Below are 57671 nucleotides of genomic sequence, written 5' to 3'. Positions count from 1 at the left end.
AGCGATTGAAGATGCCTTATCGCCTGGCTGAACTTGTAGGGATGTGCCTTGGTTATTACTGACATAAACTTGATTACGGCAATACTCTGTACGTTCATATGTTAATTTTTTTGCTTCGGCACTTTCCACTCCAAGCAAAAACAAACCTGCAAGCAAGTAAATAGCCAATGGTAAACTTCTGTTTCTCTTCCAATTTTTTATTTTAAGCATTTTGTTTAAAAGCCTTCTTATACTAAATTTGTTATCTAATTTGCTATCAGCCGATTTTTTTCAGACGGCCTGACAGATTTTATTGTTCAACCGATGGTTGTATATCGTCCAGTATACCTTCGCCACGTTGCGCAACCGTCCAAACTACCCGTTCCACCGCCAATTCCCTGCACAACACTTCCTTCACTTTTTCCAATTTCATACCGCCGCAAATAAATGCGTCAATGGCGGCAAAACGGTGTTCCGGCCAAGTGTGGATACTGATATGAGACTCGGCGAGCAGTAAAACGCCGGTTACGCCGCCTGCGCCGCCGAAGGTGTGGAAGTGTTCGGTCAATATGGTGGCTTCTGCGGCTTGTGCAGCGGCTGCCAAAGCGGTTTTCAGACGGCCTTCATCTTTTAAGATGGCTTCATCGCAACCGTATAAGTCCAATAGACCATGATTACCGGGCGCATGGGTCATTTATGGCCTCCGGAATAACCGCTGCCGCCGTAATAGCCGCCGGAGTGCATACGCGAGCCGTCGGAGTCGGAAGAGCCGTAGCTGATGATCATGGAGATGACGATGATGATGGTGCTGAAAATGATGTAAGTGATTCTTGACATATTAATCCTCGTCCTCGTCTTTTTTACCCATGCTCCACAACAACCAGCATCCTACAAAGATGACGGTAAGTGCAGCAGAACTGTCGCCGGTCAAAAGCGCAGGGAGGTTGACGACAACCAAGATGGCGATCATTATCATTCTTAATGATTTATCAATGCCGTCCGCCGCCATGTTTGCAGTGTAATGCGGAGCTTGGCTGGTCAGATTAAACGCATCTGCAATTTCCCGATAAGCAATTGGGGCACTTCTAGTCCATGCCATTTCGTGACTGTTTAGTTCGGAGCCAATCTTACGGCTTTGTCCGTCTCGGTAATCGCTGTAATAGTTCAAATCACCGTTTCGGACACGCCAATAAAACGCTCCGCTGGCAACCTTGACCTGTCCGCCATAGTCATAAAGTTTGCCATAGCCTTGCGGTTGGCGGTTGCGGTCGAGGCGCGGCCAATCGTTCAAGGTTTCGGAAATATTCCAACCTTCATCAGCTTCAACCAGCCATAAGAAACCCTGAGTTGGGTTGTAAAGCAGATACTCTGTCCACTGCCCTTCTGGTGCCAATGTATGTTTGGCTCCTTTGAACAAGTTATCAAATGTTTCCTGCGCATCTGTTTCTAAATATCGGATTGCGCCGATAACATGAAATTCTTTATTTTTCAGACGGCCTGTCGAGCCGACAGGCAAAGTAAACATTGTATTTTGTGACAAACGCAGATTATTGGCGGTAATAAGCTCCGCTTTATCTTTGCCGACTGCCAATTCACTGCCACAACTTTGACAATTCAGATGAGAGGTCAGGCCGTTTACCCAATGAATGGACGAGCCGCAGTTAGGACAGTTTTCTGAAGTAATACTGCCTTTCAGACGGCCTGCGCTTTCTTTAATTTCATCTTCGTGGCGCGTGTTTTCCAGCTTCAAATCATCCAGGTTTACCATCCGTCCGAAGAAGGCTTCAGGTGTTTCGCTATTGTAATCGAGCGTGATGAAAAGGTTTTCGCAACGCCAGTCGGAAACCCGATTTTCTGTATCTTCTTTCAAAACAAATGGCAACTCACCCTGCGCGGCCGCATGTTTCAAGCTGATATTGCGGACATCGGAGGCAATATAGCGTTTATCTTGAAAAATCAGCTCGCTAAACCCGGCTTGCGTGTCTTCAAATCTCGGCGGACTATCGATTTCGACCGGCATGGTCATCACATACAAATCGCCCGCCTCAGAAAGCCACCCGGCCCTGCCGTCGTCAAACAGCGCATACCATTCGTTCCACGCGCCATCGTCGTATTGCACCTGAAGCCGTCCGACCAAGGTAAAGCGTTGTGCGACAAATGTACCGCTGGTTCCGATTTGCAGCGGACTAAAATCTTCCAGCAATGCGGAATCGCGGCCGGAGTCGACAACGCCGTTATCTTTCCGCACCAGCATGCTGTTGCAATAGCCGCATACCAGCGTCACGGCAGAAGCAGAATGCGCTTCGACAGGTGCGCCGCAGCTTGGGCAGTCGGTTTTGAAGAAAGGAGTTTGAGACATGGGTTAGCTTTTTCAGAATGGGTTGGGATGTTTCAGACGGCCTTAACGTTTTTGAAGTCGGACAGGCTTAATCAAATCATTTGAAAGGCCGTCTGAAACCTTTTCACAGAAACAGCTACGCTTCTTTGAATGATATTTTTCAGACGGCCTTCAATTGATCAACCAATCAGCTGCTTCAACACTTCAGCCTTGGCCTTATCAAAATCTTCTTGCGAAATCAAACCGCCATCCAGCAAAGACTTGAGTTTTAACAATTTCGCCTGCGGATCTTCGGCAACCGGCTGAGCATTTTGTTGGCCTTGTTGCACATTTGGCTGCATCATGCCAGACATGGCACCCGCCATCGCCTGACCAATACCGGCACCTACGCCCAAACCTGCACCGATTCCGGCAAGTCCGCCTTCATTTTGTGCCGCAAGCGGGATGGATTCGGCGGTTTGATATTGGGTGTAGCGACCCAAATCGCCGATAACGCCCATCGAAATTTTCTTATCCAACGCAGCCTGGATAGAAGCAGGCAAGGAAATGCTTTCAACCGTAAAGTTTTCCAGCGCCAAACCCAGCTTGGCAAATTCTGCGCCGAGCAATTCGCCGATTTTTTGCGACAGCAAAACTTGGTTCGCAGCCATATCCAAAAACGGAATACCGGAGCTGCCAAACGCAGCCGCCAATTGAGTGACTGCAATATTGCGCAACTGGTTTTCCAAATCTACGCCGCTGTATTGCGCCGCCACACCGCTGACTTCTTTGAAGAATTTTGCCGGATCGCTGATGCGGTAAGAATACATACCGAACGAACGCAGTTGCACCGCGCCAAACTCGGCATCGCGTACGGTAACTGGTTGAGACGTACCCCATTTCCGTGCGAGCTGTTGTTTGGTATTGAAAAAGTAAACATCCGATTTAAACGGAGATTCAAAAAGCTTGTCCCAGTTTTTCAAGTTGGTCAGCACTGGCAGCGTTTGCGTATTGAGCGTGTAACGCCCCGGACCAAACACGTCGGCGGTTACACCTTCATCGACAAACATCGCCATCTGCGCCTCACGCACAGTCAGGCTCGCACCGTTTTGGATCTCCTCATCGGCAATCGGAAAACGCCACATCAGCAGGCTGTCATCGGGATTCGGCCATTGAATGACGTCGATAAACTGTTTCTTGATAAAGTTGAACATCGCAGTTCCTTATTTTAAGAAGAAGGGATAACTTATGGGCAGCCAGGTCAATTTGCCTGGTCGGTTATATCACTTATTTTATATAAATAGAATGTCATACGATATTAACATTCAAAATGTCTTTATGCATGGGAATAGAGTGGGTGGCTGTATCTATTTTTAGCGTTCAACCAACTAGCCTACCTAGAAACATTAACATACCAATAGGCTTCAAAATTAGACTTTATATTGCCTTAGTTTTACACTATTTCCAGACTTTTTATCTGCACTGTCTCATAAAAAAGACAAATACTTGCGGTAAATCATTAAATAACACACCAAACAGTCAATACATTACCCCAGCAGCATTGTTAATATTCATTAAATACTATAAAATCCATCATGCTATATCACTAAATTATCACACTGATTTTCACAAAGTAAAAGGAATTTACATGAAAAATTCTGCTCATTTCTGTCTTGCTGTGTTGACTCTGTCTGCTGCAGTAGGCGCACAGGCTGCCCGTCCTGTTGAATTTACTGTCGGTACAGAATATTACAATGAGACCTATCGAGAAAATAAAGATGGCGAACGCCTGATGCAACAAAAAGGTAACTTATGGTCTCTTAATGCCGGCGTTAAATATCGTTTTAACGAGCGCCATGCTGCAAAATTGGAAGGACGTTATTCCCGTGGTAAATCCGATTACACAGGACGCTTCCAAGATGGATCTGGAGCCACTACTGACTATGGCTCTGCCACACTCAAAGGTGCCCCACGTCGAGCATACGATATACGTGCCTTATATGAATACACACATCCTCTTAACGAGCGCTTTAGTATTAGTGCCGGAGCTGGCTTGGGACACCGTGTTCTAAAAGACTTGAGCCGCCGTGTAGATCCTGATGATTATGACCGCAAAAACCAAACTACATATGCTCAAATTAATGCAGGTGTAAATATCGCCCTTCCTACAAATTTTGAGATCTCTCCTCGCATTGCCTATAATCGTGCAGTTAAAGGTCGCCAATACTCCTATGAGGCGAATGGAAATCAGATTGAAATGAAGCAATCGGGCGGATATGGCTTCGAGATTGAAGTGCCCGTATCTAAAAAATTCTCTAATGGTTCAAAAATAAGCCTGGCTCCATTTTATCGTAATTGGAGAGTGAATGAATCAGATGCGGCATATGTTGTTGATGATGACGCCATATATAGTGCTGTAGAACCCAAAAACCGCACCCAAGAGATGGGTGTAAGATTGCAATACTCGTTCTAATTTAGCGAACTTAAGCAGTTAAAACATTTCAGACGGCCTTGTATATAACAGGCCGTCTGAATTTTTTGATACTTTCAAAATTCCACTATAACGCCAGCATCATCAGACGTAAGCCATTATCAGTCAAAAAATCTACCGATAATTTTTCCAGGTAAGAATTAGGATAAGCACATCTTTTGCTATCCAACCGACCATCAAAATCAAGTCAAACAAGCAGCGTTCAAAATGCCAATCGAAATGGATACTGCGCCAAATAACGCACCGACGGCGACATTGTTGCCAATAAGTTCTGCGGTAGCGCCTTTAATCATCATGGTGGCGGCGAAATAGACAAAAATCTGAATCACGGCTGCGGCAAGGGCCCACAGGATAAAATCGATGAAGCTGACGCTGTGGGCAATACTTGAGGCAAGCGTCAGACAGAAACCGACCAACGCGCCACCAAATGATAAAGCGCAGGCAAGGTTGCCGTTTTTAATCAGGCGCAATTCTTCAACGGGTGTAATCCGCAGATATACGGCGGCAAAAACAACAGTCATGGCGATACCTACCAACATATATTGCAGGTAGAGCAGATATTGGGACAGAGAAATACTCACGATAAGATTCCTTGGTTTGCAATAAAGTGATTATGCCATACTTTTGAAGATAAACCCTTTAGAAAATACGGCATTTTGGAAGCACTTCAGGCCGTCTGAAACAGACTGATTTTTAATTCATGTTTTATTGTGATAATTGTTGACGATTTTTGTATATTTATGTAACTATTGCGCACCGCTATTTATTAGATCAAAGAGGAGAATATGAGCATACTCGCCGCCATCCGCCCTAAAGAGCCTTTGCGCCATTTGCGCTGGTTTGACATGCTGATTGTAACCGCCATCCTGTTCGGTCAATTTGCCTACCGCTCCACCCAACTTTATATCGCCAGCCTGATGCCGCAAGTGGAAACGGCCGCCGTTTCCGAAGAGGCGCGCGATACTGCGGTAACCGGCGTAGCTTATTCGGAAAACATGAGCCTGCAGTTGACGCTGCTTGCTATTGCTCTGATTTACCTCATTATCCGCCGTTTCGACTTCAAACAATTGCCGATTCGTTTTAATTTAGGTGTGTTGTTTTGGACGCCTGTGATTTTTATCCTGATGGGCTTAACTGCCGATGCGATAACTTCATTAAGCGGCGGCTACAATTACTTTACCACTGAAATCTTCCAATACATCAAACCATTATCCATCTTCGACAAATTTGCCGCCCTTGCGCCAATGGCCATCCTCTACGGCCTTTTAAACGGCTTTTATGAGGAATTCTGTTTCCTCGGCCTTTTGACCTGCGTGGAAGACAAATACAAATGGCAGGCATTGGCCTATTCGACCTTGGTGCGCATCTCCTTCCATACTTATCAAGGCATGCTTTGGGCAACCGTTATCGGCGTCGTTTTCGGCTTGATGTACTACTTTTTCTACAAATACAAAGTCAAAAACCTGCTGCCGTTTTTCCTGATTCACGCCTTGGCAGATATCTTCGGCTCCGGCTTCATCTATTTGATTTGCGCTTAATGGCAACGGTTGACTGAATAAACAAGGCCGTCTGAAACATTATCTTTCAGACGGCCTTTTATCATCTATCGGCTTACTTAATCAACGTAATCGCCACATCCGCATCTTCTGTTGCAACGGCCTCAATCACGACATCACCGCCAAACCGCAACACCGAGCCTGCACCGACCGTATGTTTTTCCTTCTGATTCAAGGTTACGTCAAAGCTTCCTTTTCCAACGGCAAAAATCAACGTTTTAAAACCCGGATGATCGTGCGGCTTAATCTGCTCCCCTTTTTTCATGTCTTTCTTAACGACCATGTAATTTTCGCCGCTGAAAATTTTACCGTTTTCAGAAGAAACCTCTCCCAAAGGCGCAGCAGAAACGGCAACGGAAAACAAAGCGGACAGCAATACAGCAGCAATATTGGCAACTTTCATAACAAGCCTTTCTTGAAAACAGGGCTTTCATTCTACAAAAAACCACCATATTATTCAATAATAATTCTCATTTCTTAATCTACAGGCCGTCTGAAACCCAACGATATTTTTCAGACGGCCTGATTGGCCTGTATAATATTCTCTTATTAATAAAACCGCTTTACATACCATCAAATGGAAACCGTCAGAAAAGATCCGCTCGGCTCGGCCTGGATGGTTATCGCCGCGCTCGGCTTTACCGTCATGAACCTCTCCATCAAAGCCGCCTCAACGCAATTCGGCTTTTCCAGCGGCGAGCTGGTCTTTTGGCGTATGCTGGTCTCCACCCTGTTCTTAGGCATCATGGCCAAAGCGCAAGGCAACACGTTTTCCACACCGCATTGGAAAACCCATCTCAACCGCAGCGTCATCGGCACGCTTGCCATGATGTGCACATTTTATTCCGTCATGCACCTGCCGCTGGCAACAGGCGTCACACTCAACTACACGTCTTCCATCTGGCTGGCCATCTTTTCATTTTTCATTTTAAAAGAAAGAATTACGTTTTACACCCAAGCCATTTTGGTTATGGGCTTTATCGGCGTTATCCTCTTGCTCAACCCCTCTTTTCAAGGCGGACAGGAATTTGCCGCGCTGGTCAGTTTGGCAGGCGGCGCCATGTCGGGCTGGGCGTATTTGCAGGTACGCGAACTCTCGCTTTTAGGCGAGCCGGGCTGGCGCGTGGTGTTTTACCTCTCGCTTACCGGCCTGATTATGGGCGCAGTCTGGAGTACCATCACAGGCTGGCATCCGCTGACCGTCTCTTCCCTGCCCTATCTGTCCGGCATCGGCATCTCCGCCATGATTGCCCAACTGGCCATGACCCGCGCCTACAAGGTCGGCAAGAAATTTACCGTTGCCTCGCTTTCTTACCTGACCGTCGTTTTCTCCGCTCTGTCCGGCGTACTGCTTTTCGGCGATAAAATCACTTGGCAGGAAGCTGTCGGCATGGTTATCATTGTTGCAGGCGGCGTGTTCAGCAGCTTTACTCCGGCCTCAATCAAAAAATTTCTGATGAAGCAATAATTTAATAAGGAGAACACCATGATTTCCATCCGCGAACAATCTTACGGCTTAAACGTAGCGCTGTACAACGAGTTCACTTTGGACGATTTCCGCCAATTGGAAGAAGCCTTGTTGGCCGCAAAACAAAAAATCCATCTGCCCGACATCCTGTTGGACTTGTCCATGTTGAAAGACTTCACCATCGATATGGCAGTCGAACAAATCAAATTCCTCAACCAACACGAAACCGACTTCGGCCGCGTTGCCGTCATTACCGACGACATCTGGATCAAACTTGGTGCGCGCCTTTCCAGCCTCTTGACCAACCAACATCCCAAATATTTCAGCGACGCCACCGAAGCACAGGCTTGGTTGTTGGCAAGCAATTTGAAATAAAGATAAGGCCGTCTGAACGCATTACCTGAGCAAATTCAAAACCGCTTAGGTTCAAACAACGGTATCACAATATTTTTCAAAGCATAAAAAAGGCCGTCTGAAACCTTGCAACCTGCAAAGTTTCAGACGGCCTTTCATCGTTTTTATTCAAAAACTTACATCACATCCAATACATCAATGCCCAGCAAATCCAAGCCTTGTTTCAGCGTGTCGCCGGTGAGTTTCGCCAGTTGCAGGCGGCTGTTGCGGGTTGCGCCCTCTGATTTCAAAATCGGGCAGGCTTCGTAGAAGCGACTGAACAAGGTGGCGATTTGATAGAGGTAGGCGGCGAGATAGTGCGGATACGCCGTGTCCGCTACGCTTTGCAGTACGTCTTCAAATTTCAGCAGCTCGGCGGCCAGTTGTTTTTCCAAAGGTTCGGTCAAAACGGTTGGCGCGGTTGCGTCCCATTCGCCTGCTTTGCGGAACACGCTTTGTACGCGAGTGTAAGCGTATTGCAGGTAAGGGGCGGTGTTGCCTTCAAACGAGAGCATGGCGTCCCAGTCGAACACATAATCGCTGGTGCGGTTTTTGCTCAGATCGGCGTATTTGACCGCGCCGATGCCGACGGTTTTGCCGATTTTCGCGGCTTCGTCCGCGCCCAATTCGGGATTTTTTTCTTTCACCAAAGCAGTGGCGCGCTCCACGGCTTCGGTCAGCAGGTCAACCAGTTTTACGGTGTCGCCGCTGCGCGTTTTGAACGGTTTGCCGTCTTTGCCCATCATGGTGCCGAAGCCGATAAACTCGGCTTTTGCATCTTCCGGCAGATAGCCTGCTTTGCGGGAAGTGGTGAAAAGTTGTTCGAAGTGCAGGGCTTGGCGGTGGTCGACGACGTACAACAGGCGGTCGGCTTTCAGACGGCCTATGCGGTAGCGCAGGCACGCCAAATCGGTGGAAGCATAAAGGAAGCCGCCGCCTTGTTTTTGCACGATAAATGCGGCAGGTTCGCCCTCTTTGTTTTTGAACTCGTCCAAGAACACGACTTTCGCGCCGTCGTCTTCGATCGCCAGACCTTTTTGAACCAAATCATCGACCACAGTCTGCAAATCGTCGTTGTATTTCGATTCGCCTGCCACGTCTTCGGGGCGCAGTTTCAAGCCCAGTGTGTCATAAACGGCTTGGGCGTGCGAGAGCGAAATATCGACAAACTGTTTCCACAATGCCAACACGGTTTCATCGCCGCCTTGCAGCTTCACAACGTATTCGCGCGCGGTGTCGGCAAAGGCAGGGTCTTCATCAAAGCGTACTTTGGCGGCACGGTAAAACTGTTCCAAATCCGCCAGCTCAAACGCAGCATTGTCTTTTTGCTGCTCAACCAAATAAGCGACCAACATGCCAAACTGCGTACCCCAGTCGCCGACGTGGTTTTGGCGGATGACGTTGTTGCCCATAAATTCCAACACGCGTGAAATGCTGTCGCCGATGATGCTGGAACGCAGATGGCCGACGTGCATTTCCTTTGCCAGATTGGGCGAGGAATAGTCGATAACGACGGTTTGCGGTTTGTCGGTTTGCGCTATGCCGAAACGCGCGTCGTTCAAGGCCGTCTGAATGTTTTGGGCGAGAAATTCGGGGCGCAGGCGCAGATTGATGAAGCCGGGGCCGGCCACTTCCGCGCTTTCAATCACGGCGTTGTCGGCCAATGCTTCAGCGACCTTTTGCGCCAACTCGCACGGATTTTGTTTGGCTTTTTTCGCCGCACCCATCACGCCGTTGATTTGGAAATCGCCGTGTTCAGCGTTTTTGGTCGGCTGCAAAACAACGGGGCTGTCGGCGATGCCTGCGGCGGCAAAGGCGGCGGCGGCTTCACGTTCGACGGTTTGGTATAAATTCATGTTGTCGGTCTCTATCAATTCAAATCAGGCGGTATTTTAAAAGAATTTCGGGCTTTAAAACAGGGCAAGCTGCAATACTTTTCCAGCGGCTTGTTATATGATTGCATTCTGATTCAACGATTTTGCTGTAAAGGCCGTCTGAAAGGAAAAGCCATGAACCCAAAAAATACGCTTTGTCTGATTGTCGATATTCAAGAACGCCTGCTGCCCGCCCTTTCCGGCGCGGACGAAATGTTGGAACGCTGCCGCCTGCTGATTCAAGGCTTGACGGCTTTGAACATCCCCTTTGCCGTAACCGAACAATATCCGAAAGGTTTGGGCAACACTGTGTCCGCCGTATCGCTGCTGTTGCCCGAAGGCACGCCTGTTGTCGAGAAAACCCGATTTTCGGCGTTTTTACCCGAAATTCAGGAAATCTTACACAAAAACGACATTAAAAACGTTATTTTAGTGGGCGCAGAAGCGCATATCTGTATGCTTCAGACGGCCTTGGATTTGAAGGCGCAAGGTTACGCCGTATCCCTGCCTTTTGAATGCACCGCCTCGCGCACGACGGCCAACCGCGACAATGGTTTGGCGCAACTGAGCCGTCAGGGCATTACCATTTCCAATGTCGAAAGTATTTTGTTCCAACTACTCGGTGATGCCAAACATCCGGCCTTTAAGACCATCTCCAAACTGATTCAATAAAAGGCCGTCTGAAATGCAATACACCATCCGCCCTGCCCTGCGCCAAGACTTGCCCGCCATCGTCGATATTTACAACAGCACCGTGGCCACGCGCCAATCCACGGCCGATTTGTCGCCGACCACAGTTGCCGAACGTGAAATGTGGTTTGCCGCACACACGGACAAACGCCCGATCTACGCCCTTTACGATACCGACGGCACCGTATTGGCCTGGGGCAGTTTCAGCGACTACCATCCGCGCTACGCCTACCACATCAGCGCGGAAGTCAGCGTTTATGTCCGCCACGACATGCGCGGCGCAGGCGTGGGCAAAATCCTGTTGCGCCATATGCTCGAACGCGCGCCGTCCTTAGGCATCCGCAACGTCATCGCGCTTGTGTTCGGCCACAACTATCCGAGCCTGAACCTGTTTCACCGTTTCGGTTTTGAAGAATGGGGGCGGCTGCCGCAAGTCTGCGATTTGGAAACCATGTTGGCAGATGTGGTGATTTTGGGCAAAAAGATTGTGGATTGATTACGGCAAAGGCCGTCTGAAAACTAAATTCAGACGGCCTTCTGACGGTAAAACCTTTATTGCGGTTTCTTCGCCAGCATGGTAACGAATTTAAACTGAATCGGATTGCCGAATTCGTCTTTCGCGTGCATCGAGCCCAGCTCTTCCTTATACTCCACCAATTCCCAATCCTTATAGTATTCGCGCAGCTCGCCCTCGCCAAACTTGAACGGGAACGGCATCGGGCAAGGGAAATCTTCCGTATCCATCGCAGACACGATCAGATTATAGCCGCCTGGGTTGGTGTGTTCCTTCATATTGGCAATCACGTCAGGAACGTAACGCGGCATCAGGAACATAAACACCACGGTCGCCACCATATAATCGAAGTTTTCCTGAATATTGGCGGCGTTGAGGTCGTATTCAAACGCGCGGACATTCAACTCTTCAATACGCGCCAGCTCTTCCACGTTTTGAACCGCATGGGGATTATTATCGACAGCGGTAACGTCAAAACCTTTCAAACCCAGATACAGCGCGTTGCGTCCCTGACCGCAGCCCATATCCAAAACCTTGCCGACGGGCACGATGCCTTCGGCGGCGCGGACGGCCGAATGTGTCGCGCTCATGCCGTATTTCTTATTGAAATAGTCCGCCGCCTCGCAGTAAAACGACAGTTGGATTTCCGTGTCTTGCGTTTGCGGCGCAATAAAGTGCCATGCTTGCGGATGGATAATCCAATCGCCGCTCTCAGGCGTCAGCTCGTGCGTAGCCGTAACATTGCCCGCTTCGTCCAATTCATTGAAGTTCAGACGGCCTTGGAGGACATTGAGGCAGCCCCAAGTACCGGAGGCGGTATTGTGTTTGGACAACAAGGCTTCGGGAATCTCGTCCGCCGTCCACACAGGCATCTGTTTGTAACAAAACAATTCTTGCTGTTCGCTCATCATATTTCCTTTCTATTTTGACGGTTTCAACACAGCTTCTGCCAAGGCTTTCTGAATGGCAATCACGCTCTTGTCGCTTTTAAACTGCAAGGTTTCGGTTGGCGCCTCGCTAGAAGAAATCCAAATCTTCAGCTCGGCATCCAAATCGAAATGACCCGAGGTTTCCACCGAAAAGCGCGATACGGAACGATACGGAATCGAACGGTAAGACACTTTCTTGCCGGTCAAACCCTGCTTGTCCACCAACACCAGCCGATATTCGGTAAACACAATCAAATCGCGCACCAGGCTGAATGCCATTCTTACCTGTTCACCATCAATCAGGATATTTGCCAAATCGCGTTCCACCGCATCGGTGTCTTTTTGCGAAGCATTGCCCAAAAGGCCGCTGAACAATCCCATATCTGCCTGCTTTCTATACGAGTGATAAAGTGCAGGGTATTTTACACGCGCAAACCGTATTTGCCGATATTTCAGACGGCCTTATGTTATGATACCGCCTTATTCGACAAAGACATGCCCATGGATAAACCCGTTTACCTCTACACAGACGGCGCATGCAAAGGCAATCCCGGCGCAGGCGGCTGGGGAGTGTTTATGCGCTACGGCACACACGAAAAAGAACTGTTCGGCGGCGAAGCCGAAACCACCAACAACCGCATGGAGCTGACCGCCGTCATCGAAGGCCTGAAATCCCTAAAACGCCGCTGCCAAGTCGTCATCTGCACCGACTCGCAATACGTCAAAAACGGCATGGAAAGCTGGATACACGGTTGGAAAAAAAACGGCTGGAAAACCGCCTCCAAAAAACCGGTTAAAAACGATGATTTATGGAAAGAACTCGACAGCCTGGTTCAACAGCACGAAGTCCGCTGGACTTGGGTAAAAGGCCATGCCGGACACCCTGAAAACGAAAAAGCCGACGAGCTCGCCAACCGAGGCGCGGCAAAATTTTTATAACATTTCACCCATGACTGCACTCAAACATCTCAAACCATTCTTTTGGATTGCCATCATTGCATTGATTTGTGTGACGCCCATAGCACTTATGTTCGCCTATTCGCCCTTTCATGATGTCAATGATTTTTTTCGCTTTGGCTTGTGCGATCACGTTAAGAGTGCCGAAGAATGTGCCGACTTAATCACGCCCTCCTATTTATTTTGGTGGTTTATACCTGAACCGTGGCTTTTCGCATTCATATCTCTGACTGCCATTTACCTTGTTCTAAAAATCCTGATTGAAATCATCCGATTCCTATTCAGACTGAGAAAGAAAAACCCATGACCTGCCCCATCTGCACTGCCGACAACGAAGATATTTTGCTGCAAACGCCAAACCTGCGCGTTATCGCCGTCCACAATGAAGCCGGCGCACCGGCATTCTGCCGCGTGATTTGGAATAACCATGTTTCCGAGATGACCGACCTTTCCCCTGCCGAACGCAATGAAATCATGGAAATGGTGTATCAGGTTGAAGCCGCAATGCGCCAAGTCTTCCGCCCGGCCAAAATCAATCTGGCCAGCCTCGGCAATGTTGTGCCTCACTTGCATTGGCACGTCATCGCCCGCTTTGAAAACGACGCCAACTTTCCTGCGCCGATTTGGGCCGCACCCGTACGCGAACACGGCATGACCCTGCTCGAAAATTGGCCGCAACAAATCAAAAACTTAATCGCTTAAACTTTCAGACGGCCTATAAGGGCCGACACGCCCAGTTCAGGCCGTCTGAACATATAACGAAAGGAAAACCTCAATGACTTCCACCACGCGCCGCCATTTTCTGCGCACCTGCTCTGCCGCGGCAGGCGCAGGGTTGTTGCAAGCCTGCGGTACAGGCACGACCACCACGCCGCAAACCAAAACCACTTCCACCACCGCGAAAGCCCAAACCGTGCAACCTAAGCAACCCCATCCGCCACGTTCCGGCGACAACCTCCTGCGCGTTGTTGCGCCGTCAGGCTTCGCCGAAGACCCCAACCGCGTAACCACCGGCCTGACCCGCCTCTACAACGCAGGCTTTACCGTAACCAACCAACAGGCAGGCAGCCGCCGTTACCAACGCTTCGCCGGCAGCGACGCCCAACGCGCCGCAGACTTCCAAGACGTTGCCAGCGGCCGCGTCGAAACGCCCAAAGTCCTCATGGGCCTGCGCGGCGGCTATGGCGCGGCACGTATCCTGCCGCAAATCGACTTCGCCTCACTCGGCGCCAGAATGCGCGAACGCGGCACATTGTTCTTCGGCTTCAGCGACGTGTGCGCCGTCCAACTCGCCCTGTTGGCCAAAGGCAATATGATGAGCTTTGCCGGCCCTATGGTGTACAGCGAATTCGGCAAAGTAGACCCCAGCGTCTTTACCATGGATTCCTTCATCCGCGGCACGACCAACAACGTCAACATCGTTGATGTTCCAACCATCCAACGCGCCGATGTCAACGTCGAAGGCACATTGTGGGGCGGCAACCTGAGCGTACTCGCTTCCCTCGCTGGTACGCCTTACATACCCGACATTCAAGGCGGCATCCTCTTTATCGAAGACGTCAGCGAACAACCCTACCGCATCGAGCGCATGCTCAATACGCTTTATCTGTCAGGTGTTTTGCAAAAACAACGCGCCATCATCTTCGGCGATTTCCGCATGGGCACCATCCGCGACGCGTACGATTCCAGCTACGACTTCTCCGCCGTCGTCAACCACATTTCGCGCACCGCCAAGATTCCCGTATTGACCGGTTTCCCATTCGGCCACATCACCAACAAAACCACTTTCCCGTTGGGCGCGCACGCCAAAGTCCGCAGTACCGGAAACGGCGGTTATTCCGTCACCTTCAGCGGCTACCCGACGCTGAACCCGTCCGCGCTGACGCTCAACAACCTGCTGCCGCCTCCCGTGCCGACTTACGACAGCACCATCTACCGCGACAGCATTACTGAAGAAGTGACCGAATAAGGCTTGTTCAAATCAAAAGGCCGTCTGAAACCCAGTTTCAGACGGCCTTTTTATATCTTCATCTTAACCGTAACGTCGTTGGAAATCTTTCATAAATTCAGCCAACGCGTTCACACCTTCAAGCGGCATCGCATTGTAAATGCTGGCGCGCATACCGCCGACGGTTTTATAGCCCTTGAGCAGGCACAAGCCCTGCAACTCGGCTTCCAACACAAAGCGGCGGTCCAAATCCTCGCTTGCGGTTTTGAAGACCACGTTCATTTTGGAGCGCGCATCAGGATGAATATCGTTGATGTAAAAACCGCCGCTGCCGTCTATCGTCTCATACAAGGTTTGCGCCTTCATTCGATTGACCGCTTCAATTTTCTTCACACCGCCCTGCGTTTGCAACCAGCGGAACACCAAGCCCGACATATAAATCGCATAGGTGGAAGGCGTGTTGTACATACCGTCGCGGTTGATGTGCGAACGGTAGTTGAACACATCGGGAATATCGTTCGGACAACGCTCCAGCAAATCCTCGCGGATAATGACCACGGTCGCGCCGGCAGGGCCGATATTTTTTTGCGCGCCGGCATAAATCAAGCCGTAATCGGATACATCAAACTCACGCGACAAAATCTCGCTGGACATATCGCACACCAGCGGCGGCAGGCCGTCTGAAAGTTTGGGGACGTTTTGATACTGCAAGCCGTTTACGGTTTCATTAATCGCAAAATGAACAAACGCGGAATTCGGGTTGACATCCCAATCCTCAACCGCAGGCAGGTTTTTATAGGCATATTGCTCGCCGCCATGCGCGGCCAAACGGATTTCAGCATCGCTCAAACGGCTCATCTGTTCATAGGCAATGCGACTCCAGTTGCCCGTTACCACCGCGTCGGCAGTCGCAAAACCGTGCGCCAAATTCATGGCCACCATATTGAATTGCGTGGTCGCACCGCCCTGTAAAAACAGGATTTTATAGTTGGACGGAATATTCAAAAGCTGGCGCAAGTCTTGTTCGGCATGATGCAGAATGCTCAAAAACATATCCGAACGGTGGCTCATCGCCATCACGGGGAAACCCGTACCGTTGTAGTCGAGCATTTCCTGTTGCGCGGTACGCAATACGGCTTCCGGCAATACGGCAGGACCTGCGGAAAAATTATAAATCGGGTGTGCGGACATAGCGGCCATCTTTCTTATTCGGAGGGTATGAAGAAATTGTAGAACCGCCTTGCACATTGTGCAAGCACGAAAAATCAGGAAATCCAAGGCCGTCTGAAAACAAAGCAATACCAATTCTTTGTTTTCCAAGATAATTTCAAAAACACCGCATCAAAACTTGTCAACAATTCCCTTTTCAGACGGCCTCATCCCAATCTCTTCCATTTAAGCAATCACTTCAAAAAATCCACGCCAAATCAACGCTTTTCTTTTATCTGGAAAACAGTTATAATAGGTCAATTTTTCAAATCACACGAAAAATGGCCGCGCGGCCATTTTTTTGTTTATGTACTTCTGGAGAAGCATGGATATTCAAAGCATTCTTGATAAAACCCTGCCCGGCTTGGGCTACGAGCTGGTCGATTTCGAACTGACCGCGCAAGGCGATTTGCGCATTTTCATCGATAAAGAAAGCGGCATCACCGTCGAAGACTGCGCCACTGTCAGCAACCATCTGAGCCGCGTGTTTATGGTTGAAGACATCGACTACAAACGTTTGGAAATCTCCAGTCCGGGCCTTGACCGTCCGCTGAAAAAAGCCGCCGACTTCGTACGCTTTGTCGGCCAGAACGCCAAAATCAAAACACGCCTGCCGATTGATGGTCAGAAAAACTTCATCGGCCGCATCGAATCTTGCGAAAACGACATCGTTACCGTCTCTTTCGACGGCAAAACTGCCCAAATCGAATTGAGCAACATCGACAAAGCCCGTTTGCGCCCCGAATTCAAATTTTAAAAACCGATTACTTGGAGATTCTAGAAAATGAGTCGCGAAATGTTACAGCTGGCCGAAGCGCTGGCAAGTGAAAAAAACGTTGAAACGGAAGTCGTATTCAAAGCCCTTGAATTCGCCCTCTCTACTGCCGCCAAGAAAAAAGCCGACCGCGAGCACATGGACGTGCGCGTCGAAATCGACCGCGATACCGGCGAATACCAAACCTTCCGCCGCTGGCTGATTGTTGCCGATGAAGACTACACCTACCCCGACGTAGAAAAAACCATCGAGGAAATCCAAGAAGAAATCCCCGGCACCACCATCCAAATCGGCGAATACTACGAAGAGCAGCTGCCAAACGAAGGCTTCGGCCGCCAAGCCGCGCAAACCGCCAAACAAATCATCCTGCAACGCATCCGCGATGCCGAGCGCGAGCAAAACCTGAACGAGTTCCTTGCTTCTAAAGAAGACATCGTTTCCGGCACCGTAAAACGCGTCGAGCGCCACGGCATCATCGTTGAAGTCGTCGCAGGCAAACTTGACGCCCTGATTCCGCGCGAAGAAATGATTCCGCGCGAAAACTTCCGCAGCGGCGACCGCATCCGCGCCCTCTTCCTGCGTGTGGACGAAATCGGCAATACCGGCCGCAAACAAGTCATTTTGAGCCGTACCAGCGGCGACTTCTTGGCCAAACTCTACGCCAACGAAGTGCCTGAAATTGCAGACGGCCTGTTGGAAATCCGCGAAGTAGCACGCGACCCCGGCCAACGCGCCAAAGTTGCCGTTAAAGCCAACGACCAACGCATCGACCCGCAAGGTACTTGTATCGGCGTGCGCGGTTCGCGTGTCAACGCCGTGAGCAACGAATTGTCCGGCGAACGCATCGACATCGTTTTGTGGTCTCCCGAGCCTGCCCAATTCGTGATGAATGCGCTGTCCCCTGCCGAAGTGAGCCGCATCGTGATTGACGAAGACAAACACGCCGTTGACGTGATCGTTGATGAAAACCAACTGGCGCTGGCCATCGGCCGCGGCGGTCAAAACGTCCGTCTGGCTTCCATCCTGACCGGCTGGCAGCTGAACATCATGACCGTTGAAGAAGCCGACGAGCGCAATGCCGCCGAAGACGCGGTTATCCGCAACCTCTTCACCACCCACTTGAACATCGACGACGAAACCGCCGATATTTTGGTTGAAGAAGGTTTTGCCACATTGGAAGAAGTGGCTTACGTTCCGGCGGCAGAATTGCTCGCCATCGAAGGCTTTGACGAAGAAATCGTTGAAACCCTGCGCAACCGCGCACGCGACGCCATCCTGACCATGACCATCGCGGCAGAAGAAAAACTAGGCGAAGTATCTGAAGACATGCGCAATCTGGATGGCGTAGATTCCGATATGTTGCGCAAGCTTGCCGAAGCAGGCGTGACCCAACGCGACGATCTGGCCGAATTGTCTGTTGACGAATTGGTCGAAATTACCGGTATTGACGAAGAAGAAGCCAAAAAAGTAATTTTGGCTGCACGCGAACACTGGTTTACTGAAGAAAACAACTAAGGGGGTACTGAATGAGTAATACAACCGTAGCACAATTTGCCGCCGAACTAAACCGCCCCGTCGATGATTTGCTTAAACAATTGAAAGAAGCCGGCGTCAACAAAAACAGCGGTAATGACAACCTGACCACTGACGACAAACAACTGCTGACCGCTTACCTGCAAAAGAAAAACGGCAGCAACAGCGGCACCATCAGCATCCGCCGTAAAAAAACCGAAGTCAGCACCGTTGACGGCGTAAAAGTGGAAACACGCCGCCGCAGCCGTGCCGTTACCATTCCTTCTTCCGAAGAATTGGCCGCGGAAGCCAAAGCCAAAGTAGCAGCTGAAAACCAAAAAGCCGAAGCAGAAAAAGCAGCCGCAAAAGCTGCCGAAGAAAAAGCCAAAGCTGAAGCAGAAGCAGCCGCAAAAGCCGAAGCCCGCGCCAAAGCAGAGGCCGAAGCAGCCAGACTGAAAGCAGCCAAAGCCGCACCAAAAGCAGAAAGCAAGCCTGCCGAAGCCAAAAAAGAAGAAGCCAAACCGGTTGAAGCCGCAGAAGCTAAAGTAGAAGCCAAAGCAGACAACAAGCCGTCTGAAAAATCCGTTGAAGCTGAAAAACCGGCCGAAGCCAAAAAACCTGCCAAAGCCAAACAAGACAAAAGCGGTAAAGGCAAAGAAGCGAAAAAGGCAGCCAAACCTGCCGCGCCTGCCGTACCGCAACCTGTCGTCAGCGAGGAAGAACAGGCTCAACGCGATGAAGAAGCCCGCCGTGCCGCCGCCCTGCGTGCGCATCAAGAAGCCTTGTTGAAAGAAAAACAAGAGCGTCAAGCACGCCGCGAAGCCATGAAACAACAGGCCGAGCAAGAAGCAAAATCTGCCAAAGAAGCCAAATCCAAATCAGGCGAACGCAACAAACCTGCCGAGAAAACCAAAGCCTCAACCGGCGAAGGCAAATCCGAACACAACGCGCGCAATAAAAAAGACGACCGCCGCGATCGTGACGAAGAGAACCAAGGCCGAAACGCCAAAGGCAAAGGCGGCAAAGGTGGTCGCGACCGTAACAATGCACGCAACGGCGACGACGAGCGCGTACGCAGCGGTAAAAAAGGCAAAAAACTCAAACTCGAGCCGAACCAACACGCCTTCCAAGCACCGACCGAACCTGTCGTACACGAAGTCTTGGTTCCCGAAACCATTACCGTTGCCGATTTGGCGCACAAAATGGCCGTTAAAGGCGTCGAAGTGGTCAAAGCCCTGATGAAAATGGGCATGATGGTCACCATCAACCAATCTATCGACCAAGACACCGCCCTGATTGTGGTGGAAGAACTCGGCCACATCGGCAAACCTGCTGCCGCCGACGATCCCGAAGCATTCTTGGATGAAGGCGTGGAAGCCGTGGAAGCCGAAGCATTGCCGCGTCCGCCGGTGGTTACCGTCATGGGTCACGTCGACCACGGTAAAACTTCCCTGCTGGACTACATCCGCCGTGCCAAAGTGGTACAAGGCGAAGCGGGCGGCATTACCCAACACATCGGTGCATACCACGTTGAAACCCCGCGCGGCGTGATTACCTTCTTGGATACTCCGGGTCACGAAGCGTTTACCGCCATGCGTGCGCGCGGTGCGAAAGCAACCGACATCGTGATTCTTGTGGTCGCAGCCGATGATGGCGTGATGCCGCAAACCATCGAAGCCATTGCCCACGCCAAAGCTGCGGGCGTACCGATGGTGGTTGCCGTCAACAAAATCGATAAAGAGGCTGCCAACCCCGAGCGCATCCGCCAAGAGTTGACCGCACACGAAGTCGTGCCGGACGAATGGGGCGGCGATGTACAATTCATCGACGTTTCCGCCAAAAAAGGCATCAATATCGACGCCTTGCTCGAAGCCGTCTTGCTCGAAGCCGAAGTTTTGGAACTGACCGCCCCTGTCGATGCACCAGCCAAAGGTATCATCGTTGAGGCACGTTTGGACAAAGGCCGCGGTGCGGTTGCCACCCTCTTGGTGCAAAGCGGTACGCTGAAAAAAGGCGATATGCTGCTGGCCGGTACTGCATTCGGTAAAATCCGTGCGATGGTTGACGAAAACGGCAAAGCCATCAATGAAGCCGGACCGTCTATCCCTGTCGAAATCCTCGGTTTGTCTGACGTACCGAACGCCGGTGAAGATGCAATGGTATTGGCGGATGAGAAAAAAGCGCGCGAAATCGCCCTCTTCCGTCAAGGCAAATACCGCGATGTACGCTTGGCCAAACAACAGGCCGCGAAACTGGAAAACATGTTCAACAACATGGGCGAAAACCAAGCCCAATCCTTGTCTGTCATCATCAAAGCAGACGTACAAGGTTCTTACGAAGCTTTGGCGGGCAGCCTGAAAAAACTGTCCACCGACGAAGTGAAAGTGAACGTGTTGCACAGCGGCGTGGGCGGCATTACCGAATCGGATGTCAACTTGGCCATCGCTTCCGGCGCATTCATCATCGGCTTTAACGTCCGTGCAGATGCTTCCGCACGCAAACTGGCCGAAAATGAAAACGTGGAAATCCGTTACTACAACATCATTTACGATGCCATCGATGACGTGAAAGCCGCCATGAGCGGTATGCTCTCTCCGGAAGAGAAAGAGCAAGTCACCGGTACGGTCGAAATCCGTCAGGTTATCTCTGTTTCCAAGGTCGGCAATATTGCAGGCTGTATGGTTACCGACGGCGTGGTCAAACGCGATTCCCATGTCCGCCTCATCCGCAACAACGTGGTCATCCATACCGGCGAGCTGTCTTCTTTGAAACGCTACAAAGACGATGTCAAAGAAGTCCGCATGGGCTTCGAATGTGGTCTGATGATCAAAGGCTACAACGAGATTATGGAAGGCGACCAACTCGAATGTTTCGACATCGTCGAAGTTGCCCGTACGCTGTAATCAGACAGGCCGTCTGAAAAATCAGAAGCAGGTTTTGCAATGCGAAACCTGCTTCTTTTTTTCAGACGGCCTTTTTACACTCTTCATAGTTTGAAACTATAGAAATCAATGTGTGGTATAGAAGGCACAAAACAATCAAACAAGGCAAAACCATTTAGTAAAAGAAGGGACGGCAAACACGGCCCGACAAGGCTCTCTAATTATTGTCATATCTTAATGTTTTTGTTGTTTTTATCAAATTTCGGCACTAGTATATATAGCCTAAACACAATACAAATTAAGCAATACCGGCCATATGCCGGATACGTTTACTTCCTTGTTACTCTCATCAATATCTAAAGAAAATATCATGACAACCGAAAAAGCAACCCGCATCCGCAATGCGCAATTTGAATTACGACATGCAGAGCAATTACAACCTCCCCCCCTTGCCCAAACAACAGGCACGCCCGGGGATGACGTTTATTATGTCACCCGCAGCGACGATAAAATCATTGAAGACCCAAACGGCGGCGATGATACGGTTTACAGCAGCGTCAGCTATACCCTCCCCAACTACGTTGAAAACCTTGTTTTGACCGGTACGGCCAACATCTTCGGCGCAGGCAACAACAGCAACAACATCCTCATCGGCAATGAAGGCCGCAACCGCCTCAACAGCGGGCGCGGTGACGACATCGTTTACGGCGGAGGCGGCAACGATTTCATCAACGGCGGCGAAGGCAATGACCGTCTTTTCGGCGAAACAGGCAATGACACCCTCAACGGCGAAGCAGGCAACGATGTGCTTGAGGGTGGCGAAGGCGACGACACCTACCTTTTCTCTGCCAAAAGCGAACAAGACACCGTCATCGACAACCAAGGCCACAACAGCATCCGCTTCCATACCGACCTGAGCCTTAACGATTTAACCGTCGAAGTTCGAAACAACGAAACCGGCGGTCAAGACTGGCTGATTGCCGTGAAAAACAGCAACGCCGTTTTAACAATCCAAAACCAATACACGCAAAACGGCACAACGCCGGCAGTCTCCCAATTCATCATCGGCACACAAAAACTGGATGTGAACAGCTTTGCCAAATATTTCAATATTTCCCTGACTGAGCATACCGAAAGCGGTAAGACTATCAATGGTAGCGACGGTAATGACCACCTGATCGGCACATCCGGCGATGATATTATCGACGGCAAAGCCGGTGCCGACATCATGGAAGGCGGAGACGGCAATGACACTTACTATGTTGATAACGCAAAAGACGTAGTTATCGAACAAGCTGGCGGCGGCGAAGACACCGTATTCAGCAGCATTTCATATACTGCAGCCACCCACGTTGAAAATGTTACTTTGACCGGCACAGCCAATATTTTTGCCGCCGGAAACAACAGCAATAACATCCTGACCGGCAACGAAGGCCGCAACCGCCTCAACAGCGGACGCGGTGATGATACCGTTTACGGCATGGGCGGCAACGACAACCTCAATGGCGGCGACGGCAACGATTATCTGGATGGCGGCGATGGTAACGATGCCATCAATGGCGATGCTGGCGATGATGTTTTGGTGGGCAGCAACGGCAAAGACATTCTGAAAGGCGGCGCCGGAAACGATACCTATATTTACGGCGATAACGATACCATTATCGACAACCAAGGCATCAATACCCTCAAGTTTTCAGACGGCCTGAACAATGCCAAGCTCAACCTGAAGACCATTCATAACGACGACGGCAGCCAAAGCTGGGAAATTACGTCGGAGCAAGGTTCAGCCCTGATTCAAAACCAAATCGGCGCAGATGGCAGCGTTTCCATCGACCGTTTCCAGTTCAGCGACCAAACCTACACTGCCGCGCAGTTCCAACAAGCCTTCCAAGCCCTGAAAGCCGAAACCATCAAATTTGTCGGTACAAACGGCGACGATACCTTGCATGGCGATGCAGGCAACAATGAAATCGACGGCGGCAACGACGGCCGAGACATCCTCTATGGCCACGACGGCGATGACATCTTGCGCGAACACAGCGAAACCTATTACGGCAACGAACCCGCTTCCGACGATAAACTCTACGGCGGCAACGGTAACGACAAACTCTATGCCCATGTAGGCGCCGACTTACTCGACGGCGGCGCAGGCAATGATTATCTGGAAGGCGGCGAACACAACGACACCTATGTTTTCGGAAAAGGTTACGGACACGACACCATTTTCGACTACAACTTCGGTTTCGACAACGAGGCCGGCCTGCACACGCTCAACGCCAACACCGTGAAATTTAGCGGCGGCATTACCCTTGACGACCTTGAAATTACTGTTGAAAAAGGTTACGACAAAACCGGGATTGCCGACCTGCCCGACAGCAACCAATTTGTATCTCCTCCCCTGCTGGATGGCGACACTTGGCATATCCGTATCAAAGGCACAGACGATGTTTTGACCATCAAAAACCAAAGCGGTATTTATGGGGCAATTTCCGAGTTTCAGTTTGACGGCAATGCCTCATACAGCACGGGCGAACTGATCAACCACTTCAAACTGTCTATCCCGCACATGATCGGCAACAAAAACATCGTCCAATACACCGGCCAACCCGTTGAAGAACTCAACCGGGATGTATACAACAACTTCAACCACACCATCCATGCCGATAGCGACAACAGCGATTTAGATTTGTCGCGTTACACTTCTGTTGTCGAATACAGGGGCAACCGCAGCGATGAAACCATTACTTTGGGCCGCGGCATCAACATCGTCGATACGGCCGGCGGCAACGACACCATTACCGACCCGGGTGCCGACAACACCGTCATCATGTTTGGCAGAAACAGCGGCAACGACACCTTTAATCCGTATGGAGGCAGCGATACCCAAGTCCGTTTCAAAGAAGGGCTGACGCTGAAAGATTTACAGTTGAAAACCGGCGATGATTGGGTCTTAACCATCAAAGATACAGGCGAAACCCTGACCATCCATGATATTGCCAACAATAATATCGACAGCTTTGTATTTGAAAGCGGTAAGAGCTACACCGCCGACGAAATCAGCAAAGCACTGATTACTGAAAATACGCAAAACAACGGTATCCTGTAAAACCCAAAGGCCGTCTGAAACCTGAATTCAGACGGCCTCAGTCTTTTGCTGATTTATTTATCTTTCCGCTATATAATTATTCTCATTCAAGTTCACAAGAAAGAATAAAACATGGATGCCTTAAATCTCCTGACCACACGTCGCTCTTCCAAAAAACTGACGGCTCCGGCACCCAATGCCGAGCAACTGGAACAAATGCTGCAAGCGGCAACCCAAGTGCCCGATCACGGCAATATGCGCCCTTACCGCTTTACCGTTATTCAAAGCGAGGCCGGCTTGGAACGTTTCCGCGGACTTTTGAGTAAGACCGTTACCGAACTCAACTTCGGCGATGACGCCATGAAAAAAGCCGAACGCGTCGGCAACATGGCGCCCATGATTATCGGCGTTACATTCGTGCCAAACCGTGAAGTAGCAAAACCCAAACCCGAATGGGAGCAAATGCTAACCGCCGGATGCGCCGCCTACGCATTGCAACTGGCCGCATCAGCCCAGGGCTTCGACAATGTTTGGATTACGGGCATGTGGGTCAACAGTCCATTGTTGCGCGAAGCATTTGAGTGTACCGACAAAGACAAAATCATCGGCCTGATGATGATTGGCTCTCCGACAGAAGAAGGCGGCGGCCCGAAAAATACCAACCTGGAATGCTTTACCACTTATTGGTAAAGCCTAAAAACACTCAGGCCGTCTGAAAACCTGATTTAATGGTTTTTCAGACGGCCTTTTTATGTCTCTTGTCAAAATATCAAGCCGGATTCATAAACGCTTCAATTTCTTCCAAAGAAATATCCGCCGTTGCACCATGACGCGAAGCAACCAACGCGCCCAACGCACAAGCAAAAGTAATGGCTTCTTGAGGAGGCGCATTATTGAGCAGCTTGTAAGTCAAACCGCCAAGAAAGCTGTCGCCCGAACCGACAGTATCCACCACTTTAACGCGGAAACCACAATGGCGGTACACCTCGCCGTCCTTATACAAAACCGCGCCATGGCTGCCCAAAGTCACACACAAGATTTTGACACCGGTCAGCTTAACAAGATAGCTGATATTTTGTTCGATACTGTGATAAGGAGAACCGTAAGCCGCAGCCAACTCATACAGCTCATCATCATTGAGTTTGACCATATCGGACTGTTTCATGCTCTCCAACAAGCGGTCAATATCGTAATGCGGCTTGCGCAGATTAACGTCAAAAATTTTGAATTTGGCTTCTTTCAATAAAGCGTCCAAGCTTTTACGCGAAACCTCGTCACGGGTTGCCAAGCTGCCGAAAACAAAAGCATCGGATTCCGCCACTCGTTTGATTGCCGCATTATTATTCGAAATCCTGTCCCACGCACAAGGATAAACAATCTCATAAGACGCACTGCCAGACTTGTCCAAGTGTACTTTTACCAAACTGGTCGCGCATTCTTGGCAAACCTGCAAATAATCAGTATTGACGTTTTTGCTTTGGACCTGGCGCAGCAATTCCTCGCCGTCGGCATCATCACCGCGACGGCTGATGATGGCAGCATCGATACCCAAAGACTGCAAACGGACAGCAACATTCAAGGGGGCGCCACCCAATACCTTTCCGTTTGGAAAATCGTCCCACAGCACTTCGCCGAAACTGGTTACTTTCATTCTTAACCTTCCTTATTTGAGGTTGATTGGCAGGGTCTGCACACCCGACAGATTTTTTGCAAATCATGTACTTGTAGTAAAACTCCAGCATCGGGGGCAAAAGTATTATGTTTTAAAATGTTGGGACTGACAAGCAATTAAGGGCATATCAGACAATAAACTTGATTCATCACAAAATTATATCGTCCATATTTTTTCTTTTTCTTTCACATTTATCCCCTCTGATTTCATTAAAACAAAACATTCTGAAATTTAAATACAAAAGGCCGTCTGAAAACTGATTCAATCAATTTTCAGACGGCCTTTATCGAATTATTGCAGCGTTTAAACTACCACTTCTTCTTTTTTCTTCACTTCTTTGGCAATGTTCTCACGGCTCAAACCAAACATCAGCAAGAGCGGGCTGGCAACCAATACGGAAGAGTAAATACCGAACACGATACCGATGGTCAGCGCCATAGAGAAGCCGTGCAAGGCCGCTCCGCCGAACACCAGCATAGAAACAACCATTGCCTCGGTCGAACCGTGGGTAATGATGGTACGGCTCATGGTGGCGGTAATCGCGTTGTCGATAACCTCCGGAACAGTATGGCCGCGCATATGCGGTTTGCGGAAGTTTTCACGAATACGGTCAAACACCACCACGGATTCGTTCACGGAATAACCCAAAACTGCCAAAATACCTGCCAAGACAGTCAATGAGAATTCCCATTGGAAGAAGGCGAAACAGCCGAGAATAATCACGATATCGTGCATATTCGCAATAATCGCGGACACCGCAAAACGCCACTCAAAACGCATGGACAAATAAATAATGATACCTGCCACCACGAAGCCTAATGCCATCAAACCATTGGTGACCAATTCTTCGCCGACTTGAGGGCCGATAAATTCGACTTGGCGCAAGGTAACGTCAGGATTGTCTTTTTTCAGCAAATCCATCACTTGGTTGGACAGCTGGGCAGACGTTACACCTTCTTTGTTCGGCAGGCGGATCATGATGTGCTTGTTCGTACCCAATGCCTGAACCTGTACATCGCCCATTTTCAGCGTATCGAGGCGATCGCGTGTTTTATTCACATCAACGCCCTGCTGATATTGGACTTCCATTACCGTACCGCCGGTAAATTCGACGGAGAAATTCAGGCCTTTGGTTACCAAAAAGAACACGGCGGCGATAAACGTAACCAACGAAATAAAAGTCGTCAGTTTGCCGTAGCTCATAAACGGAATATCGCGTTTGATTTTAAATAATTCCATGTTTTACTCCTTGCCTTCTGCCATTTCAGCTTTCGGCTTCCATACCGAACCGATGGAAATATTTTGCAATTTGCGACGGCGGCCGTACCACAGGTTGACCAAAGCACGGAACACGACCACGGATGAATACATCGAAGTCAGAATACCGATACAGTGTACAACCGCAAAACCGCGTACCGGGCCGGAACCGAATACCAACAAAGCGATACCGGCAATCAGGGAGGTCAAGTTGGAGTCGACAATGGTTGCCCAAGCGTGTTGGAAACCGAGGTTGATGGCCTGTTGTGGTGCGACACCGGCACGCAGTTCCTCACGGATACGTTCATTAATCAACACGTTGGAGTCAATCGCCATACCCAAGGTCAAGGCCAAGGCGGCAATACCCGGCAAGGTCAGCGTTGCCTGCATGGCAGACAAAATACCCACCAAAAACAAGATATTGGTACTCAAGGCAATGGTAGAGAAGAAACCCATCAAGCGGTAGTAAATCACCATGAATGCAGCAACAGCGGCAAAGCCCCACAAGGTAGAGTGGAAACCTTTTTCAATGTTTTCTTTACCCAAAGACGGGCCGATGGTACGTTCTTCGACAATCTGCATCGGTGCGGCCAGCGAACCGGCGCGCAGCAACAATGAAGTATCGTTGGCTTCGGCTGTCGTCATGCTGCCGGAAATCTCCACGCGGCCGCCGGTAATGGCAGCACGGATGACAGGCGCGGTAACGACTTCGGATTTACCTTGGTCAATCAACACCATAGCCATACGTTTACCCACATTGGCCGAAGTCAATTCGCCAAAAATGCTGCCACCTGCGCTGTCCAAGCTCAGGCTCACGGCAGGTGCACCCATTTGGTCAAAGCTAGGTTGCGCGTCGTTGATGTTGTCGCCGGTCAGTTCAACTTGTTTGTTGACCAAAATAGTTTCCGGATGATCGCCACCGCTTGACAGCAATTCGTAACCGGTCGGCACATTGCCGTTCAAAGCTTCTTGCAGTTTGATCGGATCGTCTTCCACCATGCGCACTTCCAAAGTCGCGGTACGGCCGATAATGTCTTTGGCTTTGGCAGTATCTTGCACGCCCGGCAACTGTACGACAATGCGGTCAAGGCCGGATTGTTGGATAACCGGTTCGGCTACGCCCAATTCGTTCACACGGTTGTGCAACGTATTGATGTTTTGTTTAACTGCATCAGAACGTACTTTATTGATTGCCTCTTCAGACAAAGTCAGCACGATATTGTTGCCGTCCGGCAGCAGCGTGGCTTCAGGGAACAATTTTTGCAACTGAGGCAAGGCTTTTTGTACATCGGCAGCATCTTGCAAAGGCACGGTCAGACCGTTTTCAGTCTGATGCACCGTGCCGGTACGGATTTTTTCGCGGCGCAATTCGCGGCGGATGTCGCCGGAATAACGTTCAAACGTTTTCTGCATCGCGGCTTTCATGTCCACCTGCATGGTGAAATGCACGCCGCCGCGCAAGTCCAAACCCAAGAACATCGGATTGGCTTTAATTTTCGCCATCCACTCAGGGCTGTCTGCCAATAGGTTGAGCGCGGTAATATAGCCCTCGCCCAAAGTATTTTCGATGACGTCACGCGCTTTCAATTGCGTTTCGGTATCTTTGAAACGCACTTTCAGCGAGTTGTCGACGATGAACATACCATCAGTCTGAATACCTGCCTGCTTCAGCGCGGCATCCACTTTAGACTGGGTTTGATCGTTGATCACGATGGCTTGTCGGTTGGTCGATACCTGTACGGCAGGCGTTTCACCGAAAAGGTTGGGCAGCGAGTAAACAGCTGCAACCACAATCGTGAACGCAATCAGCAGGTATTTCCATAAAGGATAACGGTTCATGGTAAACCTTTGCTTTATTTATAAAGGCAAACAGCCGCGCTCGGAAAATGAGGCGGCTTTTTGCAAAAAAACGGATTATTCGGCTTTCGCGGCAATCGCGTTGCGCTCAACTTCCACTTCGATTTTCGCACCTTGGCCGATGTCGACAGTGTAGAATTGCTCGCCGACTTTGGTCACGCGGCCTTTGAAACCTGCTGCCAAAACGACTTTATCGCCGACTTTCAAAGCGGCCAACATCGCTTGGTGCGCTTTGAATTTCTTTTGTTGAGGACGCATAATCAGGAAGTAAAACACCACCATGATCAGCACTAAAGGGGCAAATTGAGCCACTGCTTGATTCATAATATATCCGTTCTTTCAAGTTTTAGATTAAGTAAAAAACTGCACACTGCAATCAAACACATTGGTTGGACTGCAAAATTGAGCTATTCTAAAGGCCGTCTGAAAAATTTCCAAGTATTTCCGTATTTATTAACCATATTTAGCAGTCTTTACGACTTGTCCGACACATACTGTTCCATGTTCAAAAAAATCCTTTGGCGCATCAGCACCCGCCTGCGCCGTTTGTTTGGCAAAAACGCCCGCACCGTATGGATTTCGCATCCGATATTCCTACAGCACCAGCCGGGGCCCAACCATCCCGACAGGCCCGAACGCATCAGCACCATTCAAACCGCCTTAAAACAAGAAGGCATTTGGCGTCGCCTGCAAACCGCCGAAGCACCGGAAATCAAAGATGCGCAGCTGGCATTGGTCCACTCACGCAACTATCTGCACGAGTTGGAAGCCGCCCAGCCGCTTCCCGGTAAAATCCATCGTATCGACGACGATACCGTCATCTGCCACGACTCCCTTCAAGCCGCCCGTTTTGCGGCCGGTGCCGTCGTCAAGGCAGTCGATATGGTGATGAACAAAAAGGCCTGGCATGCTTTCTGCGCCATCCGCCCGCCAGGCCACCATGCCCACAGTAACAGCGCCGGCGGCTTTTGCCTGATCAACAACGTTGCCGCCGGCGTGATGCACGCCATTGCCCAATACCGCCTGCAACGCATCGCCGTCATCGATTTCGACGTCCACTTCGGTGACGGTACGGCGGAGATTCTCCAAGACGATCCGCGCGTGATGTTTTTCAACCTGTTTGAAACCGACATCTTCCCCTTCCCTCAGGCAGAACAATACGCCGGCAATAAGAATATGCTGCATACGCCCCTCAAACCGGGCACAGGCAGCCGTATCTTCCGTACGACCATCCGCGAACAATGGCTACCCAAGCTCATGGCCTTCCGCCCCGAGTTGGTGTTGCTTTCAGCCGGTTTTGACGGGCACAAACAAGATGAAACAGGCCGTCTGAACCTGCATGAAGCCGATTTTGCCTGGCTGACGCACAAAATCGTCCAAGCAACGGCAAGCTGTCAGGGACGTGTCGTTTCCGTATTGGAAGGTGGCTACACCTTGGAATCCATGTCCAAATCCGCCGCCGCCCATATCCGCGTATTGGCAGGTTTAAGCAAGGCCGATTACGTCATCGCCTACCAAAAGCATTTGAAGCGCGGCAAAAGTAACAATCCTACACCATAACGCATTCAAACTATTGCCCCAGGCCGTCTGAACACATATTATCCATTTCAGACGGCCTTTTTTTTCATTTACAAACTTTAATTTGAGCAAAGACAAACCATTTCCATATTATCAGTAGTAAAATAACAAACATAAAACATATCAATAAAAATACTTCACACGCCACACTGCTTCCCTTTCCCCAATTGACCGTCTTTTCAGACGGCCTCCACTTTAAAAAAGGAGCGTTACAATGAAAGCAGCACGTTTTTACAACAAAGGCGACATCCGCATCGAAGACATTCCCGAGCCAACCGTCGCTCCGGGTACTGTCGGCATCAATGTTGCTTGGTGCGGTATCTGCGGTACCGACCTGCACGAATTCATGGAAGGCCCGATTTTCATTCCGCCTTGCGGCCATCCGCACCCAATCTCCGGCGAGTCTGCGCCAGTCACCATGGGTCACGAGTTCTCCGGCGTGGTTTATGCCGTAGGTGAAGGCGTAGACGACATCAAAGTCGGCCAACACGTTGTTGTCGAACCCTACATCATCCGCGACGACGTACCGACCGGCGAAGGCAGCAACTACCACCTCTCCAAAGACATGAACTTCATCGGCTTGGGCGGCTGCGGTGGCGGCTTGTCTGAAAAAATCGCCGTCAAACGCCGTTGGGTACATCCTATTTCCGACAAAATCCCATTGGACCAAGCTGCTTTGATTGAGCCTCTGTCTGTCGGCCACCATGCTTATGTACGCAGTGGCGCGAAAGAAGGCGACGTCGCATTGGTTGGCGGCGCAGGCCCAATCGGTTTGCTGTTGGCTGCCGTATTGAAAGCCAAAGGCATCAAAGTCATCATCACCGAATTGAGCAAAGCGCGTAAAGACAAAGCACGCGAAGCCGGTGTGGCCGACTACATCCTCGACCCGTCCGAAGTCGATGTCGTTGAAGAAGTGAAAAAACTGACCAATGGCGAAGGCGTAGACGTCGCATTCGAATGCACCAGCGTCAACAAAGTGCTGGACACCATGGTCGAAGCCTGCCGTCCAACTGCGAAAGTCGTCATCGTATCCATTTGGAGCCACCCCGCTACCATCAACGTCCACAGCGTTGTGATGAAAGAGCTGGACGTGCGCGGCACCATCGCCTACTGCAACGACCACGCCGAAACCATCAAATTGGTTGAAGAAGGCAAAATCAACCTTGAGCCTTTCATCACCCAACGCATCAAACTGGACGAATTGATTTCCGAAGGCTTCGAGCGCTTGATCCACAACAACGAATCCGCAGTAAAAATCATTGTCAATCCTAATCTTTAATCCTAAGGATTAAAGAATAAACAGGCCGTCTGAAACTTTTCAGACGGCCTGTTTACTTGATAAATTCCCGAATGGCCCAATCCTCTGCCAACCATTCACTTATCAAGAGCAAAATCTCATGAATCCAAAATACGCCCCACTCTTTCAAACATACACCCTCAATAACGGCGTAACCATCAAAAACCGCCTTGCCGTCGCCCCCATGACCCATTTCGGCTCACAAGCCGACGGTTTGATCAGCGACCAAGAGCGTACCTTCCTCAGCAACCGCGCAGGCGATATGGGCATGTTTATCACGGCCGCCACTTTGGTTCAAAAAGACGGCAAAGCCTTTCACGGCCAACCTGAAGCCACAGGCGAACACTGCCTCGACAGCCTGAAAGAAACCGCACAAATCCTGCAACGACAAGGCGCAAAAGCGATTTTGCAAATTCATCACGGCGGTTCCAAAGCCATTGATGACCTTTTGGACGGTCTCGACAAAATCAGCGCTTCCGCCAACGAAGCCGAACACGTACGCGAAGCGACCGCAGAAGAAGTCGAAGCACTCATCGCCTCTTATGCGCAAGCCGCCGATTTGGCGCTTCGTGCCGGTTTTGACGGCGTGGAAATCCACGGCGCGAACGGCTATTTAATCCAACAGTTTTACTCTGCCCAAAGCAACCGCCGCAACGACCAATGGGGCGGCAGCTTGGAAAACAGAATGCGCTTCCCGCTGGCCGTTGTCGATGCCGTGGTTGCCGTCCGCGAAAAACACCAGCGCGACGATTTCATTATCGGCTACCGCTTCTCCCCCGAAGAGCCTGGCGACGACGGCTTAACCATGACCGAAACCGGCGCACTGATTGATGCATTGGTACAAAAACCGCTGCAATATCTGCACGTTTCTCTGTGGGAATTTGATAAAAAAATCCGTCGCGGCGGCGATACCGCACAAACCCGTATGCAATTTATCCACGAACGCATCAACGGCAAACTGCCGCTTATCGGCGTAGGCAACCTGTTTACCGCCGACCAAATTTTGGCCGCCTATGAAACCGGCTGGGCAGAATTTATTGCATTGGGCAAAACCGTGATGATTAATCCGCACATCGCCACGCAAATCCGTAAAGGCCGCGAAGATGAAATCGAAACGCAACTCGACCCGACGCGCGCCGACCATTACGACCTCCCCGACACCTTGTGGGGATTTGCCTCCAGCGGTACGCAATCATGGCTGCCGCCGGTAAAAGGCGCGGAATGGAAACCGATGGATATTTAATCATCGATTCATAAACAAAGGCCGTCTGAAACTTTTCAGACGGCCTTTGTTTTGGTACAAACATTGAATTATCAAGCATTTTTTTGTACAATTCCGCATCTTTCAATCTATTGTAGGGCGTGTTGCACACGCCCTTATTTTAGCCTGTTTTCCAACACCCATATCCTTCAGGCCGTCTGAAAAAACGGCCTGAACCTTTTTGCAAAGAAAACCATGTCCCAAGAAATTCTCGACCAAGTGCGCCGCCGCCGCACGTTTGCCATCATCTCCCACCCTGACGCGGGTAAAACCACGCTGACTGAAAAACTGCTGCTGTTTTCAGGTGCGATTCAAAGCGCGGGTACGGTAAAAGGCAAGAAAACCGGCAAATTCGCCACCTCCGACTGGATGGAAATCGAGAAGCAGCGCGGCATTTCCGTGGCTTCGTCAGTGATGCAGTTTGACTACAAAGACCATACCGTCAACCTCTTGGATACGCCGGGACACCAAGACTTCTCCGAAGATACCTACCGCGTATTGACCGCCGTGGACAGCGCGTTGATGGTCATCGACGCGGCAAAAGGCGTAGAAGCGCAAACCATCAAACTCTTGAACGTCTGCCGCCTGCGCAATACGCCGATTGTCACGTTCATGAACAAATACGACCGCGAAGTACGCGATTCTTTGGAATTGCTGGACGAAGTGGAAAACATCCTGCAAATCCGCTGCGCACCCGTAACCTGGCCGATCGGCATGGGCAAAAACTTCAAAGGCGTGTACCACATCCTGAACGACGAAATCTATCTCTTTGAAGCCGGCGGCGAGCGCCTGCCGCACGAGTTCGACATCATCAAAGGTATCGACAATCCTGAATTGGAACAACGCTTTCCATTGGAAATCCAACAGTTGCGCGACGAAATCGAATTGGTGCAGGCGGCTTCCAACGAATTTAATCTCGACGAATTTCTCGCCGGCGAACTCACGCCCGTGTTCTTCGGCTCTGCGATTAACAACTTCGGTATTCAGGAAATCCTCAATTCATTGATTGACTGGGCGCCTGCGCCGAAACCGCGCGATGCGACCGTACGCATGGTCGAGCCGGACGAGCCGAAGTTCTCCGGATTTATCTTCAAAATCCAAGCCAATATGGACCCGAAACACCGCGACCGTATCGCCTTCTTACGCGTCTGCTCCGGCAAATTCGAGCGCGGCATGAAGATGAAACACCTGCGTATCAACCGCGAAATCGCCGCCTCCAGCGTGGTAACCTTCATGTCGCATGACCGCGAGCTGGTGGAAGAAGCCTACGCCGGCGACATTATCGGTATCCCGAACCACGGCAACATCCAAATCGGCGACAGTTTCTCCGAAGGCGAACAACTGGCATTTACCGGCATCCCCTTCTTCGCGCCCGAACTGTTCCGCAGTGTGCGTATCAAAAACCCGCTGAAAATCAAGCAACTGCAAAAAGGTTTGCAACAACTTGGCGAAGAAGGCGCGGTGCAGGTCTTCAAACCGATGAGCGGCGCAGATTTAATTTTGGGCGCGGTCGGCGTGTTGCAGTTTGAAGTCGTTACCTCGCGGCTGGCCAACGAATACGGCGTAGAAGCCGTGTTCGACAGCGCATCCATCTGGTCTGCGCGCTGGGTATCGTGTGAAGACAAGAAAAAGCTAGCGGAATTTGAAAAAGCCAATGCAGGCAATCTGTCGATAGACGCAGGTGGCAACCTCGCCTACCTCGCGCCTAACCGCGTAAACTTAAATCTGACGCAAGAACGCTGGCCGGACATCGTGTTCCACGAAACACGCGAGCATTCGGTTAAACTGTAAAACACAAAGGCCGTCTGAAACATTCAGACGGCCTTTTTTCATTCGATATCAACCCAATAAATCCCAAGCAAACTTTCCAATGGTCAGGCACAGCAGCAACATAAATCCGTAACGCAGCTCAAATATTGTCTTATTTTAGCTTTTAGCACCTCACCAAACATTTTCGGAATAAATGTTGACTTTAACCTTAGGTCAAAGTTTATGATTTGTGCTCCTTCAGTTATCACATAGGCGAAAAACATGAAAAAACTTATGACTTTTATCACACTTAGCGCTGTTGCAATTTCAAATTATGCCCAAGCTAATGAACAACCGCATCAAGCACACATGAATATGTCAATGTCGACAGATTCTGCAATGCAACAAGAATTAATGCAAGGTATGAATCAAATGAATCAAGACATGATGGCAGCTGCGCAATATAAAGATCCTGATGTTGCTTTTGCAGCAGGTATGTTGCCACACCATATTGGCGCAGTAAAAATGGCGGAAGTTGAATTAAAATACGGAAAGGATCCTGAGATGCGTAAGCTTGCTGAGGATATTATTAACGCACAACAAGCGGAAATTGAACAAATGCAAAAATGGCTTAAAGCACACAACAAAAAAAGCTCCGTAAAATGATCTGACTCCAAAAGTTAGACTGATTTAGTTCAAGGACTGAGTTCTGTAATTCACAGAGCTCAGTCCTTTTAGTTTCCCCTGAATGCGCTCATGGTTGTAATAATGAATGTACTCATGAATCGTTTTTTCCAGTTGTTAGAACGTCTCAAATCATTTACCGTAATAACATTCCATTTTTAATCGTCCAATTGATGACTTTTGCCGAGGCGTTGTCCGCCAGAAAATCATAGCCGTAAAAGCGGACGAACACGAAAGCCAGCAGGCTGCCCGTTCCCGGCCCGAAAATGCCATCATAAAACCCGATTAACGCGCCGAAAAACAAGCCCCATAAAGTTTCGTGGCGCGTCAGCTTTTCAGTGCGCACCGTCTGCCCCAAGTCTTTTTTCAAAAAAGTGTACAGACACATGGCAATCATGATGACCAACATTGCCGGCTTCATGTATTGCACGGGGAAATACACCACCGTTTTCGCACCCAAATATGAAGCGGCAAATGCCAACGCCGCGGCAGGCAGCAGCATTTTCCACGGCACAGGGATTCGGCGCAGATATTGCCCCGTTGCAGTCAGCGTGCCGCAGCAGGAAGCAAATTTATTGACACCCATTACCGAGGCCACAGGCGTAGCGCTTGGCAATAGGTTGAACAATCCGGGAATCTGCAACAACCCGCCACCGCCAACCGCCGCATCCATCAGCCCGGCGGCAAAACCGACCAACACCAGATAATAAAAAAACGAATCTGCGAGCATAATATCCATCTCTAAAAAGCAAAGCGATTTTGCGCGTGTTTGCCCGACCTGACAACCTACAAGGCCGTCTGAAAACAAAAAGCCGACATCCTGTTTTCAGACGGCCTTTCTTTTTAAATTCAGCCACTAATAAGATTGCAGCTTGAAAATTTTTCCATTAAAATGCCGCCCCCTGTCTTTCCCAAACACAACATATTATGGAACATCCTACCCCGACCAAACACACGCCCCGCGACCGAATGGGCATCTTCGCGCATTTCATCTTCGCCAGCCGCTGGTTGCAACTACCGATTTATCTGGGCTTGATTGTCGCCCAAGGCATTTACGCCTACAAATTCCTCAAATCCTTATGGCATTTGGTCACCAATCTCGGCATCATGGATGAAAACACCATCATGATGGCCGTGTTAAACCTGATTGACGTTGTGATGATTGCCAATCTGCTGACCATGGTCATTATCGGCGGCTACGAAACCTTCGTTTCCCGCCTCCACGTTAACGAACACCCCGACCAGCCCGAATGGCTCAGCCATGTCAACGCATCGGTTTTGAAGGTTAAGCTGTCGATGTCCATCATCAGCATTTCCTCCATCCATCTGCTGCAAACCTTCCTCAACGCCGCCAACCTGACCGAAAAACAAATCATGTGGCAGTGCATTACCCACATCTGTTTCCTGATTTCCGCCCTTGCCATGGCGTTAACGGACAAAATCGTGTACGGCACGACACATAAAGCGCATTGATTTCAAAAACAATCAAAAGGCCGTCTGAAACCTTTTCAGACGGCCTTTTATTATTTGGCAATGTTTACCGGCTTATTGCTGACGCTTGTCCCACCAGGCAAACAAATTACCCAAAATCGTTCCCGATACGGAGTGCCAAACGCAGGCAACGGCAGCGGCAACGGCAGACTCGGCATTGCCGGGGAAAAATTTGGCGCTCAAACCGGTGGCAAGTCCGGCATTTTGTACACCAACTTCGATGGCAAGGGTGCGTTTTTTGGCGGTATTCATACCGGTTAACGCGCCGCTGTAATAGCCGAGAATATAGCCGCCGATGTTGTGTGCGGCGATGGCGAGTACCATAACAAAAGCGGATTCGGCGAAACGGTGGCCGTGGACGGCTGCGACGCCGCCGACAATACACGCAAATGCGGCAACGGCAACCGCCGGCATAATCGCGCGCACGTCTTCAAACCAGTGTTTTTTGTGCAGCAAAATATTGGCCACCGAACCAATGACAACAGGCAAAAGCGTTACAAGCAGCATAAATTTGAACATGCCCCAGCCGTCCATTTCGACGGTTTGTCCGACCAAATAAGTCATCCACAGCGGCGTCATCACAGGCGCGAGGACGGTGGAAACCGTGGTCATGCCGACTGAAAAAGCAACATCGCCTTTAGCCAAAAAACTCATGATATTGGACGAAACGCCGCCCGGGCAGGTGCCGACCAAAACCAAACCCAGCGTCAATCCGGGCGAAAGATTGAAGGCTTTGGCAATACCGATGGCAAGCAGGGGCATAATCGTGTATTGGGCGATTGCGCCGATAAAAATATCGAGCGGACGCTGCGCCAGAATTTGATAATCTTCCTTACCCAAAGTCATGCCCATGCCGAGCATGATGATGCCGAGTACGACGACTTGCGTATCGCCTTTTACCCATGAAAACGTAGCAGGTTCGATAAAGGCGATAATGGAGGCAAGAATGATGATCAGGGCGGTGAAGCGGGTCATTTGCCGACTGACTGCTGTCAGAAAGTTCATGTTTTTACTCCTTTGTATGTTCTTATCATGACAATAATTGCCATAATTTAACACATGTTAACTCTTGTACGCAATGATAGTCACGAAACAGGAAACCTGCCTCCAATAATGTTTAAAAATAAACTCAACCGGTTCCGCCCCATATCGACACAAAGGCCGTCTGAAAACTTTTCAGACGGCCTTGTTTTATCCGTTCGTTATCGATTTATTCGATATTTTGAACCTGTTCGCGCATTTGTTCGATTAAGACTTTCAGTTCAACCGAAGCTTGCGTGCATTCGGCGGCGATGGCTTTGCTGCCCAAGGTATTGGCTTCACGGTTCAACTCTTGCATCAGGAAATCCAAACGTTTGCCTACGCTGCCCTTGCCTTCGGTAACGATGCGGCGCACTTCGGCGATATGGGTGCGCAAACGGCTGAATTCCTCATCCACATCGGATTTTTGGATGAACAAAGCAAATTCTTGTTGCAAGCGGTCGTTGTCAATATTGCCGACGGCTTCTGCCAAACGGGCTTTGACTTTGTCCATATGAGCCTGCAGAAGGCTGGGGAACAATTCGTTCAAAGCATCCACAATCTCTTCCATGCCGTCCAGGCGTTGCAGCAGGTGTTCACCCAGTTTTTTGCCTTCGCGTTTGCGGGCGGCTGCAAACTCTTTCAAAGCACTGGTCAATAAATCTTTAACGCCTTTGGCCAAAGCTTCGGCATCTTCGCCCTGACCCGCCAAAACGCCGGGAAAACGCAAAACATCGGCCACGCTCAATTTGGCAAAATCATGTTCCTTACGCCAAGTTTTGTTCAAATGCGCCAGTTGGGCAACCAAATCCTGATTGACCTCCAAAGTCTGTCCGCCCGAAGAGGCATCCTGCAGCTGGATGCGGCATTCCAATTTACCGCGCGCCACGGCCGCGGCAATCTGCTCGCGCAACGCGCCTTCCAAATAGCGCAACTCTTCCGGCATACGGAATTGGACATCCAAATAACGATGGTTGACCGCGCGGATTTCCAAATTAATCCGCTTGCCGCCGCATTCGCCTGCGGCATTGGCAAAGCCGGTCATGCTGTGGATTTGAATATTTCGTCTTGTAGCCATGGTTTTACTCCGTTTCCAAATACGAGTGAAAGTACGGATACTATAACACACCCGACCGACAATTTTCAGACGGCCTTTGCCGCCAAATTCCTCTATAATTCAAGGCAACCTATTTTTTATTCCCCAAAAGGACCATCATGAGCGACTACACACGCACCGGCCGCGCCGCCGACAGCCTGCGCAACATCAAAATTACCCCAAACTTCCTCCCCCACGCCGACGGCTCCTGCCTTATCGAGTGCGGCAACACCAAAGTGATTTGCACCGCCTCCATCGACGAAAATGTCCCACCGTTCCTGCGCGGTAAAGAGCAAGGCTGGGTAACGGCCGAATACGGTATGCTGCCGGCTTCCACCGCCTCCCGTATGCGCCGCGAGGCCGCCGCAGGCAAACAGTCCGGCCGCACACAAGAAATCCAACGCCTGATCGGCCGCTCGCTGCGCGCCGTCGTCGATATGGAAAAACTCGGCGAACGCCAAATCCTGATTGACTGCGACGTCATCCAAGCCGACGGCGGCACGCGTACCGCCTCCATTACCGGCGCCTACGTTGCCCTGCAAATCGCCGTGGACAAACTCCTTTCAGACGGCCTCATCAGCGAAAACCCCATCCGCGAAGCCGTTGCCGCCGTTTCCGCCGGCGTGGTGGGCGGCATACCGCTTCTGGACTTGGACTATCCCGAAGATTCAGGCTGCGACAGCGACGTCAACATCATCATGACCGCATCCGGCAAAATCATCGAAATCCAAGGTACGGCCGAAGGCGCACCGTTCAGCATCGAAGAATTGGGCAAACTCATTGCCCTCGCCCATAAAGGCATTGCCGAATTGGTCCAACACCAAAAGGCCGCCCTTTTGTCCCGATAAGCAGCAAGGCCGTCTGAAAGATTTCAGACGGCCTTTTTTAACCCCGTCCATTTATGCGCATTTACTCAAAAAAGCGCGTCCCATCCTTGAATTTCATGTAAAAAATAGTAATAATAACCCTTTTTCCAGCAAACCAAGCTGCCCGACAAACCCCACAAGAAAGCACGAAACATGGCGTTAATCGTACATAAATACGGCGGCACATCAGTAGGCTCGCCCGAACGCATCAAAAACGTAGCCAAACGTGTCGCCAAAGCCCGCGCCGAAGGACACGACATCGTAGTCGTCGTATCCGCCATGAGCGGCGAAACCAACCGACTGGTCGCCCTGGCGCACGAAATGCAAGAACATCCCGATCCGCGCGAGCTGGACGTCGTCCTTGCCACCGGCGAACAAGTAACCATCGGCCTGCTGGCCATGGCCCTGAAAGACATCGGCGTTGACGCCAAAAGCTACACCGGCTGGCAGGTTGCCCTCAAAACCGACACTTCCCACACCAAAGCCCGCATCGAAAGCATCGATGACGAAAAAATGCGTGCCGACCTCGCCGAGGGCAAAGTCGTTATCGTAGCCGGTTTCCAAGGCATCAGCAGCGAAGGCAATATCTCAACCCTCGGCCGCGGCGGCTCCGATACCTCCGCCGTTGCACTTGCCGCAGCCCTCAAAGCCGACGAATGCCAAATTTATACCGACGTAGACGGCGTTTACACCACCGACCCGCGCGTCGTACCCGAAGCACGCCGCATGGACACGATCACATTCGAAGAAATGATCGAATTGGCCAGCCTCGGCTCAAAAGTTTTACAAATCCGCTCCGTAGAATTCGCCGGAAAATACAAAGTGCGCCTGCGCGTACTCAGCAGCCTGCAAGAAGGCGGCGACGGCACCCTGATTACCTTTGAAGAGGACGACAACATGGAAAGAGCAGCCGTAACCGGTATCGCATTCGACAAAAACCAAGCCCGCATCAACGTACGCGGCGTACCCGACAAACCCGGCGTTGCCTACCAAATCCTCGGCGCAGTTGCCGATGCCAACATCGAAGTCGACATGATCATCCAAAATGTCGGCAGCGAAGGCACAACCGACTTCTCCTTCACCGTACCGCGCAGCGACTACAAACAAACCATCGAAATCCTGCAACAACGTCAAGACAGCATCGGCGCAGCCTACATCGACGGCGACGACACCGTATGCAAAGTCTCCGCAGTCGGCTTGGGCATGCGTTCACACGTCGGCGTAGCCGCCAAAATCTTCCGCACCCTCGCAGAAGAAGGCATCAACATCCAAATGATTTCAACTTCCGAAATCAAAGTATCCGTCCTGATTGACGAAAAATACATGGAACTGGCCACCCGCGTTCTGCATAAAGCATTCGACTTAGGCAACTAATTCCAGCAAATCAAAAAGGCCGTCTGAAACTTTATTGTTTCAGACGGCCTTTTGATTCCTATTGCATCAACCAACAATATCTTAATAAAAAAATCTACTTTAGTTCAAAACAGCATAGCCAACCTTATTACCCTTGTTAATTTCATTATATGTTCAATATTTTACGACCATCCATCTTTGCCGTTTAATTCCAAAAACATACCACTTAACCTAATTTATGAAAAATAAACAAATTTGTAATAAAATAGAACAAAAGTACAAATAATTATCTACACTCATCAATAAAAACAAATTTTCCCGTTTCCCCTAACTTAAGAAGGAATCCTAATATGAACGTATTAAACAAATTCGGTATGCTGATCTTGTCCGCTTCCCTACTGGCAGCCTGCGGCGACTCCGGCAATAAAGGCAGCAGCGACAAACCGGCAGAACAAGTTGCCCAAAGCGAATCTAGCCCGGCCAACAAATACGAAAAAGCCCTGAGTGAATTCCCGGAAGCAGATCCTAAACTGGCCGAACCTATCGTCATTTCCGATAAAAAATCTCCGGACGGTCTTGCCGAATTGCAAAAATTCATTCACTTCACAACCGGTGAAGAAGCTCAAAAAATTACTCAGCTAGGCCTAGAATTGCAAAACTTGGCTAACCAAAATAAAGAAAAAGAAACTTTGGAGCAGATGAACAAACTGACTGCCGCACTGGAACAATTCCATCAGAGCGCAGCTGCCCTCGACATCAAAGATCCTGAAATCAAAGCAGTTCTGGATCGTGCATTACAAGTCAGTAGTGCTGCCAACAACATGATGATTTATGCCGGCAAACATGCTTCTGAGCTGACTATCAACGGCAAAGATAAAGATTCGCTCAAATTTGCCAATGATTTCCAAGAAAAATCTCAAAAATTGCAAGAAACCCTGCGTGCAGCCAATCAAGAATTACAAAAAGCAGCCGAAGCTTTAGGTAAAAAATATTCCCAATAAGCCTATTGTTTCCGATAAATAGCGGTGGTATCGGCAATATCGATACCACCTTTCCAAACCCTAAGTCAGATTGAATACAATGAACAATCTTAATCCTTCTCTCCCCTGCCCACACTGCCATGCTTCGATCCAAGGCGGATTGGTTAAAGGTTTGGCCGCAGTCAAAGAATGTCCTTCCTGCCATAAAAAAGTCAAATTCAAAAAACCGCCTGTCGGCGAATATTTCAAAGCTTTGCTGAAACCTTTCGCTATTTTTGTAGTCGTTGTCTGCATCGTAGCGGCAATACTGATCAGCCTGTTTGGTACATTCCCCCCATATATCAGTACGGTATTAGTTATCGGCTTTCTCGTCTACTACATTATCCCGATTCAAAACAAACTTTCATCTTTTGAAAAAGACGAATAAACATATACGTTGCCCATCCAACCCGCTTTTCCGGATGGGCAATACCTTATACGGCCCAATAAAAAAATAATGAAACCATCCCTATTCTCTTGTCCTCATTGTTCCAATCCGATTCGGGGGAGTGCATTCAAAGGACTGAAAAGCATTAAAGAGTGCCCGACCTGCCACAAAAAAGTCCGCTATAAGCAGCCGACTGCAAAAGAAATCCGCCAAGCGACATGGAAAAAGAGCGTTATTTTCCTTGCCCTGCTGACATTATACCTTGCCTTTCTAATTGCACTATTGCGCGCAGATATTCCTTTTACGTATCTTATCCTCCCTATCATGATCTATTTGGTTGCAGTCTTCCAGCCTGCCATTATCAAGCTTTCTTCATTTGAGAAAGACGAATAGCCTGTTTTCAGACGGCCATTGCCTTCGTAACAAGGTTTGGCCAATACCGATTTTAATCCTTATCCTCTCCAAGGCTTTTATTACATGAAACGTCCAATCCCTGTTACCATCGCCACCGTTCTCTATTTCATCCTAACTGCCCTTACTTGCTTTACCACCGTTGCTCTTGCGATTTATTCGGGCGATGTACTGATAGAGGTTGCAGCCTCGGCATTCCCTTTCCTGCCTTGGTGGCTGTCTATGCCCCTATACTTCATACTCCTTTCCTTGCCGGTATTTATTGCCGTCGGTCTGCTTTCAGGCAACCGTTCCGCCCGTTGGCTGGCTGTTTTGTTGGCGGCCGCTTCGTTGATCATGGTGTATAGCGATATGGCGAGCTATAGTTCCCAACAAATCATTATTCAATCCATACTCCACCCTGTTTTGCTGCTCCTCATCTTCAATCCGGTATCCAACCGCTATTTCGCCAACGCGGCCTCAAAAACCGAATCCTAAACCATCATTTTTTGACTTCAAAAAACTTAAGGCCGTCTGAAACCCTTGCCCTTACGCAAATCTTTTTCAGACGGCCTAAAATAGAATGGCTGGTAGCCCTTCATACAAGCAGTAATGCGTTTCCCTTAGCAGCTTTAAATACCAAACTGTAAGCAAACAAACCCATGAAATCCGTTTTTCCTATTTTCTTTATCCTGCTCAACTTCTTCTTTATCCTCTATTTGCCACGCAAACTATCCATATAGGTCCGTCTTGCGCTTTACCTGTCTATCGGTGGGCTGTTTTATTTATGGATGTCCAACAAATCTGCCCTGACCTCCCTATTTGCACACACCATTTCATTGCAGCCATTCGACGTATTTCATGAGACAATCGGTTTTTCATTATTGGTTACTATCTTCCTCAATCTGTTTGACTTGTTTGCCGTACCTTCGATTGTCCGTTTCCCCAACTTAATCCTCAAAAATCCCCAACACCACCATCAGTCTGTTCAATGGTATCTTGCCAATACTTCCCTTTTCGAACGCTTTTTCCATTATTTCTACGTTTTCTGCTGTTGTCTCATATTTTATGGCATATGGCGCGAAGCCTTCCGATAATCAATCTAAAAAACAAAGGGACATCATCAAAATGTCCCTTTGTTTATATTCAGACGGCCTTGAATATCTTCAACACTCAATCCTTTCCTTCTCTCGAAAAATGCTCAATCTCAAATCCGCTCTGACGATAAGCTCGGAAACGGTCTCGGGCTTCGGCCAAATCTTCTAAGCTGTTGCCCACAATTTCAAGGATACGGTTTGGAATGGCCGGGGCTTGGCTCCAGAAATCGGCAGACAGGTTTAAAACCGTGCAATCCTGCGGAATATCCGGCAGTGCATTTCCAAACGCAAGCAATACCGGCGTTTCAGACGGCATGGGGTCGGTAGGCAGCCAGACTTCATGCGGAATAAAGCTTTCGGGAATTTGCTGCCACAAATCGATGTCAAGTTGCTGCACTGCCGCAGCGGAATCCGACCACACCAAAATCTGCTCGCCATCGCGTATGGCGCGCGCAATCAGGCGGCAGGCAAAGGCAGCCGGTCGGGCGACGTGTGTATAAAAAGTGGCTTTAGGCATGGCGTATTCTTTCGTTTAGGCAATGGATCTGCCGTTTTCAGACGGCCTTTTTGGTTTTCAACAATCTCAAGGCATTGCCCAACACCAGCAGCGAGCTGAAACTCATGCCGAGCGCGGCGATCCAAGGGGTCACGTAACCAAATACGGCCAGCGGAACGGCAACCAGATTGTATGCGCTCGCCCAAGTCAGGTTTTGGCGGATGATTTGATGGGTGCGGCGTGCCTGTTCCATCATCACGGGCAAAACGTTCAAATCATCATTGAGCAAAACCACATCGGCACCGTCGCGCGCCACATCGGCACTCGTGGCCACAGCGGCCGACACGTCGGCTTGGGCAAGGACGGGGGCGTCGTTGATCCCGTCGCCGATCATCATAACTTTACGTCCTTGTTTTTGCAGACTTTCTACATAAGCCAGCTTGTCTTCCGGCGTGGCTTCGGCACGATAGGCATCTAAGCCCAGCTCTTTCGCGACTTGGGCGACGGCAGCCTGACGGTCGCCGCTTAAAAGGTGCAGACGGATGCCGTGCTGTTTTAGGTTTTGCAACATTTCAGCGGCGCTGTCTTTGATTTGGTCTTCCAGCAAAAAGGCCGTCTGAAAACCGCTTTGATTGCCCAAGAAAATAATGCCGCCTGTGTGGTCGATATGGGCAAATGTTTCAGGCAGATTACCGGCAATTTCCGCAACAAACGCCGCTTTGCCTAAAGCCCAAACTTGGGTTTCGCCATCCAATTCGATTTGCGCGCTGACACCGTGTCCGATACGGTTGACCCGTTGCTGCACTTTCACATCAAACGCGGATACAGGGCCGTCTGAAAGCGTATGGTTTAAAATGGCACGGGCGATGGGGTGTTCCGATTGCTGCTCCAATGCTTGGGCAATGGCAAGGGCTTGGGCTTCGTTCAGACGGCCTGCGCTCAACATCCGGCTGACGGAAAGCTGCCCTTTGGTCAGCGTACCGGTTTTGTCGAACACGACGTCGTCAATTTGGGCAAGCGTTTCCAGGCTTTGTTTGCCACTGATGAGAATGCCGTCTTTAGCAAGCGCACCGGTCGAAGCAGCCAGCGCAGTCGGAGTCGCGAGCGATAAGGCGCACGGGCAGGTAATGACCAGCAGGGCGACGGTAATCCACAAGGCGGTGTGCGCGTCGGCATACCAAGCCCAGCCGATAAAAACGGGGATCGCAAGCAAGAGTTCGCCAAACACAAAACTGGACGCGTATTTTTCGGCCAACTCGGCGGCACGCGGTTTTTGCGCCAGCGCACGGTCGAGCAGTTTGACGATATGGGACAGGCGCGTGTTGCCGCCGGTATGGTCGGTGCGGATGATTAAAGGGCTGCTGGTGTTGAGCGTGCCGGCGGTTACTTTTTCAGACGGCCTTTTCACAATGGGCAGGCTTTCGCCGGTCAACATGGCTTCGTTGACTTCGCTCTCGCCGGACAAAACCGTACCATCCACCGGAATAACTTCGCCGGGCTTCACAACAATCGTATCGCCGATATTGAGGCGGACAACTGCGGCTTCCTCGATGGCTTCGCTTTCCGGATAAGCCGGCAAACGGTGGCAAAATGCCGGAACCAGTTTGACCAACCGCTCCGCCGCATCGCCTGCTTTGCGTCGGGCAATCTGTTCCATAAAACGCCCGCCCAACAGGAAAAACAGCAGCATGGCGATGGATTCAAAATACATGCCCTGCCCTGCGTTGGTGGCCAGGCTGTAAATACCCGCGATAAAGGTCATCACAATGGCAATGGCAATAGGCGTATCCATGCCGACACGGCGGTTTTTCCAGTCGCGCCATGCGCCGCGGTAAAACGGCAACGCGCTGTAAAACACAACGGGCAACACCATCAAAAAGCCGCCCCAATGCAGGATTTCCAAATAAAGCGGCTCGATGTCGCCGCCGTAAAAATAAGTCGGCAGGGCAAACATCATCGTCTGCATCATGCCCAGACCGGCCACGGCCAATCTGACGATAAACTGCTTGCGCTCTTTCTGCGCCTGCGCTTCGATTTTTTGCGCATCATAAGGCGCGGCGGTATAACCGGTTTGGCGGATTTTCAGCAAAATATCCGACAATTCGATGTGGGCGCTGTCCCACACCACGCGGCAGCGGTGGGTGCTGTAATTCAAATCCACACGCACCACGCCCTTCATACGCAGCAACTGCTGCTCAATCAGCCACACACACGCGGCGCAGGTAATGCCGCCCAGCATCAATACCGCCTCGCGTTCATCCCCTACGCCGACCTCGACAAAGTCCGCCTGCACTTCGGGCAAATCGTACAGCTTTAATTGCGAAAACACTTCCGGCGGCGGCAATTCGGATTTTTCCGCGTCGGCGGTACGCTGTTTGTAATAATTGCCTAAACCGGCATCAATAATGCTCTGCGCCACTGCTTGGCAGCCGGCGCAGCAGGTTTCATGTTCTTCGTCTTCAAAACGAACCGTCAGATGCAGATGCTCGGGAACTTCCAGTCCGCAATGGAAACAGTTTTTTTGGGGATGTGTGGGAGATGTCATCATGTGTTCGATTTATTTTTCAGACGGCCTGAAACAATCGTTTCAGGGTGTTACATTTTAGCAAAAAGCGTTTTTCCGCTTCATTTCATTTACTTTTGAATCAATAGACTGTCGAATTTTATAAAAAATATGGAAAACAAAGCATTGACCGTTTATCAAATGATGAACGGTAACATATAAATACCGTTTATCTTTAAAAACTTCCGATTATTTTAATGTAAAAATGGAACTTTTTTAAAAATCCCGATACATTCTTTGTTGACCTCAATCCATTTAAGCAGCATACTTTAGGCATTCCGCGAAGACGGAAATCAAAAAACACACATTTACTTATAAAACTAACTTATTGGGAAACCTCACCATGATTGATCGCCTTATGCCTATCTTCGCCGTTATCGGCATTTTGTCCAGCACCGTATACCTGAGCCTCGCCGCTTGGATGCTTTACGAAAGCGTGTTCAAAAAGAAAAGCCCTCTGTCGGCATAATCCTCAGATTTAGAATTTTACGGTAAGGCCGTCTGAAGATTCAGACGGCCTTGTTTCATTTAAACATCAAGCATTCGGCTGTACAGCCAATTCAATCATCGCTTCGCGCAAACCGTCCAGGCCCAAACTTTCGGCAACGGAAATATTCACGCCGACGGCCTGCCCGGAATTATCGCGCAAAATGCCTGCTTCACGCATACCCGACGGCAGCAAATCGATTTTGTTGTACACCACCAATTGCGGAATTTCATGCGCGCCGATTTCTTCCAAGACGCCGTTGACATCGTCCATTTGCCGTTCAAAATCGGGATTGGAGGCATCAACGACGTGCAGTAGCACATCTGCCATCGCCGTCTCTTCCAAAGTAGCGGAAAACGCCGACACCAGCTTGTGCGGCAAATCGCGGACGAAGCCGACGGTATCGGTCAAAATCACGCTCGCCTCGTGCGACAGGAAAAGCCTGCGCGCAGTGGTATCCAAAGTGGCGAACAACTGGTCTTTCGCCAATACGTCCGCTTTAGTCAAACGGTTGAACAGGCTGGATTTTCCGGCATTGGTATAGCCGACGATGGCAAAGGTTTTCAGACGGCCGCTCATGCGCGATTTGCGGCGCGTGGCACGTTGTTTGCGGACATCGGCAAGCTGTTTTTTCAATGCCGTGATTTTTTGTCCGATTAAACGGCGGTCGGTTTCCAGCTGGGTTTCGCCCGGCCCTTTCAAGCCGATGCCGCCCTTCTGACTTTGCAAATGTCCATAACCGCGCACCAGCCGTCCGCTCAAATGGTTCAACTGAGCCAACTCCACCTGCAACTTACCTTCCTGCGACTGGGCGCGTTTGGCAAAAATCGCCAAAATCAAACCCACTCTGTCGAGGACGCGGCATTGAAGCTCTTTTTCCAGATTACGCTCTTGTGTCGGCGTGAGTTCGTGGTTGAACACAACCAGCCCGACATCATGCTGCTTGACCACTGCCGCCAACTCTTCCGCCTTGCCCGTACCGACAAATAAAGCCGGATGTGGTTTGTCGCGACGCGAAGTTTCGATAGAAACCAAATCGCCACCGGCCGCGCCCACCAATTCTGCCGCTTCGGCCAAGGCCGTCTGAAAGCCGCGCTCGCGCGTTTCGTTTGCGCCGGAATAGTCCGCCGTCAACATCACGCCGACCAAGAGGACGCGTTCGGGCTTTTCCAAAGATTTATCGACGGAAAACAGATTGCGCTTGCTCAAAAAATTTCCTTTCAGACGGCATTATGGCCGGGGCAAAGTCCTGATTAACGGTTTTTCAAAATATCGGCAAAATATTCGGTCACTTCTGCCAAACGTCCGCCCTGCGAGGCATAAGGCTGCATGACGGCCACCAGCTGCTCCAACACTTCACGCGTTTCGGTTTGCGCGTGTTCGCGGTAGAGCCACATATTTTGCATGGTCACCGTGGTCAATGCCTCGCGTACATTCAGCAAGAGCAAGTGTCGGCAAGACTCATAGCCTTGACGCAAATCGCCGGCCGCATAAGCGGTAACCGACAATTCATAGTCGATGTCCAACTGATAAACATTGTTTTGGACAAAAAGAATATCGTCTTTCGGGAACGGAATGCGTTTCGCCATCAGGCCGATTGCATGGGAAATACGGTATTTCCCTTCCTGACGCAGCATGGTTTGCGCAAGGTAGAGGCACTCGGCACGGCGCGGGTTGTAATCGTAGCCTGCCAGCCAAGTCGCCAAAGCTTCATCGCGTTTGCCCATTAATTTGTAGCACTCGCCCAGCTGTTGGTAAGAAACCGTTACTTCTTCGACCCAACCGCCCAACTCGATGCGTTTTTTAAACCATTCGCTCGCACGCTCGGGCATATCGGAGTCCCAATAAGAACGTGCCGCATAAAAGGCGTAACGCGGTTTCAGGTCTTCATCTTCGGGGCTGTAAAACGCTTTTTCCAAAGAAACGGCGTCAAGCAGGTATTTGTTCGCCATGTTGCTGCGCGCGCCGAAACGGCCGCTGAGAACCATATAGTCGCCATGAAGCGTGGCTTCGCTGGTATCTTGTTTGTCGGTTTCGATAAACTCGTGCAACACGCCGCGCCAGTAGAATGTGCCGTCATTGCGCAACAACAGCGGACGGTAATAAATCACGCTGCCCGTAGCATTTCTCATGCGGAGGCGGTAGCGGTCGGCGGTCAGCTTGGGCAATTCCAATTTGCCTTCAAAGCGGTCGTCCGCATCAAAAATCAACACGTAATCGGTTTTACCTTTTGCGTGTTTCAACGCCTGATTGCGGTTGTATGCAAAATTTTGCCAACCATCATGATGAATCTCGCCCGCGATGCCCTTTGCATCGAAAAAGCGGCGGATCACGCCGACGGTATCATCGGTCGAGCCGGTATCGCTGATGACGTAGTAGTCAAGTTTGATGTGGTCGGTGATGTTGGCCAGTGTTTCTTCGATGATTGCCGCTTCGTTTTTGACAATCATATTCAAGCAGATGGTTTGGGACATTTTCAATAGCCGCATTGGTTTGGAAAGGTATTATTTTACTTTAGCATTTTGTTTTTTGCACACAAAATACTCAGGCCGTCTGAAGATTGCCTTTCAGACGGCCTGAAGTTGATTTTGCCTTATCTTTTTTCCTGACGGCGTATCAGATACACCGCCAACAGTGCAAACAAAACCGTTGGCAATGCGCCGGCCAAAAACGGCGGCACACCGTACAACTGGCTGGTAAAGCCGAAGAGCCGTCCGGCAAAGTGAAACAGCAAACCGAGGCAGATACCGCCGAAGAGTTTCAAGCCCATATTGCCGTGGCGCGTGGTTTGCGGCGTAAAGGCGAAGGCAACAAGCGCCATCACCCATGCGGCAATGGGATACACCAGCTTGCGCCACCATGCGATGGCATAAACTTGGGTATTTTGGTTGTTTTTTTCCAGATGGTCGATGTAGGTGGTCAATTCGCCGACAGACATTTGGTCGGGCTTGACGAGCAATACGTCCATCAGGTTGCGTTTGACGGAAATCGGCCAGTTTTCTTCGGCGGCGGTAGAAACCTCGACTTTATCTTCACCCAATATGCTGCGGCGGATATTTTTCAGCTGCCAGCTGCCGTCGGGATTCAAAACGGCGGATTCGGCTTCTGCCGCTTGGGTCAGTTCGTTTTTATCGTTGCGCTGCCAAATTTTGATGCCCAAAAGCGTATGGTCGGGCAGCATTTCGCGCACGTTGATGATGCTGTTTTTTTCTTTCAGCCAAAGGCCGGTATTGCCGGTACTGATTTTGCCGTTGATGGCGGCGGCTTTGATGTTTTCGGCTTTTTGACTCAGCGTGGGTGCAACCCATTCGCCAAGCGCGACGGTGGCAATGGCGAAAATCAAACCGAACTGCGACAGAATCAACAGCAGCTTTTTGGTGCTCATGCCGCTGGCTTTGATGACGGTCAGCTCGCTGCCGGAAGCCAGTTGGCTGAGGGAAATCAGGCCGCCGATCAAAACGGCGAGCGGCATCAGTTCATAGGCGCGCGCAGGCATCTGCATTAAAACATACTGCCCCAATTTTGCGCCGTTATAGCTGCCTTTTCCAAGATCGCCGACTTCGTTGATGATTTCAAAAAAGCTGTACAAAGCGAGGAAGGCAAGGAGGGCGTAAACCGCCATAACCGCCATTTGACGGATGATGTAACGTGAAATCAGGTTCATTTTCCGCCTTTCAATGTCAGACTTTTGGCAACCGCCTGCCAGAAGGGTTGGCTAGGCATACTGCGCACACGCAGCAGGACGACGGCAATCACAAACATGATGATGTGCATGGGCAGCAGTCCGAGCCAGAAATGGATTTTGCCGTCTTCCACGGCATTGCGCAGGAAGGTCAGCCCGTTTTGGTAAACCAAAAACAAACCGATGGCAATCAGGATATTGTAAGTATGGCCGCTGCGCGGATTGAAATAGGAAAGCGGCACGGCAAGCAGGCACAGCAACAAAACGCTGACGGTCAGCGAGATGCGCCACATCAATTCCGCCTGATGTTGCGGGTTGCTGCTGCCAATCAGTTGGGCGGTCGGGATGGTGCGGCGGTGGGAAACGGGGTCGATAAGTTTGGGCGTAGTGCTGATAATCAGGCTGAGGTGTTGGAAAGAAACGCGGTTGTAATCGGCTTTGCCGGGCGTACCGCTGTAACGGTAGCCGTCGCGCAATTCAAGCGTGCGTTTGTTGTCGGTCAGCGAAAAATTGCCCTCTTTGGCAAAAACGATGTTGTCGTTGCCGTTTTTATCCTGTTCGCGCAGGAACAGGTTTTTCATGATGCCGGATTCGGTATCGAAGGTTTCGACAAAATAAACCCTGCCGTTGCGCTTGCCCAAGTTATTGAACTCGCCGGCTTCCACCAAAGACAATTCCTGCTTCTGCTTCAAAATTTCGGCATATTCACGACTGCGCAACTCTGCCCACGGCATCACCCAAAGCTGCATGACGGCAATCAAAATGGCAAACGGCACGGCAAACTGCATGACCGGGCGTATCCATTGTTTCAATGCCAATCCGCAGGAGAGCCAGACCGACATCTCGCTGTCGCGCCAGTAGCGGGTCAATACGGTCAACGTACTGATAAATGCGGTCAACACCAGCAAGAGCGGCGTCATGCCTATAACCCAGAAGCCAACCAAGGCCAGCACGGCATCGATGGCGACACGCCCGTCGGCTGCGCGGCCAAGCAGGTTGATGGCCTGCGTGGACACCAATACCGCCAAGAGGACGACAAAGATGCCGACGGCGGTAAAGGAAAGTTCTTTAATAAAGTTTCTTTGGTAAATCATAAGATTGAGCGTGGTCTACGGTTTATGGGAAACCCATATTTATTCATAAGGCTTCAGACGGCATGACACAAATGGAGTACAATGATTTTCATCTGTTCGGACGGTTGGTCAACAGGCCGTCTGAATAACCGACAACCGTTCCAATCAGGAGAATAAACGTGAAATTTAGCACAAAAGCCGAAACTTTGCAGGCTCAACAGGCAGGTGCGCAATTATTTGTCTGCGCCGAAGCATCGCAACTGAGCAACCCGACTGCCCTCGCCCTCTTCGCTTCCCTTGAAGAAGGTCAAAATTTCGCCGACACCAAAATCCCGACGGACAACGGTTTGCAGGCAGTCGCCGTCGCCCGCCTCGAAAAAACCGACCGCGCCGCATTGAACAAAGCCGCCGCCGAGGCCGCCAAATGGGCGCAAAACCAAGAAACGGTCAATGTGGACGTTCACGCCTTTGAAGAAGCGCAAGCTGCTGCCGTTGCCGAAGCCTTCGCCATCGCGTTCGGCAACGCCGCCTACCGTTTCGACCGCTACAAAAAAGAAGCCAAGCCCGCCAAATTTACAGAAGCCGTGTTCCACACCGCACACGAAGCCGCCGTCAAAGAAGCCCTGCGCGTTGCCGAAGCGCAAGTTTACGGACAAAGCCTCTGCCGCGACTTGGGCAATGCCGCGCCGAACGAGTGCACGCCCGAATTTTTAGCGCGCACCGCCAAAGCCGAAGCCGAAAAACTGGGCGCACACGCCAAAATCATTGAAAAAGACTACATCAAAGAAAACATGGGTTCGTTCTGGTCTGTCGCCAAAGGCAGCATCGAAGACCCATATTTGGTCGAACTGAGCTATTTCGGTACGGCCGATAAAGAAGCCGCGCCCGTCGTCTTGGTCGGCAAAGGCATTACCTTCGACACCGGCGGCATTTCCCTCAAACCCGGCCTGAACATGGACGAAATGAAGTTCGACATGTGTGGCGCGGCAACCGTCATCAGTACCTTCTGCGCCGCCGTCAAACTGCAACTGCCGATCAACCTGATTGCCGTCGTCGCCACCTGCGAAAACATGCCTTCCGGCGCGGCCAACAAACCGGGCGACGTCGTGAAAAGCATGAAAGGCTTGACGATTGAAGTGTTGAACACCGATGCCGAAGGCCGTCTGATTTTGTGCGACGCGCTCACTTACGCCGAGCAGTTCAAACCCAAAGCCGTCATCGATGTCGCCACCCTGACCGGCGCGTGCATCATCGCCTTGGGTCATGACGTCAGCGGCGTGATGGGCAACAATCAGAATTTGGTCGACAGCCTGCTCGCCGCCTCCCGCAACGTGGACGACAAAGCATGGCAACTGCCGCTCTTTGAGACCTACAAAGACCAACTCAAATCCAACTTTGCCGACATCCCCAACATCGGCACGCCGGGTGCAGGCACGATTACCGCTGCCACCTTCCTGTCTTACTTCACCGAAGATTACCCGTGGGCACACCTCGACATCGCAGGTACCGCATGGAAATCCGGCGGTGAAAAAGGCGCGACCGGCCGCCCTGTTCCATTATTGTTGAACTATCTGCGCAACGTGAAATAAATCTTGAGGGAAGCCTGCGGGGTTACACATTTCAACCCCGCAGGCCGTCTGAAAACGGAATCCGCATTATCTGACTCAACCTGACAAACGGAGAACCGCCATGAAACCACTATTTGCCGCGTTATCTGTCGCCCTTCTGCTCGGCACATCTCTAAACGCTCAAGCCGCCGAACAAACCACCCCCACCGACCGCAGCATCCAAGTGTACAAAAAAGCCGACTTGGCAGAATGGAACCGCGAAAACGCAGCCGGAGGCCAAGGTCCCTTGCTCGGCAGCTTTGCCTTCAACCGCCACCAGACCGCTGACCAAGACGCATTCAAAGAAATCGGCTGGCTCACATTACCGCCGGGCGCTTCCATCGGTCAGCACAAACATACCGGCAATGAAGACGTTTACATCATCGTGTCCGGCAAAGGCCTGTTTACCGACAGCGAAGGTAAACAGACCGAAGTCGGCGCCGGCGACATTACCATCGCCCGCCCCGGCCAGTCCCACGCACTCAAAAATATCGGCAAAAAGCCGTTGGTATTCTTGGATTTGATTGCAGAGACTGCTGGCGCTAAAGCCGCCGAAACCAAGTAAATTTTCAATGAAAACAAATAATCTGCCGTGATTTAGAACCAGGCAGCAGAAAGATTGTTCCGTTTTCATTTAGACCCGTATACAAACCAAAGGCCGTCTGAAAACCACGCTTCGTTTTCAGACGGCCTTTTTTCTCAAAAATCTTATCATATTAATAATGAAATGTTATATAATAACAGCCTTTCAAAATATGATGAGAAACTAAAATGACACAAACTACACTCAAACCCATTGTTTTATCTATTCTTTTAATCAGCACCCCCATCCTCTCCCAAGCGCATGAAACCGAGCAGTCGGTTGACTTGGAAGAGGTTACCGTCGTCGGTAAAAGCCGTCCGCGTGCAACGTCGGGGCTGCTGCACGCTTCGACCGCCTCCGACAAAATCATCTCCGGCGATACCTTGCGGCAAAAAGCCGTCAACTTGGGCGATGCTTTGGACGGCGTACCGGGCATTCATGCCTCGCAATACGGCGGTGGCGCGTCCGCTCCCGTTATTCGCGGTCAAACAGGCAGACGGATTAAAGTGTTGAACCATCACGGCGAAACGGGCGACATGGCGGACTTCTCGCCAGACCATGCCCTGATGGTGGACAGCGCCTTGTCGCAACAGGTCGAAATCCTGCGCGGCCCGGTTACGCTCTTGTACAGCTCGGGCAATGTGGCCGGTTTGGTCGATGTTGCCGATGGCAAAATCCCCGAAAAAATGCCTGAAAACGGCGTATCGGGCGAAGCCGGATTGCGTTTGAGCAGCGGCAATTTGGAAAAACTGACATCCGCAGGCATCAATATCGGTTTGGGCAACAACTTCGTGCTGCATACCGAAGGCTTGTACCGTAAATCAGGCGATTACGCCGTACCGCGCTATCAAAAAGAAGAAGGCCGTCTGAAACGACTGCCCGACAGCCATGCCGATTCAAAAACAGGCAGCATCGGCCTGTCTTGGGTGGGCGAGAAAGGTTTTCTCGGCGTGGCGTACAGCGACCGTCGCGACCGCTACGGCCTGCCTGCCCACAGCCATCTCTACGACGACTGCCACGCCGACATCATCTGGCAGAAGAGTTTGATTAACAAACGCTATTTGCAGCTTTATCCGCACCTGCTGACCGAAGAAGACATCGATTACGACAACCCGGGCTTAAGCTGCGGCTTCCACGACGACGATAATGCACACGCCCATACCCACAACGGCAAACCGTGGATAGACCTGCGTAACAAACGCTACGAACTCCGCGCCGAATGGAAGCAACCGTTCCCCGGTTTTGAAGCCCTGCGCGTACACCTGAACCGCAACGACTACCACCACGACGAAAAAGCAGGCGATGCAGTAGAAAACTTCTTCAACAACAAAACACACAACGCCCGCATCGAATTGCGCCACCAACCCATAGGCCGTCTGAAAGGCAGCTGGGGCGTGCAATATTTGGGACAAAAATCCAGCGCGCTTTCCGCCATTCCCGAAACCGTCCAACAACCGATGTTGATTGACAACAATGTGCGCCATTACAGCTTTTTCGGTGTAGAACAGGCAAACTGGGACAATTTCTCGCTTGAAGGCGGCGTACGCGTGGAAAAACAAAAAGCCTCCATCCAGTACGACAAAGCATTGATTGATCGGGAAAACTACTACAACCAGCCCCTGCCCGACCTCGGCGCGCACCGCCAAACCGCCCGCTCGTTCGCACTTTCGGGCAACTGGTATTTCACGCCACACCACAAACTCAGCCTGACCGCCTCCCATCAAGAACGCCTGCCGTCAACGCAAGAACTGTACGCGCACGGCAAACACGTCGCCACCAACACCTTTGAAGTCGGCAACAAACACCTCAACAAAGAGCGTTCCAACAACATCGAACTCGCGCTGGGCTACGAAGGCGACCGCTGGCAATACAATCTGGCACTCTACCGTAACCGTTTCGGCAACTACATCTACACCCAAACCTTAAACGACGGACGCGGCCCCAAATCCATCGAAGACGACAGCGAAATGAAGCTCGTGCGCTACAACCAATCCGGCGCCGACTTCTACGGCGCGGAGGGCGAAATTTACTTCAAGCCGACACCGCGCTACCGCATCGGCGTTTCCGGCGACTATGTACGAGGCCGTCTGAAAAACCTACCGTCCCTACCCGGCAGGGAAGACGCCTACGGCAACCGTCCTTTCATCGCGCAGGACGACCAAAACGCACCCCGCGTTCCGGCCGCTCGCCTCGGCGTCCACCTGAAAGCCTCGCTGACCGACCACATCGATGCCAATTTGGACTACTACCGCGTGTTCGCCCAAAACAAACTCGCCCGCTACGAAACGCGCACACCCGGACACCATATGCTCAACCTCGGCGCAAACTACCGCCGCAATACGCGCTATGGCGAGTGGAATTGGTACGTCAAAGCAGACAACCTGCTCAACCAATCCGTTTACGCCCACAGCAGCTTCCTCTCTGATACGCCGCAAATGGGCCGCAGCTTTACCGGCGGTGTGAACGTGAAGTTTTAAAATCGGACAGGCAAACAAAAAAGGTTTTCAGACGGCCGTCTGAAAACCT

General features: G+C 50.5%; 55 protein-coding genes and 2 pseudogenes (1 of these 57 only partly in view). 32 read left to right on the top strand and 25 right to left on the bottom strand.

The genetic code is table 11. The features are described 5' to 3' along the window. The 5 genes from HMPREF2596_RS02150 to HMPREF2596_RS02135 form a co-directional block, all read right to left on the bottom strand. Positions 1-210, bottom strand: the 5' end (the start) of a protein-coding gene (locus HMPREF2596_RS02150; protein ID WP_070849338.1) for a hypothetical protein. The gene continues 318 nt to the left of window position 1, outside the view; 210 of the gene's 528 nt are visible here — the first part of the coding sequence; the start codon lies at positions 208-210; its stop codon lies off the left edge, out of view. 79 nt (positions 211-289) lie between these two features. Further along, positions 290-673 carry an adenosylmethionine decarboxylase gene (gene speD / locus HMPREF2596_RS02145; protein ID WP_070849336.1) on the bottom strand — a complete coding sequence of 128 codons (384 nt, stop codon included), beginning with the start codon at positions 671-673 and terminating at the stop codon, positions 290-292. Next, positions 670-816, bottom strand: a complete 147-nt coding sequence (locus tag HMPREF2596_RS11355) for a hypothetical protein (protein WP_162837292.1) — start codon at positions 814-816, stop codon at positions 670-672. The genes speD and HMPREF2596_RS11355 overlap by 4 nt, the downstream gene beginning before the upstream one ends. A gap of 1 nt (position 817) precedes the next feature. Then, the gene (locus HMPREF2596_RS02140; RefSeq protein WP_210401054.1) at positions 818-2338 is read right to left on the bottom strand and encodes a DUF4178 domain-containing protein; all 1521 of its coding nucleotides are present in this window, start codon (positions 2336-2338) and stop codon (positions 818-820) included. A 158-nt stretch (positions 2339-2496) separates the two neighbouring features. After that, positions 2497-3510, bottom strand: coding sequence for an SPFH domain-containing protein (locus HMPREF2596_RS02135; RefSeq protein ID WP_070849332.1), 1014 nt, complete (start codon positions 3508-3510; stop codon positions 2497-2499). Positions 3511-3944: 434 nt separating this feature from the next. On the opposite strand from HMPREF2596_RS02135, the gene HMPREF2596_RS02130 reads away from it, so the two are divergent. Further along, positions 3945-4769, top strand: coding sequence for an outer membrane beta-barrel protein (locus tag HMPREF2596_RS02130; RefSeq protein ID WP_070849329.1), 825 nt, complete (start codon positions 3945-3947; stop codon positions 4767-4769). Between the two features lie 200 nt (positions 4770-4969). Here the strand turns inward: HMPREF2596_RS02130 and HMPREF2596_RS02125 are convergent, their stop codons facing one another. Next, positions 4970-5368, bottom strand: coding sequence for a DUF350 domain-containing protein (locus HMPREF2596_RS02125; RefSeq protein WP_083324968.1), 399 nt, complete (start codon positions 5366-5368; stop codon positions 4970-4972). Positions 5369-5572: 204 nt separating this feature from the next. On the opposite strand from HMPREF2596_RS02125, the gene HMPREF2596_RS02120 reads away from it, so the two are divergent. Continuing rightward, entirely contained in the window at positions 5573-6325 is a 753-nt protein-coding gene (locus HMPREF2596_RS02120) for a CPBP family glutamic-type intramembrane protease (RefSeq protein ID WP_070849326.1), read from the top strand. A 73-nt stretch (positions 6326-6398) separates the two neighbouring features. Here HMPREF2596_RS02120 and HMPREF2596_RS02115 read toward each other — a convergent pair whose 3' ends face one another. Then, positions 6399-6746, bottom strand: coding sequence for a cupin domain-containing protein (locus tag HMPREF2596_RS02115; RefSeq protein ID WP_036491610.1), 348 nt, complete (start codon positions 6744-6746; stop codon positions 6399-6401). 174 nt (positions 6747-6920) lie between these two features. On the opposite strand from HMPREF2596_RS02115, the gene HMPREF2596_RS02110 reads away from it, so the two are divergent. Together HMPREF2596_RS02110 and HMPREF2596_RS02105 are read left to right on the top strand one after the other, a co-directional pair. Then, the gene (locus tag HMPREF2596_RS02110; RefSeq protein WP_070849321.1) at positions 6921-7811 is read left to right on the top strand and encodes a DMT family transporter; all 891 of its coding nucleotides are present in this window, start codon (positions 6921-6923) and stop codon (positions 7809-7811) included. Positions 7812-7829: 18 nt separating this feature from the next. Beyond that, complete coding sequence (locus HMPREF2596_RS02105; protein ID WP_003745709.1) at positions 7830-8186, top strand: SpoIIAA family protein; 357 nt, start codon at positions 7830-7832, stop codon at positions 8184-8186. Positions 8187-8341: 155 nt separating this feature from the next. Here HMPREF2596_RS02105 and argS read toward each other — a convergent pair whose 3' ends face one another. Further along, a complete protein-coding gene (argS, locus tag HMPREF2596_RS02100; RefSeq protein ID WP_070849318.1) occupies positions 8342-10060 on the bottom strand; it encodes an arginine--tRNA ligase in 1719 nt (572 codons plus the stop codon). Between the two features lie 153 nt (positions 10061-10213). Between argS and HMPREF2596_RS02095 the strand changes: the two genes are divergently transcribed. Both HMPREF2596_RS02095 and HMPREF2596_RS02090 read left to right on the top strand, forming a co-directional pair. Then, positions 10214-10750: an isochorismatase family protein gene (locus HMPREF2596_RS02095; RefSeq protein ID WP_070849316.1), complete on the top strand. Its 537-nt coding sequence runs from the start codon at positions 10214-10216 to the stop codon at positions 10748-10750. 13 nt (positions 10751-10763) lie between these two features. Beyond that, on the top strand, positions 10764-11264 hold the full coding sequence (locus HMPREF2596_RS02090; RefSeq protein ID WP_070849312.1) for a GNAT family N-acetyltransferase: 501 nt from the start codon (positions 10764-10766) through the stop codon (positions 11262-11264). 56 nt (positions 11265-11320) lie between these two features. Here the strand turns inward: HMPREF2596_RS02090 and tehB are convergent, their stop codons facing one another. Together tehB and HMPREF2596_RS02080 are read right to left on the bottom strand one after the other, a co-directional pair. Continuing rightward, positions 11321-12190, bottom strand: coding sequence for an SAM-dependent methyltransferase TehB (gene tehB, locus HMPREF2596_RS02085; RefSeq protein WP_070849309.1), 870 nt, complete (start codon positions 12188-12190; stop codon positions 11321-11323). Positions 12191-12202: 12 nt separating this feature from the next. Then, entirely contained in the window at positions 12203-12592 is a 390-nt protein-coding gene (locus HMPREF2596_RS02080) for a PH domain-containing protein (RefSeq protein WP_070849306.1), read from the bottom strand. Between the two features lie 120 nt (positions 12593-12712). Here HMPREF2596_RS02080 and rnhA point away from each other — a divergent pair, with 120 nt between their 5' ends. From rnhA to HMPREF2596_RS02060, 4 genes are all read left to right on the top strand, one after another. Next, on the top strand, positions 12713-13150 hold the full coding sequence (gene rnhA, locus HMPREF2596_RS02075; protein ID WP_070849303.1) for a ribonuclease HI: 438 nt from the start codon (positions 12713-12715) through the stop codon (positions 13148-13150). Positions 13151-13160: 10 nt separating this feature from the next. Continuing rightward, positions 13161-13475 carry a hypothetical protein gene (locus HMPREF2596_RS02070; protein ID WP_049335391.1) on the top strand — a complete coding sequence of 105 codons (315 nt, stop codon included), beginning with the start codon at positions 13161-13163 and terminating at the stop codon, positions 13473-13475. Then, on the top strand, positions 13472-13870 hold the full coding sequence (locus HMPREF2596_RS02065) for an HIT family protein (protein ID WP_049335390.1): 399 nt from the start codon (positions 13472-13474) through the stop codon (positions 13868-13870). Before HMPREF2596_RS02070 ends, HMPREF2596_RS02065 begins: the two co-directional genes overlap by 4 nt. 73 nt (positions 13871-13943) lie before the next feature. Further along, positions 13944-15137 carry an LD-carboxypeptidase gene (locus HMPREF2596_RS02060; protein ID WP_070849300.1) on the top strand — a complete coding sequence of 398 codons (1194 nt, stop codon included), beginning with the start codon at positions 13944-13946 and terminating at the stop codon, positions 15135-15137. A gap of 63 nt (positions 15138-15200) precedes the next feature. Here HMPREF2596_RS02060 and serC read toward each other — a convergent pair whose 3' ends face one another. After that, positions 15201-16307, bottom strand: coding sequence for a phosphoserine transaminase (serC, locus tag HMPREF2596_RS02055; RefSeq protein WP_070849297.1), 1107 nt, complete (start codon positions 16305-16307; stop codon positions 15201-15203). A gap of 343 nt (positions 16308-16650) precedes the next feature. Here serC and rimP point away from each other — a divergent pair, with 343 nt between their 5' ends. From rimP to HMPREF2596_RS02030, 5 genes are all read left to right on the top strand, one after another. Continuing rightward, the gene (gene rimP, locus HMPREF2596_RS02050) at positions 16651-17082 is read left to right on the top strand and encodes a ribosome maturation factor RimP (RefSeq protein ID WP_070849295.1); all 432 of its coding nucleotides are present in this window, start codon (positions 16651-16653) and stop codon (positions 17080-17082) included. 27 nt (positions 17083-17109) lie between these two features. Beyond that, a complete protein-coding gene (gene nusA / locus HMPREF2596_RS02045) occupies positions 17110-18615 on the top strand; it encodes a transcription termination factor NusA (protein ID WP_070849292.1) in 1506 nt (501 codons plus the stop codon). Between the two features lie 11 nt (positions 18616-18626). Continuing rightward, positions 18627-21515: a translation initiation factor IF-2 gene (infB, locus tag HMPREF2596_RS02040; RefSeq protein WP_070849289.1), complete on the top strand. Its 2889-nt coding sequence runs from the start codon at positions 18627-18629 to the stop codon at positions 21513-21515. 349 nt (positions 21516-21864) lie between these two features. Then, positions 21865-24600: a calcium-binding protein gene (locus HMPREF2596_RS02035; RefSeq protein ID WP_070849286.1), complete on the top strand. Its 2736-nt coding sequence runs from the start codon at positions 21865-21867 to the stop codon at positions 24598-24600. 111 nt (positions 24601-24711) lie between these two features. Continuing rightward, positions 24712-25269, top strand: a complete 558-nt coding sequence (locus HMPREF2596_RS02030; RefSeq protein ID WP_036491562.1) for a nitroreductase family protein — start codon at positions 24712-24714, stop codon at positions 25267-25269. A gap of 79 nt (positions 25270-25348) precedes the next feature. Here HMPREF2596_RS02030 and HMPREF2596_RS02025 read toward each other — a convergent pair whose 3' ends face one another. The 4 genes from HMPREF2596_RS02025 to yajC all read right to left on the bottom strand — a co-directional run bounded on the left by HMPREF2596_RS02025 (position 25349) and on the right by yajC (position 29689). Continuing rightward, the gene (locus HMPREF2596_RS02025) at positions 25349-26230 is read right to left on the bottom strand and encodes a carbohydrate kinase family protein (RefSeq protein WP_070849283.1); all 882 of its coding nucleotides are present in this window, start codon (positions 26228-26230) and stop codon (positions 25349-25351) included. A gap of 324 nt (positions 26231-26554) precedes the next feature. Further along, positions 26555-27490: a protein translocase subunit SecF gene (gene secF, locus HMPREF2596_RS02020; protein ID WP_070849280.1), complete on the bottom strand. Its 936-nt coding sequence runs from the start codon at positions 27488-27490 to the stop codon at positions 26555-26557. 3 nt (positions 27491-27493) lie between these two features. After that, positions 27494-29347: a protein translocase subunit SecD gene (secD, locus tag HMPREF2596_RS02015; RefSeq protein WP_003745673.1), complete on the bottom strand. Its 1854-nt coding sequence runs from the start codon at positions 29345-29347 to the stop codon at positions 27494-27496. Positions 29348-29422: 75 nt separating this feature from the next. Then, a complete protein-coding gene (gene yajC / locus HMPREF2596_RS02010; RefSeq protein ID WP_003675720.1) occupies positions 29423-29689 on the bottom strand; it encodes a preprotein translocase subunit YajC in 267 nt (88 codons plus the stop codon). 177 nt (positions 29690-29866) lie between these two features. On the opposite strand from yajC, the gene HMPREF2596_RS02005 reads away from it, so the two are divergent. The 5 genes from HMPREF2596_RS02005 (at position 29867) to HMPREF2596_RS01985 (ending at position 35916) form a co-directional block, all read left to right on the top strand. Continuing rightward, on the top strand, positions 29867-30925 hold the full coding sequence (locus HMPREF2596_RS02005; protein ID WP_070849277.1) for a histone deacetylase family protein: 1059 nt from the start codon (positions 29867-29869) through the stop codon (positions 30923-30925). A gap of 232 nt (positions 30926-31157) precedes the next feature. Then, positions 31158-32222 carry a 2,3-butanediol dehydrogenase gene (locus HMPREF2596_RS02000; protein ID WP_003745670.1) on the top strand — a complete coding sequence of 355 codons (1065 nt, stop codon included), beginning with the start codon at positions 31158-31160 and terminating at the stop codon, positions 32220-32222. A gap of 118 nt (positions 32223-32340) precedes the next feature. Next, positions 32341-33483 carry an NADH-dependent flavin oxidoreductase gene (locus HMPREF2596_RS01995; protein ID WP_070849274.1) on the top strand — a complete coding sequence of 381 codons (1143 nt, stop codon included), beginning with the start codon at positions 32341-32343 and terminating at the stop codon, positions 33481-33483. Positions 33484-33696: 213 nt separating this feature from the next. Next, positions 33697-35292, top strand: a complete 1596-nt coding sequence (locus HMPREF2596_RS01990; RefSeq protein ID WP_070849271.1) for a peptide chain release factor 3 — start codon at positions 33697-33699, stop codon at positions 35290-35292. A 240-nt stretch (positions 35293-35532) separates the two neighbouring features. Further along, a complete protein-coding gene (locus HMPREF2596_RS01985) occupies positions 35533-35916 on the top strand; it encodes a CopM family metallochaperone (RefSeq protein WP_049323855.1) in 384 nt (127 codons plus the stop codon). A gap of 24 nt (positions 35917-35940) precedes the next feature. On the opposite strand, the pseudogene HMPREF2596_RS10855 reads toward HMPREF2596_RS01985, so the two are convergent. Continuing rightward, a pseudogene (locus HMPREF2596_RS10855) lies at positions 35941-36114 on the bottom strand (integrase core domain-containing protein); the annotation flags it as partial. Then, positions 36104-36664, bottom strand: a pseudogene (locus HMPREF2596_RS01980) (TSUP family transporter); the annotation flags it as partial. The pseudogenes HMPREF2596_RS01980 and HMPREF2596_RS10855, both read right to left, overlap by 11 nt. 197 nt (positions 36665-36861) lie before the next feature. Between HMPREF2596_RS01980 and HMPREF2596_RS01975 the strand changes: the two are divergent. Continuing rightward, entirely contained in the window at positions 36862-37407 is a 546-nt protein-coding gene (locus tag HMPREF2596_RS01975) for a TIGR00645 family protein (RefSeq protein WP_070849263.1), read from the top strand. A 72-nt stretch (positions 37408-37479) separates the two neighbouring features. On the opposite strand, the gene HMPREF2596_RS01970 is transcribed toward HMPREF2596_RS01975, so the two are convergent. Both HMPREF2596_RS01970 and HMPREF2596_RS01965 read right to left on the bottom strand, forming a co-directional pair. Further along, positions 37480-38430, bottom strand: a complete 951-nt coding sequence (locus tag HMPREF2596_RS01970) for a bile acid:sodium symporter family protein (protein ID WP_070849260.1) — start codon at positions 38428-38430, stop codon at positions 37480-37482. Between the two features lie 205 nt (positions 38431-38635). After that, a complete protein-coding gene (locus HMPREF2596_RS01965; protein ID WP_223169056.1) occupies positions 38636-39523 on the bottom strand; it encodes a YicC/YloC family endoribonuclease in 888 nt (295 codons plus the stop codon). 137 nt (positions 39524-39660) lie between these two features. Between HMPREF2596_RS01965 and rph the strand changes: the two genes are divergently transcribed. The 7 genes from rph to HMPREF2596_RS11290 all read left to right on the top strand — a co-directional run bounded on the left by rph (position 39661) and on the right by HMPREF2596_RS11290 (position 44654). Then, a complete protein-coding gene (rph, locus tag HMPREF2596_RS01960; RefSeq protein ID WP_070849258.1) occupies positions 39661-40389 on the top strand; it encodes a ribonuclease PH in 729 nt (242 codons plus the stop codon). A gap of 171 nt (positions 40390-40560) precedes the next feature. Next, the gene (locus tag HMPREF2596_RS01955) at positions 40561-41781 is read left to right on the top strand and encodes an aspartate kinase (protein ID WP_003745649.1); all 1221 of its coding nucleotides are present in this window, start codon (positions 40561-40563) and stop codon (positions 41779-41781) included. A gap of 329 nt (positions 41782-42110) precedes the next feature. Then, positions 42111-42761 (top strand): hypothetical protein, encoded by a 651-nt coding sequence (locus tag HMPREF2596_RS01950; RefSeq protein WP_070849256.1) that lies wholly within the window; start codon positions 42111-42113, stop codon positions 42759-42761. A gap of 79 nt (positions 42762-42840) precedes the next feature. Beyond that, on the top strand, positions 42841-43167 hold the full coding sequence (locus tag HMPREF2596_RS01945; protein ID WP_283140394.1) for a purine permease: 327 nt from the start codon (positions 42841-42843) through the stop codon (positions 43165-43167). Between the two features lie 69 nt (positions 43168-43236). Next, positions 43237-43560, top strand: coding sequence for a dimethyl sulfoxide reductase (locus tag HMPREF2596_RS01940; protein WP_070849250.1), 324 nt, complete (start codon positions 43237-43239; stop codon positions 43558-43560). Between the two features lie 84 nt (positions 43561-43644). Next, positions 43645-44055: a hypothetical protein gene (locus tag HMPREF2596_RS01935; protein ID WP_070849582.1), complete on the top strand. Its 411-nt coding sequence runs from the start codon at positions 43645-43647 to the stop codon at positions 44053-44055. 293 nt (positions 44056-44348) lie between these two features. Further along, complete coding sequence (locus HMPREF2596_RS11290; RefSeq protein WP_141762663.1) at positions 44349-44654, top strand: hypothetical protein; 306 nt, start codon at positions 44349-44351, stop codon at positions 44652-44654. Between the two features lie 76 nt (positions 44655-44730). On the opposite strand, the gene HMPREF2596_RS01930 is transcribed toward HMPREF2596_RS11290, so the two are convergent. Next, positions 44731-45171, bottom strand: coding sequence for a DNA polymerase III subunit chi (locus HMPREF2596_RS01930; protein WP_070849247.1), 441 nt, complete (start codon positions 45169-45171; stop codon positions 44731-44733). Positions 45172-45208: 37 nt separating this feature from the next. After that, positions 45209-47695 (bottom strand): heavy metal translocating P-type ATPase, encoded by a 2487-nt coding sequence (locus tag HMPREF2596_RS01925; RefSeq protein WP_070849580.1) that lies wholly within the window; start codon positions 47693-47695, stop codon positions 45209-45211. Between the two features lie 361 nt (positions 47696-48056). Between HMPREF2596_RS01925 and HMPREF2596_RS11520 the strand changes: the two genes are divergently transcribed. Further along, positions 48057-48182, top strand: coding sequence for a hypothetical protein (locus tag HMPREF2596_RS11520; RefSeq protein ID WP_003678791.1), 126 nt, complete (start codon positions 48057-48059; stop codon positions 48180-48182). Between the two features lie 66 nt (positions 48183-48248). Here the strand turns inward: HMPREF2596_RS11520 and hflX are convergent, their stop codons facing one another. The 4 genes from hflX to lptF form a co-directional block, all read right to left on the bottom strand. Continuing rightward, on the bottom strand, positions 48249-49409 hold the full coding sequence (hflX, locus tag HMPREF2596_RS01920; RefSeq protein ID WP_070849244.1) for a GTPase HflX: 1161 nt from the start codon (positions 49407-49409) through the stop codon (positions 48249-48251). A gap of 44 nt (positions 49410-49453) precedes the next feature. Further along, entirely contained in the window at positions 49454-50674 is a 1221-nt protein-coding gene (locus HMPREF2596_RS01915; RefSeq protein ID WP_283140393.1) for a glycosyltransferase, read from the bottom strand. A gap of 119 nt (positions 50675-50793) precedes the next feature. Continuing rightward, entirely contained in the window at positions 50794-51864 is a 1071-nt protein-coding gene (gene lptG / locus HMPREF2596_RS01910) for an LPS export ABC transporter permease LptG (RefSeq protein WP_070849241.1), read from the bottom strand. Then, positions 51861-52976: an LPS export ABC transporter permease LptF gene (gene lptF / locus HMPREF2596_RS01905; RefSeq protein ID WP_003686055.1), complete on the bottom strand. Its 1116-nt coding sequence runs from the start codon at positions 52974-52976 to the stop codon at positions 51861-51863. The genes lptG and lptF overlap by 4 nt, the downstream gene beginning before the upstream one ends. A gap of 158 nt (positions 52977-53134) precedes the next feature. On the opposite strand from lptF, the gene HMPREF2596_RS01900 reads away from it, so the two are divergent. The 3 genes from HMPREF2596_RS01900 (at position 53135) to znuD (ending at position 57622) form a co-directional block, all read left to right on the top strand. After that, positions 53135-54544, top strand: a complete 1410-nt coding sequence (locus HMPREF2596_RS01900; RefSeq protein ID WP_070849238.1) for a leucyl aminopeptidase — start codon at positions 53135-53137, stop codon at positions 54542-54544. Between the two features lie 100 nt (positions 54545-54644). Then, the gene (locus HMPREF2596_RS01895) at positions 54645-55127 is read left to right on the top strand and encodes a cupin domain-containing protein (protein ID WP_070849235.1); all 483 of its coding nucleotides are present in this window, start codon (positions 54645-54647) and stop codon (positions 55125-55127) included. A 206-nt stretch (positions 55128-55333) separates the two neighbouring features. Then, complete coding sequence (gene znuD / locus HMPREF2596_RS01890) at positions 55334-57622, top strand: TonB-dependent zinc receptor ZnuD (protein ID WP_070849231.1); 2289 nt, start codon at positions 55334-55336, stop codon at positions 57620-57622. Positions 57623-57671: the final 49 nt, after the last annotated feature.

It is taken from the genome of Neisseria sp. HMSC078C12 (assembly GCF_001838065.1).
In the GTDB taxonomy this organism is placed as follows: Bacteria; Pseudomonadota; Gammaproteobacteria; order Burkholderiales; family Neisseriaceae; genus Neisseria.
The sequence above is the reverse complement of the archived record's forward strand: the minus strand, read 5'-3'. Positions and strand labels throughout refer to the sequence as shown.

Bases quoted from the DNA above. Each gene is read 5' to 3' on its own strand.
- rph (WP_070849258.1), top strand. From the start codon at position 39,661: ATGAGCGACTACACACGCACCGGCCGCGCCGCCGACAGCCTGCGCAAC.
- HMPREF2596_RS02115 (WP_036491610.1), bottom strand. From the start codon at position 6,746: ATGAAAGTTGCCAATATTGCTGCTGTATTGCTGTCCGCTTTGTTTTCC.
- HMPREF2596_RS02060 (WP_070849300.1), top strand. From the start codon at position 13,944: ATGACTTCCACCACGCGCCGCCATTTTCTGCGCACCTGCTCTGCCGCG.
- lptF (WP_003686055.1), bottom strand. From the start codon at position 52,976: ATGATTTACCAAAGAAACTTTATTAAAGAACTTTCCTTTACCGCCGTC.
- speD (WP_070849336.1), bottom strand. From the start codon at position 673: ATGACCCATGCGCCCGGTAATCATGGTCTATTGGACTTATACGGTTGC.
- HMPREF2596_RS02065 (WP_049335390.1), top strand. From the start codon at position 13,472: ATGACCTGCCCCATCTGCACTGCCGACAACGAAGATATTTTGCTGCAA.
- secF (WP_070849280.1), bottom strand. From the start codon at position 27,490: ATGGAATTATTTAAAATCAAACGCGATATTCCGTTTATGAGCTACGGC.
- HMPREF2596_RS01915 (WP_283140393.1), bottom strand. From the start codon at position 50,674: ATGTCCCAAACCATCTGCTTGAATATGATTGTCAAAAACGAAGCGGCA.
- HMPREF2596_RS01950 (WP_070849256.1), top strand. From the start codon at position 42,111: ATGAACGTATTAAACAAATTCGGTATGCTGATCTTGTCCGCTTCCCTA.
- znuD (WP_070849231.1), top strand. From the start codon at position 55,334: ATGACACAAACTACACTCAAACCCATTGTTTTATCTATTCTTTTAATC.
- HMPREF2596_RS02105 (WP_003745709.1), top strand. From the start codon at position 7,830: ATGATTTCCATCCGCGAACAATCTTACGGCTTAAACGTAGCGCTGTAC.
- HMPREF2596_RS02000 (WP_003745670.1), top strand. From the start codon at position 31,158: ATGAAAGCAGCACGTTTTTACAACAAAGGCGACATCCGCATCGAAGAC.
- HMPREF2596_RS02080 (WP_070849306.1), bottom strand. From the start codon at position 12,592: ATGGGATTGTTCAGCGGCCTTTTGGGCAATGCTTCGCAAAAAGACACC.
- HMPREF2596_RS11520 (WP_003678791.1), top strand. From the start codon at position 48,057: ATGATTGATCGCCTTATGCCTATCTTCGCCGTTATCGGCATTTTGTCC.
- HMPREF2596_RS01940 (WP_070849250.1), top strand. From the start codon at position 43,237: ATGAAACCATCCCTATTCTCTTGTCCTCATTGTTCCAATCCGATTCGG.
- HMPREF2596_RS02110 (WP_070849321.1), top strand. From the start codon at position 6,921: ATGGAAACCGTCAGAAAAGATCCGCTCGGCTCGGCCTGGATGGTTATC.
- yajC (WP_003675720.1), bottom strand. From the start codon at position 29,689: ATGAATCAAGCAGTGGCTCAATTTGCCCCTTTAGTGCTGATCATGGTG.
- HMPREF2596_RS11355 (WP_162837292.1), bottom strand. From the start codon at position 816: ATGTCAAGAATCACTTACATCATTTTCAGCACCATCATCATCGTCATC.
- HMPREF2596_RS01990 (WP_070849271.1), top strand. From the start codon at position 33,697: ATGTCCCAAGAAATTCTCGACCAAGTGCGCCGCCGCCGCACGTTTGCC.
- HMPREF2596_RS02135 (WP_070849332.1), bottom strand. From the start codon at position 3,510: ATGTTCAACTTTATCAAGAAACAGTTTATCGACGTCATTCAATGGCCG.
- nusA (WP_070849292.1), top strand. From the start codon at position 17,110: ATGAGTCGCGAAATGTTACAGCTGGCCGAAGCGCTGGCAAGTGAAAAA.
- HMPREF2596_RS02005 (WP_070849277.1), top strand. From the start codon at position 29,867: ATGTTCAAAAAAATCCTTTGGCGCATCAGCACCCGCCTGCGCCGTTTG.
- HMPREF2596_RS01955 (WP_003745649.1), top strand. From the start codon at position 40,561: ATGGCGTTAATCGTACATAAATACGGCGGCACATCAGTAGGCTCGCCC.
- HMPREF2596_RS01985 (WP_049323855.1), top strand. From the start codon at position 35,533: ATGAAAAAACTTATGACTTTTATCACACTTAGCGCTGTTGCAATTTCA.
- tehB (WP_070849309.1), bottom strand. From the start codon at position 12,190: ATGAGCGAACAGCAAGAATTGTTTTGTTACAAACAGATGCCTGTGTGG.
- HMPREF2596_RS01895 (WP_070849235.1), top strand. From the start codon at position 54,645: ATGAAACCACTATTTGCCGCGTTATCTGTCGCCCTTCTGCTCGGCACA.
- HMPREF2596_RS11290 (WP_141762663.1), top strand. From the start codon at position 44,349: ATGTCCAACAAATCTGCCCTGACCTCCCTATTTGCACACACCATTTCA.
- rimP (WP_070849295.1), top strand. From the start codon at position 16,651: ATGGATATTCAAAGCATTCTTGATAAAACCCTGCCCGGCTTGGGCTAC.
- lptG (WP_070849241.1), bottom strand. From the start codon at position 51,864: ATGAACCTGATTTCACGTTACATCATCCGTCAAATGGCGGTTATGGCG.
- HMPREF2596_RS02140 (WP_210401054.1), bottom strand. From the start codon at position 2,338: ATGTCTCAAACTCCTTTCTTCAAAACCGACTGCCCAAGCTGCGGCGCA.
- HMPREF2596_RS02120 (WP_070849326.1), top strand. From the start codon at position 5,573: ATGAGCATACTCGCCGCCATCCGCCCTAAAGAGCCTTTGCGCCATTTG.
- HMPREF2596_RS01995 (WP_070849274.1), top strand. From the start codon at position 32,341: ATGAATCCAAAATACGCCCCACTCTTTCAAACATACACCCTCAATAAC.
- HMPREF2596_RS01970 (WP_070849260.1), bottom strand. From the start codon at position 38,430: ATGAACTTTCTGACAGCAGTCAGTCGGCAAATGACCCGCTTCACCGCC.
- HMPREF2596_RS01930 (WP_070849247.1), bottom strand. From the start codon at position 45,171: ATGCCTAAAGCCACTTTTTATACACACGTCGCCCGACCGGCTGCCTTT.
- HMPREF2596_RS02090 (WP_070849312.1), top strand. From the start codon at position 10,764: ATGCAATACACCATCCGCCCTGCCCTGCGCCAAGACTTGCCCGCCATC.
- argS (WP_070849318.1), bottom strand. From the start codon at position 10,060: ATGAATTTATACCAAACCGTCGAACGTGAAGCCGCCGCCGCCTTTGCC.
- HMPREF2596_RS02030 (WP_036491562.1), top strand. From the start codon at position 24,712: ATGGATGCCTTAAATCTCCTGACCACACGTCGCTCTTCCAAAAAACTG.
- HMPREF2596_RS02035 (WP_070849286.1), top strand. From the start codon at position 21,865: ATGACAACCGAAAAAGCAACCCGCATCCGCAATGCGCAATTTGAATTA.
- HMPREF2596_RS02025 (WP_070849283.1), bottom strand. From the start codon at position 26,230: ATGAAAGTAACCAGTTTCGGCGAAGTGCTGTGGGACGATTTTCCAAAC.
- rnhA (WP_070849303.1), top strand. From the start codon at position 12,713: ATGGATAAACCCGTTTACCTCTACACAGACGGCGCATGCAAAGGCAAT.
- serC (WP_070849297.1), bottom strand. From the start codon at position 16,307: ATGTCCGCACACCCGATTTATAATTTTTCCGCAGGTCCTGCCGTATTG.
- HMPREF2596_RS01925 (WP_070849580.1), bottom strand. From the start codon at position 47,695: ATGACATCTCCCACACATCCCCAAAAAAACTGTTTCCATTGCGGACTG.
- secD (WP_003745673.1), bottom strand. From the start codon at position 29,347: ATGAACCGTTATCCTTTATGGAAATACCTGCTGATTGCGTTCACGATT.
- HMPREF2596_RS01945 (WP_283140394.1), top strand. From the start codon at position 42,841: ATGAACAATCTTAATCCTTCTCTCCCCTGCCCACACTGCCATGCTTCG.
- HMPREF2596_RS02070 (WP_049335391.1), top strand. From the start codon at position 13,161: ATGACTGCACTCAAACATCTCAAACCATTCTTTTGGATTGCCATCATT.
- HMPREF2596_RS01965 (WP_223169056.1), bottom strand. From the start codon at position 39,523: ATGGCTACAAGACGAAATATTCAAATCCACAGCATGACCGGCTTTGCC.
- HMPREF2596_RS02095 (WP_070849316.1), top strand. From the start codon at position 10,214: ATGAACCCAAAAAATACGCTTTGTCTGATTGTCGATATTCAAGAACGC.
- infB (WP_070849289.1), top strand. From the start codon at position 18,627: ATGAGTAATACAACCGTAGCACAATTTGCCGCCGAACTAAACCGCCCC.
- HMPREF2596_RS01935 (WP_070849582.1), top strand. From the start codon at position 43,645: ATGAAACGTCCAATCCCTGTTACCATCGCCACCGTTCTCTATTTCATC.
- HMPREF2596_RS01975 (WP_070849263.1), top strand. From the start codon at position 36,862: ATGGAACATCCTACCCCGACCAAACACACGCCCCGCGACCGAATGGGC.
- HMPREF2596_RS02130 (WP_070849329.1), top strand. From the start codon at position 3,945: ATGAAAAATTCTGCTCATTTCTGTCTTGCTGTGTTGACTCTGTCTGCT.